Source organism: Kitasatospora sp. GP82 (assembly GCF_029892105.1).
In the GTDB taxonomy this organism is placed as follows: domain Bacteria; phylum Actinomycetota; class Actinomycetes; order Streptomycetales; family Streptomycetaceae; genus Kitasatospora.
Window position 1 is genome coordinate 282,883 of record NZ_JARZAJ010000002.1, and the last position, 57,371, is coordinate 340,253.

At 71.3% G+C, this 57,371-nt stretch carries 49 protein-coding genes and 2 tRNA genes (2 of these 51 only partly in view); 27 read left to right on the forward strand and 24 right to left on the reverse strand.

The genetic code is table 11. The features are described 5' to 3' along the window. Positions 1–854: the 5' portion of a (Fe-S)-binding protein gene (locus P3T39_RS02980; protein ID WP_280695675.1), read on the reverse strand. The gene continues 1,357 nt to the left of window position 1, outside the view; 854 of the gene's 2,211 nt are visible here — the first part of the coding sequence; the start codon lies at positions 852–854; the stop codon falls past the left edge of the window. A gap of 306 nt (positions 855–1,160) precedes the next feature. Between P3T39_RS02980 and dnaK the strand changes: the two genes are divergently transcribed. From dnaK to P3T39_RS03005, 5 genes are all read left to right on the forward strand, one after another. Continuing rightward, on the forward strand, positions 1,161–3,005 hold the full coding sequence (gene dnaK, locus P3T39_RS02985; RefSeq protein WP_280695676.1) for a molecular chaperone DnaK: 1,845 nt from the start codon (positions 1,161–1,163) through the stop codon (positions 3,003–3,005). Beyond that, on the forward strand, positions 3,002–3,610 hold the full coding sequence (gene grpE, locus P3T39_RS02990; protein WP_280695677.1) for a nucleotide exchange factor GrpE: 609 nt from the start codon (positions 3,002–3,004) through the stop codon (positions 3,608–3,610). Before dnaK ends, grpE begins: the two co-directional genes overlap by 4 nt. 114 nt (positions 3,611–3,724) lie before the next feature. Beyond that, a complete protein-coding gene (gene dnaJ, locus P3T39_RS02995; RefSeq protein WP_280695678.1) occupies positions 3,725–4,873 on the forward strand; it encodes a molecular chaperone DnaJ in 1,149 nt (382 codons plus the stop codon). Between the two features lie 4 nt (positions 4,874–4,877). Next, positions 4,878–5,444, forward strand: a complete 567-nt coding sequence (locus tag P3T39_RS03000) for a helix-turn-helix domain-containing protein (RefSeq protein WP_280695679.1) — start codon at positions 4,878–4,880, stop codon at positions 5,442–5,444. Positions 5,445–5,651: 207 nt separating this feature from the next. Next, the gene (locus P3T39_RS03005; RefSeq protein WP_280695680.1) at positions 5,652–6,662 is read left to right on the forward strand and encodes a helix-turn-helix domain-containing protein; all 1,011 of its coding nucleotides are present in this window, start codon (positions 5,652–5,654) and stop codon (positions 6,660–6,662) included. Between the two features lie 50 nt (positions 6,663–6,712). Here the strand turns inward: P3T39_RS03005 and P3T39_RS03010 are convergent, their stop codons facing one another. Further along, entirely contained in the window at positions 6,713–6,838 is a 126-nt protein-coding gene (locus P3T39_RS03010; protein ID WP_280695682.1) for a hypothetical protein, read from the reverse strand. A 420-nt stretch (positions 6,839–7,258) separates the two neighbouring features. Here P3T39_RS03010 and P3T39_RS03015 point away from each other — a divergent pair, with 420 nt between their 5' ends. Further along, positions 7,259–7,885 carry a hypothetical protein gene (locus P3T39_RS03015; RefSeq protein WP_280695683.1) on the forward strand — a complete coding sequence of 209 codons (627 nt, stop codon included), beginning with the start codon at positions 7,259–7,261 and terminating at the stop codon, positions 7,883–7,885. Positions 7,886–7,941: 56 nt separating this feature from the next. Here the strand turns inward: P3T39_RS03015 and P3T39_RS03020 are convergent, their stop codons facing one another. Together P3T39_RS03020 and P3T39_RS03025 are read right to left on the reverse strand one after the other, a co-directional pair. Beyond that, a complete protein-coding gene (locus tag P3T39_RS03020) occupies positions 7,942–8,922 on the reverse strand; it encodes a LuxR family transcriptional regulator (RefSeq protein WP_280695684.1) in 981 nt (326 codons plus the stop codon). Positions 8,923–9,520: 598 nt separating this feature from the next. Further along, positions 9,521–10,636 (reverse strand): TDT family transporter, encoded by a 1,116-nt coding sequence (locus tag P3T39_RS03025; RefSeq protein WP_280695685.1) that lies wholly within the window; start codon positions 10,634–10,636, stop codon positions 9,521–9,523. A 70-nt stretch (positions 10,637–10,706) separates the two neighbouring features. Between P3T39_RS03025 and P3T39_RS03030 the strand changes: the two genes are divergently transcribed. The 8 genes from P3T39_RS03030 (at position 10,707) to pyrE (ending at position 21,755) form a co-directional block, all read left to right on the forward strand. Further along, complete coding sequence (locus P3T39_RS03030; RefSeq protein WP_280695686.1) at positions 10,707–11,612, forward strand: LysR family transcriptional regulator; 906 nt, start codon at positions 10,707–10,709, stop codon at positions 11,610–11,612. Between the two features lie 202 nt (positions 11,613–11,814). Continuing rightward, a complete protein-coding gene (gene clpB / locus P3T39_RS03035) occupies positions 11,815–14,430 on the forward strand; it encodes an ATP-dependent chaperone ClpB (protein WP_280695687.1) in 2,616 nt (871 codons plus the stop codon). Between the two features lie 204 nt (positions 14,431–14,634). After that, a complete protein-coding gene (locus P3T39_RS03040; RefSeq protein ID WP_280695688.1) occupies positions 14,635–15,189 on the forward strand; it encodes a YbjN domain-containing protein in 555 nt (184 codons plus the stop codon). A 191-nt stretch (positions 15,190–15,380) separates the two neighbouring features. After that, positions 15,381–16,541, forward strand: a complete 1,161-nt coding sequence (locus P3T39_RS03045) for a pyridoxal phosphate-dependent aminotransferase (protein WP_280695689.1) — start codon at positions 15,381–15,383, stop codon at positions 16,539–16,541. Between the two features lie 624 nt (positions 16,542–17,165). Then, entirely contained in the window at positions 17,166–17,795 is a 630-nt protein-coding gene (locus tag P3T39_RS03050) for a DUF2617 family protein (RefSeq protein ID WP_280695690.1), read from the forward strand. Positions 17,796–17,884: 89 nt separating this feature from the next. Further along, positions 17,885–19,600 (forward strand): spermidine synthase, encoded by a 1,716-nt coding sequence (locus P3T39_RS03055; RefSeq protein ID WP_280695691.1) that lies wholly within the window; start codon positions 17,885–17,887, stop codon positions 19,598–19,600. 144 nt (positions 19,601–19,744) lie between these two features. Then, positions 19,745–21,034, forward strand: a complete 1,290-nt coding sequence (locus P3T39_RS03060; RefSeq protein ID WP_280695692.1) for a hypothetical protein — start codon at positions 19,745–19,747, stop codon at positions 21,032–21,034. A gap of 184 nt (positions 21,035–21,218) precedes the next feature. Next, on the forward strand, positions 21,219–21,755 hold the full coding sequence (pyrE, locus tag P3T39_RS03065) for an orotate phosphoribosyltransferase (RefSeq protein ID WP_280695693.1): 537 nt from the start codon (positions 21,219–21,221) through the stop codon (positions 21,753–21,755). Positions 21,756–21,912: 157 nt separating this feature from the next. Here the strand turns inward: pyrE and P3T39_RS03070 are convergent, their stop codons facing one another. Then, positions 21,913–22,623 carry a VTT domain-containing protein gene (locus P3T39_RS03070; RefSeq protein WP_280695694.1) on the reverse strand — a complete coding sequence of 237 codons (711 nt, stop codon included), beginning with the start codon at positions 22,621–22,623 and terminating at the stop codon, positions 21,913–21,915. Positions 22,624–22,946: 323 nt separating this feature from the next. Here P3T39_RS03070 and fbaA point away from each other — a divergent pair, with 323 nt between their 5' ends. Beyond that, entirely contained in the window at positions 22,947–23,969 is a 1,023-nt protein-coding gene (gene fbaA / locus P3T39_RS03075; RefSeq protein WP_280695695.1) for a class II fructose-bisphosphate aldolase, read from the forward strand. 162 nt (positions 23,970–24,131) lie between these two features. Here fbaA and P3T39_RS03080 read toward each other — a convergent pair whose 3' ends face one another. Beyond that, the gene (locus tag P3T39_RS03080) at positions 24,132–24,551 is read right to left on the reverse strand and encodes a DUF3151 domain-containing protein (protein ID WP_280695696.1); all 420 of its coding nucleotides are present in this window, start codon (positions 24,549–24,551) and stop codon (positions 24,132–24,134) included. Positions 24,552–24,744: 193 nt separating this feature from the next. Between P3T39_RS03080 and P3T39_RS03085 the strand changes: the two genes are divergently transcribed. Continuing rightward, a complete protein-coding gene (locus P3T39_RS03085; protein ID WP_280695697.1) occupies positions 24,745–25,641 on the forward strand; it encodes a DUF3152 domain-containing protein in 897 nt (298 codons plus the stop codon). Positions 25,642–25,760: 119 nt separating this feature from the next. Here the strand turns inward: P3T39_RS03085 and P3T39_RS03090 are convergent, their stop codons facing one another. From P3T39_RS03090 to purS, 5 genes are all read right to left on the reverse strand, one after another. Next, positions 25,761–27,527 (reverse strand): hypothetical protein, encoded by a 1,767-nt coding sequence (locus tag P3T39_RS03090; protein ID WP_280695699.1) that lies wholly within the window; start codon positions 27,525–27,527, stop codon positions 25,761–25,763. Positions 27,528–27,680: 153 nt separating this feature from the next. After that, positions 27,681–28,505: a maleylpyruvate isomerase family mycothiol-dependent enzyme gene (locus P3T39_RS03095; RefSeq protein ID WP_280695700.1), complete on the reverse strand. Its 825-nt coding sequence runs from the start codon at positions 28,503–28,505 to the stop codon at positions 27,681–27,683. 129 nt (positions 28,506–28,634) lie between these two features. After that, positions 28,635–30,905, reverse strand: a complete 2,271-nt coding sequence (gene purL, locus P3T39_RS03100) for a phosphoribosylformylglycinamidine synthase subunit PurL (RefSeq protein WP_280695701.1) — start codon at positions 30,903–30,905, stop codon at positions 28,635–28,637. After that, positions 30,905–31,582 (reverse strand): phosphoribosylformylglycinamidine synthase subunit PurQ, encoded by a 678-nt coding sequence (gene purQ / locus P3T39_RS03105; RefSeq protein WP_280695702.1) that lies wholly within the window; start codon positions 31,580–31,582, stop codon positions 30,905–30,907. Before purQ ends, purL begins: the two co-directional genes overlap by 1 nt. Next, on the reverse strand, positions 31,579–31,833 hold the full coding sequence (gene purS, locus P3T39_RS03110; protein WP_045305233.1) for a phosphoribosylformylglycinamidine synthase subunit PurS: 255 nt from the start codon (positions 31,831–31,833) through the stop codon (positions 31,579–31,581). The genes purQ and purS overlap by 4 nt, the downstream gene beginning before the upstream one ends. A 466-nt stretch (positions 31,834–32,299) precedes the next feature. On the opposite strand from purS, the gene P3T39_RS03115 reads away from it, so the two are divergent. From P3T39_RS03115 to P3T39_RS03145, 7 genes are all read left to right on the forward strand, one after another. Then, positions 32,300–32,617, forward strand: a complete 318-nt coding sequence (locus P3T39_RS03115) for an Lsr2 family protein (RefSeq protein WP_030304494.1) — start codon at positions 32,300–32,302, stop codon at positions 32,615–32,617. A 155-nt stretch (positions 32,618–32,772) separates the two neighbouring features. Further along, positions 32,773–32,845, forward strand: a tRNA-Gly gene (locus P3T39_RS03120). 35 nt (positions 32,846–32,880) lie between these two features. Next, positions 32,881–32,956 (forward strand) — tRNA-Gly (locus tag P3T39_RS03125). Positions 32,957–33,135: 179 nt separating this feature from the next. Continuing rightward, positions 33,136–34,128: an ABC transporter ATP-binding protein gene (locus tag P3T39_RS03130; protein ID WP_280695703.1), complete on the forward strand. Its 993-nt coding sequence runs from the start codon at positions 33,136–33,138 to the stop codon at positions 34,126–34,128. After that, positions 34,125–34,946, forward strand: a complete 822-nt coding sequence (locus tag P3T39_RS03135; protein ID WP_280695704.1) for an ABC transporter permease — start codon at positions 34,125–34,127, stop codon at positions 34,944–34,946. The genes P3T39_RS03130 and P3T39_RS03135 overlap by 4 nt, the downstream gene beginning before the upstream one ends. Positions 34,947–35,015: 69 nt before the next feature. Next, a complete protein-coding gene (locus tag P3T39_RS03140; RefSeq protein WP_280695705.1) occupies positions 35,016–36,365 on the forward strand; it encodes a sensor histidine kinase in 1,350 nt (449 codons plus the stop codon). Beyond that, positions 36,365–36,994: a response regulator transcription factor gene (locus P3T39_RS03145; RefSeq protein WP_280695706.1), complete on the forward strand. Its 630-nt coding sequence runs from the start codon at positions 36,365–36,367 to the stop codon at positions 36,992–36,994. The genes P3T39_RS03140 and P3T39_RS03145 overlap by 1 nt, the downstream gene beginning before the upstream one ends. A gap of 47 nt (positions 36,995–37,041) precedes the next feature. On the opposite strand, the gene P3T39_RS03150 is transcribed toward P3T39_RS03145, so the two are convergent. The 4 genes from P3T39_RS03150 to purD all read right to left on the reverse strand — a co-directional run bounded on the left by P3T39_RS03150 (position 37,042) and on the right by purD (position 43,177). Continuing rightward, positions 37,042–37,941, reverse strand: coding sequence for a phosphoribosylaminoimidazolesuccinocarboxamide synthase (locus tag P3T39_RS03150; RefSeq protein ID WP_280695707.1), 900 nt, complete (start codon positions 37,939–37,941; stop codon positions 37,042–37,044). 179 nt (positions 37,942–38,120) lie between these two features. Further along, positions 38,121–39,659 (reverse strand): N,N-dimethylformamidase beta subunit family domain-containing protein, encoded by a 1,539-nt coding sequence (locus P3T39_RS03155; RefSeq protein WP_280695708.1) that lies wholly within the window; start codon positions 39,657–39,659, stop codon positions 38,121–38,123. A 181-nt stretch (positions 39,660–39,840) separates the two neighbouring features. Beyond that, complete coding sequence (locus P3T39_RS03160) at positions 39,841–41,397, reverse strand: hypothetical protein (RefSeq protein WP_280695709.1); 1,557 nt, start codon at positions 41,395–41,397, stop codon at positions 39,841–39,843. 529 nt (positions 41,398–41,926) lie between these two features. Then, entirely contained in the window at positions 41,927–43,177 is a 1,251-nt protein-coding gene (gene purD, locus P3T39_RS03165; protein WP_280695710.1) for a phosphoribosylamine--glycine ligase, read from the reverse strand. A gap of 461 nt (positions 43,178–43,638) precedes the next feature. Here purD and P3T39_RS03170 point away from each other — a divergent pair, with 461 nt between their 5' ends. Then, positions 43,639–44,424, forward strand: coding sequence for an SLATT domain-containing protein (locus P3T39_RS03170; RefSeq protein WP_280695711.1), 786 nt, complete (start codon positions 43,639–43,641; stop codon positions 44,422–44,424). Between the two features lie 103 nt (positions 44,425–44,527). Here P3T39_RS03170 and P3T39_RS03175 read toward each other — a convergent pair whose 3' ends face one another. From P3T39_RS03175 to P3T39_RS03185, 3 genes are all read right to left on the reverse strand, one after another. Next, on the reverse strand, positions 44,528–45,175 hold the full coding sequence (locus P3T39_RS03175; RefSeq protein WP_280695712.1) for a hypothetical protein: 648 nt from the start codon (positions 45,173–45,175) through the stop codon (positions 44,528–44,530). A 44-nt stretch (positions 45,176–45,219) separates the two neighbouring features. After that, the gene (locus P3T39_RS03180; RefSeq protein WP_348534302.1) at positions 45,220–46,182 is read right to left on the reverse strand and encodes a GntR family transcriptional regulator; all 963 of its coding nucleotides are present in this window, start codon (positions 46,180–46,182) and stop codon (positions 45,220–45,222) included. A 138-nt stretch (positions 46,183–46,320) separates the two neighbouring features. Then, entirely contained in the window at positions 46,321–47,118 is a 798-nt protein-coding gene (locus tag P3T39_RS03185; protein WP_280695713.1) for a carbon-nitrogen family hydrolase, read from the reverse strand. Between the two features lie 169 nt (positions 47,119–47,287). Here P3T39_RS03185 and P3T39_RS03190 point away from each other — a divergent pair, with 169 nt between their 5' ends. Then, positions 47,288–48,109: a maleylpyruvate isomerase family mycothiol-dependent enzyme gene (locus tag P3T39_RS03190; RefSeq protein WP_280695714.1), complete on the forward strand. Its 822-nt coding sequence runs from the start codon at positions 47,288–47,290 to the stop codon at positions 48,107–48,109. A 26-nt stretch (positions 48,110–48,135) separates the two neighbouring features. Here the strand turns inward: P3T39_RS03190 and P3T39_RS03195 are convergent, their stop codons facing one another. The 3 genes from P3T39_RS03195 to P3T39_RS03205 form a co-directional block, all read right to left on the reverse strand. Beyond that, positions 48,136–49,413, reverse strand: a complete 1,278-nt coding sequence (locus P3T39_RS03195; protein WP_280695715.1) for an MFS transporter — start codon at positions 49,411–49,413, stop codon at positions 48,136–48,138. A 156-nt stretch (positions 49,414–49,569) separates the two neighbouring features. Continuing rightward, on the reverse strand, positions 49,570–50,805 hold the full coding sequence (locus P3T39_RS03200; protein WP_280695717.1) for a M64 family metallopeptidase: 1,236 nt from the start codon (positions 50,803–50,805) through the stop codon (positions 49,570–49,572). Positions 50,806–51,029: 224 nt separating this feature from the next. Continuing rightward, entirely contained in the window at positions 51,030–52,277 is a 1,248-nt protein-coding gene (locus P3T39_RS03205) for a benzoate/H(+) symporter BenE family transporter (RefSeq protein ID WP_280695718.1), read from the reverse strand. A gap of 190 nt (positions 52,278–52,467) precedes the next feature. Between P3T39_RS03205 and P3T39_RS03210 the strand changes: the two genes are divergently transcribed. Further along, on the forward strand, positions 52,468–53,256 hold the full coding sequence (locus P3T39_RS03210; RefSeq protein WP_280695719.1) for a hypothetical protein: 789 nt from the start codon (positions 52,468–52,470) through the stop codon (positions 53,254–53,256). Positions 53,257–53,417: 161 nt separating this feature from the next. Here P3T39_RS03210 and P3T39_RS03215 read toward each other — a convergent pair whose 3' ends face one another. The 3 genes from P3T39_RS03215 to pdhA are packed head-to-tail and all read right to left on the reverse strand — an operon-like array spanning position 53,418 to position 56,989. After that, on the reverse strand, positions 53,418–54,842 hold the full coding sequence (locus P3T39_RS03215) for a dihydrolipoamide acetyltransferase family protein (RefSeq protein WP_280695720.1): 1,425 nt from the start codon (positions 54,840–54,842) through the stop codon (positions 53,418–53,420). A 12-nt stretch (positions 54,843–54,854) separates the two neighbouring features. Continuing rightward, positions 54,855–55,832 (reverse strand): alpha-ketoacid dehydrogenase subunit beta, encoded by a 978-nt coding sequence (locus P3T39_RS03220; protein ID WP_280695743.1) that lies wholly within the window; start codon positions 55,830–55,832, stop codon positions 54,855–54,857. After that, entirely contained in the window at positions 55,829–56,989 is a 1,161-nt protein-coding gene (gene pdhA, locus P3T39_RS03225; RefSeq protein WP_280695721.1) for a pyruvate dehydrogenase (acetyl-transferring) E1 component subunit alpha, read from the reverse strand. Before pdhA ends, P3T39_RS03220 begins: the two co-directional genes overlap by 4 nt. A gap of 351 nt (positions 56,990–57,340) precedes the next feature. On the opposite strand from pdhA, the gene P3T39_RS03230 reads away from it, so the two are divergent. After that, positions 57,341–57,371, forward strand: partial view of a response regulator transcription factor gene (locus P3T39_RS03230; RefSeq protein WP_280695722.1) — the beginning only. It continues 629 nt past the right edge of the window; 31 of the gene's 660 nt are visible here — the first part of the coding sequence; its start codon is at positions 57,341–57,343; its stop codon lies beyond the right edge, outside the window.

Here is a 57,371-nt window from a genome sequence, read left to right on the forward strand (position 1 = left end):
TGGGAGGCGCCGAAGACGGCGTCCTCGGCCGGGTCCTCGAAGTCGATCGGCTGGCCGCCGCTGGTCATCGGCCGCAGGGCGCCGAGCGCGACGTCGCCGTCCTCCTCGCGCTTGAAGTAGATGTTGAAGAAGGCGAGGAAGCGGTGCCAGGCCACACCCATCGACGGGTTGATGCCGATGGTGGTCGCCCATGCGAAGGAGACAGTGATCTTCAGCATCGCGAAGAGGTAGATCAGGTTGACCAGGGTGCCGTGCGACAGGCCCTTGAAGGCCAGCACCAGCGGGTACGAGATCAGGTACTTCGGCTCGTACGAGCCGACGTGCGTCAGCGCGCCCTCAAGGCCGCGGAGCACCATGATGCAGATGCCGATGCCGAGGATCGTGTACTCGACGTAGAAGGCCTGCCAGGCGATCGAGCCGGAGAAGCGCGACTTCCGGCCGGACTTGGACGGCAGGCTGAGCAGCCGGATCACGATCAGGATCGCGATGCCCAGCGTGGTCATGGTGCCGACCAGCTCGGTGAAGAGCTCGTACGGCAGCCAGCCGCCGAGCACCGGGAGCACGAAGTCGGCGTTGAACAGTTGGAAGAAGGCGGTCAGCAGGGTGAGCAGCAGGGAGAAGAAGCCGATCGCGACGCACCAGTGCGCGACGCCGACGACGCCCCACTGATTCATCCGGGTGTGGCCGAAGAACTCGGTCGCCACGGTCTTCACCCGCTGCGCGGGCTCTCCGAACCTGGTGGAGTCCGGCGCCCCGGTCCTCACCACCTTGTAGATGTACATCGCCGCACGGGCGGCGAGCGCGGTGCCGATCACGAAGGTGACCAGCGAGATGACGATCGCTGCTAGCTGCATCGCTCTCCGTCTCCAGCGGCTGGTATCAAGGATGTCAAGGCTTCTGCCGAGTGTACTGGTCAGTAACTTAAAGGCTAGACCGGGGCGGACATTACCGGCCGTTAACACCTGTCCAGAAGATGCACAGGGTATGGCGGCAGTCACTAAGGACACACTCACCCCAACGGGCGAGCCCTGCGCGCAGGGGGGTCCACACATAAGCGCTAAGTAAAGTTGAGCGAGGCCGACTCATGGCTATTGACGGGCCGGTCGCCGTCGGGCATGCTTGAGCCGGTAAAGCTCAACTTATTCGCGGAGGTATCCACGATGGCACGTGCGGTCGGAATCGACCTCGGTACGACGAACTCGGTCGTCAGCGTTCTGGAGGGCGGCGAGCCCACCGTGATCACGAACGCCGAGGGCGCCCGGACCACGCCGTCCGTCGTCGCCTTCGCCAAGAACGGCGAGGTGCTCGTCGGCGAGGTCGCCAAGCGCCAGGCGGTCACCAACGTTGACCGCACCATCCGCTCGGTCAAGCGCCACATGGGCACCGGGTGGAAGATCAACCTTGACGGCAAGGACTTCAACCCCCAGCAGATCAGCGCCTTCATCCTGCAGAAGCTGAAGCGGGACGCCGAGGCGTACCTGGGCGAGACGGTCACCGACGCGGTCATCACCGTCCCGGCGTACTTCAACGACTCCGAGCGGCAGGCCACCAAGGAGGCCGGCGAGATCGCGGGCCTGAACGTCCTGCGCATCGTCAACGAGCCGACCGCCGCCGCCCTCGCCTACGGCCTGGACAAGGACGACCAGACCATCCTGGTCTTCGACCTCGGCGGTGGCACCTTCGACGTCTCCCTGCTGGAGATCGGCGACGGGGTCGTCGAGGTGAAGGCCACCAACGGTGACAACCACCTCGGTGGTGACGACTGGGACCAGCGCGTCGTCGACCACCTGGTCAAGGTCTTCCAGGCCGGCCACGGCGTCGACCTGTCCAAGGACAAGATGGCCCTGCAGCGTCTGCGCGAGGCTGCCGAGAAGGCCAAGATCGAGCTGTCCTCGTCCTCCGAGACCTCGATCAACCTGCCCTACATCACGGCCTCCGCCGAGGGCCCGCTGCACCTGGACGAGAAGCTCACCCGCGCCCAGTTCCAGCAGCTCACCGCCGACCTGCTGGAGCGCTGCAAGGTTCCGTTCCACAACGTCATCAAGGACGCCGGCATCGCGCTGTCCGAGATCGACCACGTGGTCCTGGTCGGTGGCTCCACCCGCATGCCGGCCGTCGCCGAGCTCGTCAAGGAGCTGACCGGCGGTCAGGACGCCAACAAGGGCGTGAACCCGGACGAGGTCGTCGCCATCGGCGCCGCCCTGCAGGCCGGTGTCCTGAAGGGCGAGGTCAAGGACGTCCTGCTGCTCGACGTCACCCCGCTGTCCCTCGGCATCGAGACCAAGGGCGGCATCATGACCAAGCTGATCGAGCGCAACACCACGATCCCGACCAAGCGCTCCGAGATCTTCACCACGGCCGAGGACAACCAGCCGTCCGTGCAGATCCAGGTCTACCAGGGCGAGCGCGAGATCGCGGCGTACAACAAGAAGCTCGGCATGTTCGAGCTGACCGGCCTGCCGCCGGCCCCCCGCGGCCTGCCGCAGATCGAGGTCACCTTCGACATCGACGCCAACGGCATCATGCACGTCGGCGCGAAGGACCTCGGCACCGGCAAGGAGCAGCGGATGACCGTCACCGGCGGCTCCTCGCTGCCGAAGGACGAGGTCGACCGCATGCGTCGCGAGGCCGAGCAGTACGCGGAGGAGGACACCAAGCGCCGCGAGGCCGTCGAGACCCGCAACCAGGGCGAGCAGCTGGTCTACTCCACCGAGAAGTTCATCGCCGACAACGCCGAGAAGCTCCCGGCCGACGTCAAGACCGAGGTCGAGACGGCGATCACCGAGCTCAAGGAGACGCTCAAGGGCGAGGACGTCGCGGCGATCCGCGAGGCCACCGAGAAGGTCTCCACCACCGCGCAGAAGCTGGGCGCCGCTCTGTACGCGCAGAACGACGCCGCCGGTGCGGCTCCGGCCGGTGACGCCGCCGCCGGTGCCCACAAGGACGACGACGTCGTCGACGCCGAGATCGTCGACGAGGACAAGCCCAAGGGCGGTGCGGCATGACGGAGAAGCCGCGGGGCGGCAAGCCCGGCGACGACTCCGCCGCCGAGGAGGCCGTGCTGAAGGCCGCCGAGGAGGCAGTCTCCGGCGCCTCCGCCGACGAACTCGCCGCTGCCAAGCGCGAGGCCACCGAGCGGACCGCCGACCTGCAGCGCCTCCAGGCCGAGTACCAGAACTACCGCAAGCGGGTCGAGCGCGACCGGCTGACGGTCCGTGAGATCGCGGTCTCCAGCATCCTGGAGACCCTGATCCCGGTGCTGGACGACATCGGCCGGGCCCGCGAGCACGGCGAGGTGACGGGCGGCTTCAAGTCCGTCGCCGAGTCGCTGGAGACGGTCGTCGCCAAGCTGGGCCTCCAGCAGTTCGGCAAGGAGGGCGAGCCCTTCGACCCGACCATGCACGAGGCGCTGATGCACAGCTACTCCTCGGACGTCACCGAGGACACCTGCGTGCAGATCCTCCAGCCCGGCTACCGGATCGGCGAGCGGATCATCCGCCCGGCGATGGTCGCCGTCGCGGAGCCCCAGCCGGGCAGCCAGAGCACCTCGGCCCCGGACGCCTCCGAGAAGTCGGAGTCCGACAAGGCTGACGGTGCGGCCGAAAGCTGACACCCTGTGCGCTGCGGAGTCGTACGTCGTCCTTCAGTACGACGGCCGGCTCCGCAGCGCCGTATCCGCAAGCTCTGACCGTTATATGTTCCGGCCTGGGAGGTGGCGGCAGCCATGAGCACCAAGGACTACGTGGAGAAGGACTACTACAAGGTCCTCGGTGTGCCCAAGGACGCCACCGCCGCCGAGATCAAGAAGACGTACCGCAAGCTGGCCCGCGAGTTCCACCCCGACGCCAACAAGGGTGACACCAAGGCCGAGGAGCGCTTCAAGGACATCTCCGAGGCGTACGACGTCCTCTCGGACGAGAAGCGCCGCAAGGAGTACGACGAGGCGAGGTCGCTGTTCGGCTCGGGCGGCCTCCGCGGTGGCGGGCCCGGCGGCGGCAACTACAGCTTCGACTTCGGCGACCTGTTCAGCGGCTCGCAGGGCGGCGCGGGCGGTGGCATCGGCGACGTCTTCGGCGGGCTGTTCAACCGCGGTGGCCGGCAGGCCCAGCCACGGCGCGGCGCCGATGTCGAGACCGAGGTCACGCTCAGCTTCGAGGAGGCGGTGGACGGCGCCACCGTCCCGCTGCGGATGACCAGCCAGGCGCCGTGTCGCGTCTGCTCGGGCACCGGCGCCAAGTCCGGTACCACGCCCAGGGTCTGCCCGACCTGCGTCGGCGCGGGCACCGTCAGCCGGGGCCAGGGTGCCTTCGCGCTCTCCGAGCCCTGCCGCGACTGCAAGGGCCGCGGCATGCTGGTCGACGACCCGTGCACCGTCTGCCACGGCAGCGGCCGGGCCAGCTCCGCCCGCACCATGCAGGTCCGCATTCCGGCCGGGGTGCAGGACAGTCAGCGCATCCGCCTCAAGGGCAAGGGCGCTCAGGGCGAACGCGGCGGCCAGCCGGGCGACCTCTATGTCACGGTCCACGTCGACTCGCACCCGGTCTTCGGCCGCAAGGGCGACAATCTCACCGTGACGGTCCCGGTGAGCTTTCCCGAAGCCGCGCTCGGCGGCACCATCGAGGTACCCACGCTCAACGGACCCGGGGTGAAGCTCAAGCTGCCGCCCGGCAGCTCCAACGGCCTCACCATGCGGGCCCGGGGCAAGGGCGCCACCCGCAAGGACGGCACCCGCGGCGACCTTCTGGTCACCGTGGAGGTCGTGGTCCCCAAGAACGTCGCCGGCGACGCACTGACCGCACTGGAGCAGTATCGCGAGGCCACCGCCTCGGACGACCCGCGTGCCGCCCTCTTCAAGGCGGCGGAGGGAGCGTGACCAGATGAACCAGGACCACATCGGCCCCGGCAGCCCGATCGGCCCCGGCGCTCCGGGCAACGGTGCCATCGGCCCCGGCCAGGGCCTCGGTGAAGGGCTCCCCGGCGGCGCGCGGCGTACCTCCCCGCCCCGCGCGAACCCGGCGGGCAGGACCAGCTACGTGCTGACCGAGGACACCCCCGTCTACGTCATCTCGGTGGCCGCCGAACTCTCCGGCCTGCACCCGCAGACCCTCCGTCAGTACGATCGCCTCGGTCTGGTCTGCCCCGACCGGACGGCCGGTCGCGGCCGCCGCTACTCCGCCCGCGACATCCAGCAGTTGAGGGAGGTTCAGCGCCTCTCCCAGGACGAGGGCATCAACCTGGCCGGCATCAAGCGCATCATCGAGCTGGAGAACCAGGTCACCGCCCTCCAGTCCCGGATCGCCGAACTGGCCGACTCCCTCGAAGGCGCCGCCGCCACCCTCCAGCAGCGCGAGGCCGCCGTCCACGCCTCCTACCGCCGCGACCTCGTTCCCTACCAGCAGGTCCAGCAGTCCAGCGCCCTGGTGGTGTGGCGCCCCAAGCGGTAGCACGAAGTGACTGCCACAGCCGCCGGTTCACCCTCCTGTTCGGGGGGTGTCGGCGGCTTCGCTGTGGTGAGAGAGTGCCGCTGGAATGCACAGCCGCGCCCGACCACGAATGGCCGGAGTCACGCTCGGCCACGCGCGCCTAAGATCCCGTCTGAGGTACGCCAGCCGAGCACGCGCACCACCTGAGCCAACTTCAAGGAGCCGCAGATGAGTGAGATGGCAGAGCCCGGCCTCACTTCGGGCGGGCTGGGTGTGCTGTCCGACGATGCTCGCGAGTTGTACCGGCGGGTACTGCGTGCCAATGGGCGGTTGGCCCCGTCCGAGGCGGGCTTGTCTCGCAGCCCTCACCTCGATGAATTGCTGGACATCGGCCTGCTGGTGCCCGACACCGACGAACCCGGCATGCTCGTGGCGGTAGATCCACGACAGCTGTCGGAGAATTTGGCCACTACATGGCAGCGTAAAGCACTCGATCTCCTCACCCGGGCCGTCGCGCTGCCGACGGATCTGAAGGATCTGACCGAGGCCTTCCACACTCCCGAGCAAAGCGGGGGAACGATCGAGTATGTCCGAGGAAAAGTCCTCATAAATCAGCGCCTGCAGCAGCTCACCAACGGCTGCACCCAGGAGTTCCTGGCCGCCCAGCCCGGCGGCCCCCGACCACCGGACGCCCTGGCCGGCAGCATAGCCCGGGATCTGGAGCTGCTACGCCGTGGCGCCGTTGCCCGGACGATCTACCACCCCAGCACCCGCTACCACCCGCCCACACGAGACTACGTCGCCACCATCGCACAGGCCGGCGGCCAGGTCAGGACCTTGGACGAGCCGTACACCCGCATCCTGGTCATCGACCGACATACGGCCATCATCCCGGTCGCAGACGACCTCAACGTGGCCGCGTTCATCCACGATCAGGCTGTCATCAGTTATCTCGTGACAGAGGTGTTCGAGCGCAACTGGAGCCGGGCGATCGAGTTCGACGGCACCAGTTCGGTGCCTCAGCAGGTGGTATCGCGTCTCCGAAAAACGATCATTGACCTGCTGCTCAAGGGCACCAGCCACCGGGTGATCGCCCGGAGCCTGGGCATCAGCGAGCGGACACTGGCCCGGCACATCGCGGACATGCGCGAGGACTACCAAGTGGATTCGCTGTTCCAGCTGGGTTATGTCCTCGCGCGGACCACGCCTGCCGGTCCCGACAGCACGCCCTTCGACTAGAAGTACCGCCGGCTCGGATCGGGAACGATCTACGGCAGATCGAAGCCCGATCAGGTCCAGTTGCTGTCGACAGCGGTCATGACGGTGGCCATCCGGGTGGCGCTGACCTGCGTAACGGCGGTCTTACCGCCCCGGACCAGGGTCTGGGACTTGGCATCGACAGCCTGACCGCTCATCGTCAAAAATGCGGCCGCGATTGCCACCGGAACCGCGGCAAGACGAGCGACACGGCACAGGCGAGACATACGACCACACCTTCCCAGAGCCCTAAAGCTTCGAACAGCTAATGATGATTCACACATTCGTGCACATGATGCCGCAGAATGCATCGAGATGTCACGAGCGCGGTTCCTCCCGGGGCGCGTCATCTCACTGCCATGCAGTCAGATGACACCGCAGATCTGTGGACGCAGCCTCACTGCCCGATGGACGATCAGTTCGCCCCCGATGGTCTCGACAAGGTCACATACTTGCCGATGTACCTTCAATTTGCCACAAATGAGTCAAACCGTCGGGCTCTACCGCTTGAGCAGCCACCGCCCACAGCGCCCACCGGCACTTTCCCCCTGCCCGGCAGGCCGTCCCCCGGAGTCGACATGAGTGAGCCCTACCTGCGCCAGCGCGCCGTCCAGACCCCCGAGGGTCGGCGCGCTCGGGTGTTTCTCGCCGCGCCGCTGATGCGGCTGACCGGGCCCGCCGACAGCGTGGTCACGCTGGCGAGCCGGACGCGGCTGACCACCCTCCGCTCGACGCTGCTGCGCAGCGGCGCGGCCGTCTACAGCGCTCACCACAGCGACGCCTGGACCGTGGCCGGCCGGGCCCCGGAGCCGCGCGTACCGTCCGACTTCCGCGCGCTGCAGACCGCCGACCTGGTCTTCGCGTACGTCGGCGCCCCGCTCTCGGCCGGTGTGAGCCTGGAGCTCGGCTGGGCCTCCGCGCTGCGCAAGCCCGTCGTCCTGCTGGTGGACGAGGCGATCACGCACAACCCGCTGATAGCCACCATCGAGCAGGTCGCCCCCGTCCTCCCGCTCGTCTTCGACGACACCTGGTCGCAGGAGGCCCTCCGCCACACGGTGGAGACCGCCCTGGACTGGGCGGGCATGGCGCTCTCGCTCCGCGAGGGTTTCTGGACCGCCCCCGGCGACACCTTCCCGTCCCCCCGCCAGGAGCCCCCGGTCTCCGGCCCGTTCGGCTACTGGTCCCCGGAGGTCGCCACCGGCTGACCGCGGCAGCGGGTCACTCACCTGACGCCGCCTCGCACTCGCGCAAACCGCCGGCTTCACTCGGTACGGTCCCCGCCCCGCATCAGCCAGCCCAGCTGGAACAGCGTCTGCGCCCCGTACCAGGTGCGAAGACGTGCGATGTGGCCGGCCACCGTGCGTTCGCTCAGGCCGAGGCGGGTGGCGACCGCGCGTTGGGTGAGGCCGGTGGCGAGCAGACGGCCCACCCGGTCGGCGGCGGTGCGGGCCGCGTGCTGGGTCGCGGGGACGTCCCACTGCACGGCGTCGGCGCGGGCCCAGTCCCGTTCGTAGACGCTCACCAGGAAGGCGACGGCGGCCGGATCGGTGATGAACGCCGCCTTGCTGTGGTCACCGGCCGCCGGGACCACCGCGACGGATCGGTCGAAGATCAGCATCCGCTGGAAGGACTCGTCCAGGGTCCTCAGCCGGGCCCCGCGCTCGGAGACCACCGCCGCGTACTCGACCGCTGCCGGTTCCAGGAGGGCGATGGGCTGGTAGAGGGTTCGCATGGCGCAGCCACGGGCGAGCACGGGGAGTTCCTGTTTGAGCGCGAGCTCCAGGACATCGGCGGCGCGCGGGCCCGGCTGGGCCGTCAGCATCTCGCCCCTGCAGTCGGAGGCCAGCTGGGTGATCCGGTGCCGGATGTGCTCGTAGCCCTCGACGTGGACCGCCTCCCCGAGCTGGTCGGCCCGGCTGGGCACCGCGTCGTAGGCCCTGGTCAGTCCGTCCATGTCCGAGGGCAGCCGCTCGGCGCGGAGCAGCAGCCGGGTGGCCTCGGAGCGCAGTTCCGAGCTGACCCTGCCGACCATGGCACGCGGGCTGATGGCGGTGTAGACGCCGTCCATGAGGTTCGGCAGTACCAGACCGGTCCGCACCAGCTGGTCGATCAGCGTCTGTTCGGCGGCGTCCACGGACGAGATGGGGATTCGGCCGCCCTCCGCCAGGATCGCGAGATACAGCTGCCGCGCGTTTTCACCGGGCATGTCCGGCTCCGGGCCGACCAGTTGATCCGCAGCCACTTCGAGCACTCCCTGCCGAGTTCCTCTCACCGTCGGGCCATGATCTCAGCAGGCTCGGCCGGCGGAGGTGGAGGAGCCCTTCGTCGCGGCAGGCCCTCGGAGCCCGGGGCCGGTTGAGCTCCGCAGCCTCCGGGGCCTGCCGCAGTACGCCACTGCCACAGCGCTTTCGGCGAGGCGGAGCAGCAACGCCTCGCCGAATCCGGTCACCGGGGGCCATCACCACACATGGCGTCCCGGCCGGCGCTCTTCCCCCCGATGCGCCGGCCCAGTCGTGCCTGGCGCACCCATGTTGAAGAGCAAGTCGCCGTCCTCGGGCTGCGGTTGCCCGGGCGACTTGGCGTGACTCCACCCTCACAGTGGGACGTCCGAGGAACAAGTGGCCCTCGCATGCAGGTTCCAGCAATTGCAGAAACCTGTATGCCGCCCGACTTCCCCGCTCGGGATATTTCTCCGTTTTCCGGCTTCTCACCGGCTTCTCGCCGTTCAGGAGAGCAACCCGGGCGGACGGTCGTTCGGGCCGGAGAGCCGGTCGGGGCTGTACCGCAGCGCGGCTCCCCGGACCCCCGGCCCCGGGCAGTTCCCGGTCCGCGCCGGCGGATCAGCGCAGCAGCTGCCCCTTCAGGAGGCCCCTGACCGTACGGGTGCCGGCCACCGCCCAGGCCGCGAGCAGCAGGAGGTACAGGCCGACGGCGAGGGCGGTGAAACCGTCGAAGCCGGTGTGGCGGGCGAGTCCGGAGCTGCCGGTGACAAGGGTGCCGACCGGGAAGGTGAAGGCCCACCAGGTCATGGCGAACGGCATTTCGGCGCGCCAGGCACGGAGGTTGGCGGCGGTGGCGATGCCGAGCCAGAGCATCGCGAACCCCATCACGGCCACGCCGTACAGGATGGCGAAGGCGGTCGCGGCGCCGACCAGCGGCGGGGCGGCGGTCTTCGCCGCGTCGGCGAGCTGGTTGACGGCGGTGGTGGACTGGCCGAGCGGTCCGAGCACCAGGAAGAGCGAGGGTGTCAGCACCAGCGTGGGCAGTTTGCTGTGCACCAGCCCGGCGAGGACCACCGGCAGCAGGGCGAGGATGCCCAGCAGGCTGGCTCCGAACAGCGCGTAGCAGCCGTACAGCATGGCCGTGGGCCACGGGCCTGGCAGATGCGGGACGAGCGCCGGGCCGAGTGCGGCCGCGACCATCGGGGCCACCCCGGGCAGCAGCCAGGTGGGGTTGGCCTTCAGCGCGGAGAGCTCATGCCTGGTGATCATCAGGTACGGGATCCCGGCGGCCACCACCACCGCGTACACCGTGCCGACCGTCCAGAGCACCAGATCCACCGCGACGGCGGGCCCGGTGCCGATCAGCCGGGAGCCGAGGACGAGGGTGCCGAAGCCGACGGCGAGCAGGGCCATCGGCGGGCAGCCGTAGAAGACGGCGGTGGCCGGGTTGTCCAGGAGCTGGCTGCGGGCGGCCTCGCGGTGCCGGGCGAAGTGCACCGCCCGGCCCGCGACCAGCAGCACCAGCGCGGCCAGCGACAGTGCCCAGACCAGTTCGCCGAAGCCGAGCAGCCCGGGCAGCCGGACCGGCAGGGCGGCCGCCCCGTTGGCGACGATCGCGGTGCCCATGACGGCGGCGTACCAGTTCGGGCCGAGCTGGGCCAGATCGAGCCGGTACGGCGCGCTGCGGGAGGAACCGAGAGAACCGGAGGTGCGGGGCGTGCTGAGGACGGACATGCCCCCACCGTGCCTGGCCGCCCCGGACGGCGGTAGCGCGGTGCGATCTATGAGGGCATAGCCTGGCTCTATGGCCCTCTCTCCCCGTGTCCCCGAACTCGGCGCGCTGGAACTGCTGGTCGCGGTGGCCCGGCTGGGCAGCGTGGGCCGGGCGGCGGCGGAGCTGGGGGTGAGCCAGCCGGCCGCCAGTGCCCGGATCAAGGGGATGGAGCGGCAGATCGGGGTCGCTCTGCTGGAGCGCTCGCCGCGCGGTTCGCGACCCACCGAGGTCGGGCGGCTGGTGGTGGAGTGGGCCCGCGGCGTGGTGGAGGCGGCCCAGGCGCTGGACGCGGGCATCGACGCAGTGCGTGAGCGCCGGGACGCGCGGCTGCGGGTGGTGGCCAGCCTGACCGTGGCCGAGTACCTGATGCCGGGCTGGCTGCTCGCCCTGCACGAGGCCAGCCCTGGTACGGCGGTCACGCTGCGGACGGCAAACTCGGCCGATGTCGCCGCGCAGGTACTGGCCGGGAACGCGGATCTCGGCTTCGTGGAGGGCCTGCGGACGCCCGCCGGACTCTCCGGCGCGGTGGTGGCGGCCGACCGGCTGGTACTCGTGGTCGCCCCCGGCCACCCGTGGGCCCGGCGCTCGTCGATCACCGGGGCCGAGCTCGCCGCGACCCCGCTGGTGCTGCGCGAACCCGGCTCCGGCACCCGCGAGGTGCTCGACCAGGCGCTGGCGCGCTACGGGGGCACGGCTCAGCCCCTGCTCGAACTGGCCTCCTCGACCGCGCTGAAGGCAGCCGCGATGACCGGCGCCGGGCCCGTCTGCCTGAGCGAGCTGGCCGTGGTCGAGGAACTGGCGACCCGCAGGCTGGTGTCCGTCCCGCTGGACGGGGTGGACCTGCACCGACCGCTGCGCGCCGTCTGGCCCTCGGGCCAGCGCCCCACCGGACCGGCCCGCACCCTACTCGGCCTGACCCGCATACCCGCCCGATGAGCGTTCAGCTGTGCAGAGCTTCTGGGGCGCGGGCAGCAGAAGCTCTGCGCAGCTGACCGCGCCCCCGAAAACCCTGCGCAGCTGCCCGAGCGTCTGAAGGCTCGCCCCGGGGGCCTGGGAAAAGGTGAGCGAGGTAGACTCAACTTAGTGCATGCTGAGTACAGCAGAGCTGATTCACGCCCATGAGAGGAGCACGCCAGCAGTGGATGCCAGCAAGTTCACCAGCAAGACGCAGGACGCCCTGTCCGCCGCGATCCGCCAGGCCAGCGCCGCAGGTAACCCGGACGTCAAGCCGGTGCACATCCTGCTGGCCCTGCTGGAGCAGTCCGAGGGCATCGCCCGCCCGCTGCTCGAAGCCGTCGGAGCGAACGTCTCCGCCGTCACCGCGGCCGCCCGCCAGCAGCTGGCCGCGCTGCCCAGCGCCCAGGGCTCGACCGTCTCCGCGCCGCAGCTCGCCCGCGACACCATGGCGGTGCTCGCCGAGGCCGGCAAGCGCGCCGACGATCTGGACGACCAGTACCTCTCCACCGAGCACCTGCTCGTCGGCCTCGCCGCCGAGGGCGGCGCGATCGCCGACCTGCTCAAGCAGTACGGCGCCGCGCCCAAGGCCCTGCTCGCCGCCTTCAAGGACGTCCGGGGCAGTGCCAGGGTCACCTCCCCCGACCCGGAGGGCACGTACAAGGCGCTGGAGAAGTACGGCACCGACCTCACCCAGGCCGCCCGCGACGGCAAGCTGGACCCGGTGATCGGCCGGGACCAGGAGATCCGCCGGGTGGTCCAGGTGCTCTCGCGCCGCACCAAGAACAACCCGGTGCTGATCGGCGACCCCGGCGTCGGCAAGACCGCCGTGGTCGAGGGACTGGCGCAGCGGATCGTCGCGGGTGATGTGCCGGAGTCGCTGCGCGGCAAGCGGCTGGTCGCGCTCGACCTCAGCGCGATGGTCGCGGGTGCCAAGTACCGGGGCGAGTTCGAGGAGCGGCTGAAGGCCGTCCTCAACGACATCAAGGCCAGCGACGGCCAGGTCGTCACCTTCATCGACGAGCTGCACACCATGGTCGGCGCCGGTGCGGGCGGCGACTCCGCGATGGACGCGGGCAACATGCTCAAGCCGATGCTGGCCCGTGGCGAGCTGCGCATGGTCGGCGCCACCACGCTGGACGAGTACCGCGAGCGGATCGAGAAGGACCCGGCGCTCGAGCGCCGCTTCCAGCAGGTGCTGGTCGGCGAGCCGAGCGTCGAGGACACCATCGCGATCCTGCGCGGCCTCAAGGGCCGGTACGAGGCGCACCACAAGGTGCAGATCTCGGACGCCGCCCTGGTCGCCGCGGCCACTCTCTCCAACCGGTACATCACCGCCCGGTTCCTGCCCGACAAGGCCATCGACCTGGTGGACGAGGCCGCCTCCAGGCTCCGGATGGAGATCGACTCCTCGCCGGTCGAGATCGACCAGCTCCAGCGCTCGGTCGACCGCCTGCGGATGGAGGAGCTGGCCCTGGAGAAGGAGTCCGACCCGGCCTCGGTGGACCGGCTCGCCCGGCTGCGCCGCGATCTGGCCGACAAGCAGGAGCAGTTGAGCGTCCTGACCGCCCGGTGGGAGCAGGAGAAGAAGAGCCTCAACCGGGTCGGCGAACTCAAGGAGCGGCTGGACGAACTGCACGGCTCCCTCGAACGCACCCAGCGCGACGGGGACTTCGAGCGCGCCTCCAAGCTGATGTATGCCGAGATCCCGGCCGCCGAGCGGGAGTTGGCCGAGGCTCAGGCCAGGGCCGAGGACGAGGACACCCCCTCGGCCATGGTCAAGGAGGAGGTCGGCCCCGACGACGTCGCCGATGTGGTCGCCTCCTGGACGGGCATCCCGGCCGGTCGCCTGCTGGAGGGCGAGAGCGCAAAACTCCTGCGGATGGAGGAGGAGTTGGGCCGCCGCCTGATCGGCCAGATCGAGGCCGTACGGGCCGTCTCGGACGCCGTGCGCCGCGCCCGCTCGGGCATCGCCGACCCGGACCGCCCGACCGGCTCCTTCCTCTTCCTCGGCCCGACCGGTGTCGGCAAGACCGAACTCGCCAAGGCGCTGGCCGACTTCCTCTTCGACGACGAGCGGGCGATGGTCCGCATCGACATGAGCGAGTACGGCGAGAAGCACTCCGTCTCCCGTCTGGTCGGCGCCCCGCCCGGGTACGTCGGCTACGAGGAGGGCGGCCAGCTCACCGAGGCCGTCCGGCGCCGCCCGTACAGCGTCGTCCTGCTGGACGAGGTGGAGAAGGCCCACCCGGAGGTCTTCGACGTCCTGCTCCAGGTGCTGGACGACGGCCGCCTCACCGACGGCCAGGGCCGCACGGTGGACTTCCGCAACGCCATCCTGATCCTCACCTCCAACCTTGGCAGTCAGTTCCTGGTCGACCCGACCACCCCGGAGGAGCGGAAGAAGCAGCTGGTGCTCGACACCGTCCGAGGCGCCTTCAAGCCGGAGTTCCTCAACCGGCTGGACGACATCGTGGTCTTCGACGCCCTCGGCACCGCCGAGCTGAGCCGGATCGTGGACCTCCAGGTCGCCAGGCTCGGCGAGCGCCTGCGCGAGCGCCGGCTCACCCTGGACGTCACCGACGCGGCCCGTGACTGGCTCGCGCTCACCGGTTACGACCCGGCGTACGGGGCCAGGCCGCTGCGGCGGCTGGTCCAGTCCGCGATCGGGGACCAGCTGGCGCGGGCGATCCTCTCCGGCGAGGTCCACGACGGGGACACGGTGGTGGTCGAGCGCGACGAGGCGGGTGACCGCCTCACCGTGCGGGCCCAGCACCCGGTCCCCTCTCTGCGGAAGTGACCCGCGAGGGCCCGGGATTCCCCACCCCCGGGCCCTGGGCCCCGTCCGCTGCCGACCCGTCCGCGGCAGCCGCCCAAAGGTCTTGTGGCCGGACGCGCGGGCAGCCCTGTGTCGTGGGCGCGGAATGAGGCAGGATGGGGGCATGGAAGGGCGGCCCCTCAGTCCCAGCCACCCTTGTGAACTGAGAATACGAAGGACCTCCCCATGAGCATCGACCCGTCGTCCATCCCCTCCTTCGGCGCGCCGCAGCCCCCCCAGGGTGGCCAGCCCGGTGGTGGCCCGGCCGGCCCGCCGCCCGTGGTGGTCCCGGACCAGGCCCTGGTGACGCAGCTGCTCGACCAGATGCAGCTCAAGCACCTGGTGGACGATGAGGGCGACCTCACCGCACCCTGGGACGGCTTCCGCGTCTACTACATGTTCCGCGGCGAGCAGAAGGAGCTCTTCGCGGTCCGCGCCTTCTACGACCGCGCCTACCCGCTTGAGGACAAGGTCGAGATCCTCGACCTGATCGACGAGTGGAACCGCGAGACCCTCTGGCCCAAGGTCTACACCCACACCCACGAGGACGGCGTCGTCCGCCTGATCGGCGAGGCCCAGATGATCGTCGGCACCGGCGTCAACCTGGACTACTTCGTCACCACCACCGCCAACTGGACCCAGGCCGCCGTCGGCTTCGAGCAGTGGATCGTCGAGCGCCTCGGCCTCCAGAAGGAAATCGAGGGCGAGCCCGGCCAGGGCGACGCCTCCGACGAGGGCTGACCCCCTCCCCCGCACTCACCGGGCCCGTCACCCCCACCACGGGGGCGGTGGGCCCGTTCGCTTCCGCCGACCCGGCGTCAGGCATCGGCACGGCAAGGGGTGCTCACCCACCGTCGACTCGCGGCACGGGCTTGTCAGAGACCGTCCGTGGCCGGAGGATGGGCGCCGACGACAAGCCGTGAGGAGCCGGGATGAGTGCGAGGCCGCTGCTGAACCGCAGGCTGGCGGGGCTGGGTACGACGATCTTCGCCGAGATGTCGGCACTCGCCACCGCCACCGGCTCGATCAACCTCGGACAGGGCTTCCCGGACACCGACGGGCCGCGCGAGATCGCCGAAGCGGCCGCTCGGGCCGTTCTGACCGGCAAAGGCAACCAGTACCCGCCAGGACCCGGCATCCCCGAGCTGCGCCAGGCCGTCACCGAGCACCAGCAGCGCTTCCACCAGCTCACGTACGACCCCGACACCGAGGTCCTGGTCACCGCCGGCGCCACCGAGGCGATCGCCGCCGCCCTGCTCGCGCTGCTGGAGCCCGGCGACGAGGTGATCGCCTTCGAACCCTTCTACGACTCCTACGCCGCCAACATCGCCATGGCCGGCGCCGTACGCGTCCCGCTCACCCTCCGCGCCCCCTCCTTCCGCCCGGACCTGGACGAGCTGCGCGCCCTGATCACCCCGCGCACCCGGCTGCTGCTGCTCAACACCCCGCACAACCCCACCGGTACCGTCCTCACCCCGGACGAGCTCACCGCCATCGCCGAACTCGCCTGCGAGCACGACCTGCTGGTGATCACCGACGAGGTGTACGAGCACCTGGTCTTCGGCTCCGCGCACCACCCGATCGCCGCCCTGCCCGGCATGCGGGAGCGCACGGTCTCGATCTCCTCCGCCGGCAAGACCTTCTCCTTCACCGGCTGGAAGGTCGGCTGGGTGACCGCGAGCCCTGCCCTGGTCTCGGCGGTCCGCACGGCCAAGCAGTACCTCACCTACGTCAGCGCCGGCCCCTTCCAGTACGCCGTCGCCGAGGCGCTCCGCCTGCCCGACAGCTACTTCGACACCCTCCGCGTCGACCTGCTCCGCAAACGCGACCTGCTGGTTGACGGTCTCTCATCCGCCGGCTTCCGGGTCTTCAACCCCGAGGGCACGTACTTCATCACCACCGACATCACCCCGCTCGGCGAGAAGGACGGCCTGGAGTTCTGCCGCTCCCTGCCCGAACGCTGCGGCGTGGTCGCCATCCCCAACGTCGTCTTCTACGACAACACCGAGGCGGGCCGCAGCCTCGTGCGCTTCACGTTCTGCAAGCGCGTCAGCGTGATCGAGGAGGCGGTGGCGCGGCTTCGGCGGCTCTGACCGGCCGCGACCGGACACCGCCTGCACCGCTCAGCCGCCATGCCGTCATCTCGGCTGCCACAGCGCTCAGTTGTGCGACACCCGCGCCCTTGACCGCGAAGGCCGTGCCGACCGTGCCCGGCCGTGCCGCCCGTTGTCTGCGGACCCGGCGTCGGCACGACGTTGCGGCCGATCAGTACGTTCATGCGCCCACCGCGCCATGCGCCCTCGTCGGGGTCGGGCCGCTCACCCGGATGGCCGCATCCGCCCTCGGCATCGCCCCGGCAGGGCCGAGGGCACACCATGGACGCGCCTCCGTGCGGTCGGGGCACCCCCGGCGTACACGGCGCACGCCAGGCTTGCGCGGCGCACGCTCCGTTTGAACGGGCGTACATCGGACAGACTCCTTCAGCGGCCCGATCACACCCTGGACGCGGCTGCGTCCGGAACGGTGAACGCCTGGAAAAGATGGGTAAATCCCTGACGGACCCGGAGAATTCGTGCTTCTCTGCTGCTGAATCTCCAGCCGGAATCCTTCCTTCCACGGTCGGCCGCGCCAGGGACCGCCCAGCCTCGAACAGCTCGCCCATCGGCGGAGTCTGATGCTGAACGGCCGGCCTACGGAGCTGAAAAGCGGAGCCCAGCATGCTCACCACATTGCAGACCTCCTACACGGACACCCGCGCCGGTGACCTGGCTTGGTGCCTGGGCGGCGACCCGCTGCCCGCGCTCGCGGTGCGCGAGCTGAAACTGGACGACCCCGCCTGCCGGGACGGCCAGGACGGACCGGGCGGCGGGGCGGGTCAGGACGCCCCGGACAACTGGGCGGGCGGGACGCTGCAGCTCCGTCTGCTCGGCGCCTCGCACCAGGTGATCCTGGCGGCCGGCCTGGGCGAGTGCCTGGAGACCGTCGCCTGCATGCCGGGGCGGCAGACCCCGCTGCCCGCCCGGGTGGCCAAGCAGGTCGCGGGCTGGGAGTACGAGTTCGCCGCCCGGATCGAGGAGCTGCCGCCGCACGTCTTCGCTGCGCGGGCCCAGGAGCTGCTGGCGCTGGTCGAGGGACATCCCCGCGCCCTGGCCGGCATCTTCCCCGGCGACCCGAGCGCCTTCACCGCACTGGTGGCCCAGGGCGACCTGCACCGCGTCCTGTGGCGCACCTGGCACGCGTACCCGCAGGAAGGCCGGCTGGTGTGCACCCGCTCCTGTCTTGTGGTGCGCAGCGGTGCTACGGAAGCGGACGGGCCGGCCTTTCACCCGGTCGGGCCAAGCAGGTAATCCGTGCTGATGAGTCGTCAACTCGACGAATGGCACTGTCCATCGAATGGGTGCAGCATCCGATGCCGAACGTCGCCTAGCGTTTGTTCATGATCAACCAACCGGCGGGAACACCCGTACAGCCGGGCCTGGAATCCGAGGACCCCGCCCTGATCGGCCGGATCGGGGCGAGGGCGATCAGGGCCCGGGACGCCATACCGAGTGGACGTCCGTGCCGGCCGGCCCGACCGCTGGTGCTGCTCGCCGCGTTCGTCTGCGCGGCCTGCGGCCTGGTCTACGAGCTCGAACTGGTCGCGCTCGGAGGCTACTTGCTCGGCGACTCGATGACCCAGACGTCCGTGGTGCTCTCCGTCATGGTCTTCGCGATGGGCGTCGGCTCACTGCTCGCCAAGCGGCTGGCCCGACGTCCGGCCACCGCCTTCGCGGCGATCGAGTGCGCGCTGGCGCTGGTCGGCGGCCTCTCGGTGCTGGTGCTGTACTCCTGCTGGGCCTGGCTCGACCGGTACGGCGCCACCATGGTCGGCATGGTCGGGATGACCTTTGTGATCGGTGTACTGATCGGGGCCGAGATCCCGCTGCTGATGACCCTGATCCAGCGGATCCGCCGCGAGGACGCCGGACGCGCCGCCGCCGACCTCTTCGCGGCCGACTATGTCGGCGCCCTGATCGGCGGCCTGGCCTTCCCGTTCCTGCTGCTGCCCACCTTCGGCCAGGCCACCGGCGCGCTGCTGACCGGCGCGGTGAACGCCGTCGCCGGGGCGGCCGTGGTGCTCTGGCTGTTCCGCGAGGAACCACCGCCGCGGGCCCGGCTGCTGCTCTGGACCGGCTGCGGCCTGGTACTGGCCGCTCTGGCGACCGCCGCGGCGTTCACCGGTGCGATCGAACGGGCCGCGCGGCACGCCCTGTACGGCGACCAGGTCCGTTTCGCGGCCCAGAGCCGGTACCAGGAGATCGTGCTGAGCGGGCCTGCCGCGCCCGCCTCCCGGACCACCACGGCCGACGGACGCGCCCCCGGGCAGCACACCGCAGAAGCCGCCTCGGATGCTCCCGCCGACGCCGCACCGCTGAAGCTCTTCCTGGACGGCCGGCTGGCGGTCTGCGGCCCGGACGAGTACCGGGACCACGAGGCGCTGGTGCACCCCGCGCTGGCCGCCGGTCCCAGCGACCGCGTCCTGCTGCTCGGCGGGGACGGGCTGGCGCTGCGCGAGGTGCTGCGGCACTCACTGGTCCGGTCCGTGGTGGTGGTCGAGCAGGACCCGGCGCTGCCCGCCCTGGTCAGGAGGGACCCGGCGCTCGCCGAACTCAGCGAGCACTCCTTCGAGGACCCGCGCGTCCGACTGATCACCGCCGACCCGCTCCAGTGGCTCCGCGCCGACCGGGACGGCCCGGACACGTCCTTCGACGTGGTGATCTCGGACGAGCGCGGCCCGGAGGGGCGACGCGGCCAGAAGTACGGCTCGCTGGAGTTCTACGGGCTCGCCGCACACCACCTGGCCCCCCAGGGACGGCTGGCGATCCGGACCGGGCCGGTCGGCCCCGCGCTCTGGTCGGCCGAGGCCGGTCTGCGGGAGACCGGGCTGCGCACCGTCCTGTACGAGGGCGCGGCGGGCGCCGACCACTGCGCCGCAGGACCGCAGACCGCATCGGTCTTCCTCCTGGCCGGACGGGAACAGCCCCTCCTGGGCCTCGGCCAGGACGCCCCGCCACCGCGTTCGCTGACCGCCGCCGGACTGCGCGGCTCCGCCTGGCTGCTGGCCCAGCAGCGTCCGGCCGAGGCCCCGGCCCCGCACACCCTGCTCGGGTGATCCGACGCGCCGCCCGACGCGCCGCACCCACCGCACCCACGCGAACGCACACCGTGAGCCGGTCGGGCTACCGGGACGGCACCGGCGAGAAGAACCTGCCCGCAAGCTCTCGCCCTGGCCGAGCGGGTCGGTAGGCTCGCGGGCATGGAGCATGAGGTTGTCGTCCCGCTGCCGGCCACCGTCGTCCAGCAGGCGCTGCAGGACCCGGAACTGCTGGTCCGCTGCGTCCCCGGGCTGAGCACCGACGCCGAGGAGGACGCCGAGACCGGCGCCGCCACGAGCACCGCCGAGAAGCCCGGCAAGGGCGGCGGCAAGGCCGGTGGAAAGAACGCCGGCGGGAAGAACGGAGCCAAGAGCAGCGGCAAGGCTGCCGGGAAGTACGCCTTCGGCGACGAGATCGGCGGGCGGCTGCGGCTGCGGATCGGCGGCTCCACCATCACCTACCGAGGCGTGATCTCGCTGATCGAGGGCCGGGAGGGCGTACTCACCGCCTTCGCCGAGGGCCAGGAGTCCCGGGGCAGCGGCGAGGCGTCCGCGACCGTCCGGATCGCCGCGATGCCCACCGTTTCGGCGACGGAGGGCGGCGACGAGACCGAGAGCACCACCATCCGGTTCACCGGCGACCTGAGCGCGAGCGGCCGACTGACCGAGCTGGACTCCACCACCCTGACCACCGCCGGCCGCCGCCTGCTGGACCGCTTCGCCGCCGCGCTGGCCGCCGAGGCCGGCGGCGAGGAGCCGCCCGGTGCGACCGTCGTCTACCTGGAGGCCCACGCCCCCGGCTTCGGCAGCGACCTGGACGAGGACCTCTCCGACCTGATCGCCTTCTCGGACGAAGACGTCTTCGCGGCCCCGAAGGCGGCCTCGTCCGAGACGCCCGCGGCCGAGACCGACCGGGCCGACGGGACCGCGGAGACGGAGGAAGCCGAGGACGAAGAAGCCGACGACGTCGTGGCGGCCGAGTCCGCCCAGCCCGAGTCCGCCCAGCCCGAGTCCGCCCAGTCCGAGGGGTCCGAGTCCGCGGAGGAGCGGGAGAGGGAGGCGGAGGCCGCCGCAGCCGCTGCCGCTGCCGCCGCAGAGATCCCCGACTCCCCTGCGGACCTCGGCTACGAGTTCGAGCAGGAGTACGAGCAGGGCTTCGGCTACGACCAGGACCGTCCGGCCGAGGAGCAGCTCAGCGGCCCGGTGCGGCGCAGCATCGTCGGCCGCTCGGCCGAGGAGGTCGACCACGCCCCGCCGCGCGGCCGGTACGCGCCCGCGCCGCCCGCCCGCAGTGCCCGGGCCCGGGCCGCCACCCGCTGGGCCGGCGCCGACGCGGCCCCGGTCGGGGTGGGCCCGGCCGGCGACCGCAGCGCGATGCCCTGGGTGATCGGCGGCGGGGTCGCACTGCTCGGCGGCGCGGTCGTCCTGGTCCGCGCCCTGCGCCGTCGCTGACACCCGGAGCACGGCCGACGCAGCGCCCGCGTCGGCCGTGCTGGGCACGGAGGTCTGCTCCGGACGTCCCGCCGGGCCGCGACGCCGCCCGCCGCGCCGCCCGCTGATGTTCGGCGCCCGGCAGCAGCAGCCTCAGGTGTCACAGCCGGTGGGAGCTCCGAAGCAGGCCCTAGACTGACTGCTCATGAGCAACGACCGCGACGCCCTGCTGGCGCAGATCAAGGACAAGGCCGTCGTGCACGGCAAGGTCACCCTCTCCTCCGGGCTGGAGGCCGACTACTACGTGGACCTGCGCCGCATCACGCTGGACGCCGAGGCGGCGCCGCTGGTGGGCAAGGTCATGCTGGACGCCACCGCCGACCTGGACTACGACGCCGTGGGCGGTCTGACCCTGGGCGCCGACCCGGTGGCCGCCGCGATGCTGCACGCCGCCGCCGCGCGCGGCCGCAAGCTGGACGCCTTCGTGGTCCGCAAGGCGGGCAAGGCGCACGGCCTGCAGCGCCGGATCGAGGGCCCGGACGTCAAGGGCCGCCGGGTGCTGGCGGTCGAGGACACCTCCACCACCGGTGGTTCGGTGCTCACCGCCGTCGAGGCGCTGCGTGAGGCCGGTGCCGAGGTGGTCGGCGTCGCGGTGATCGTGGAGCGCGGCGCGGCCCCGGCGATCGAGAAGACGGGCCTGCCCTACTACACCGCCTACACCCTGGACGACCTGGGCCTCTGAGCCCGCGCCGCCGTCCGGCGACCGGCATGACGGCCGGTGTTTCACGTGAAACAACGCGAGACACCGGCCGTCGGCCGTTCCGGGAACGCCGACGGGCCCGGACACCGTCTCGGTGTCCGGGCCCGTCGGCGGAGCGAGCGGGGTCCCAGGGCTCGGCTCAGAGCTTGCGGTGACGGCCGCTGCTCACCGGCTCGCCGGCCTCGGCGACCGGGCCGGCCTTCTTCTTCCTGCGCTCGCGCAGCACCTCGACGATGATCGGCGAGATCGAGATCAGGATGATCAGGGCCATCGCGGGGATCAGGTACTTGTCGATCACCGGCGCCATCGCATCGCCGAAGAAGTAGCCGATCATCAGCATGGACTCGGTCCACAGCACACCGCCGAGCACGTTCCACGCGAAGAAGGTCCTGGCCGGCATCTCCAACGTGCCCGCGACCGGATTGAGGAAGGTCCGGACGATGGGGATGAAGCGCGCCATCACCACGGCCTTCGCCGGGCCGAACTTGTCGAAGTACTCCTCGGCCTTGAGCACGTACTCACGGCGGAAGATCTTCGACTCCGGCTTGTCGAACAGCCGTGGGCCGACCTTGGCGCCGATCAGATGGCCGAGCTGCGCACCGGCAACGGCACAGATCGGCGCGCCGACGAACAGGACGGCGGCCGGAAGCCTGGCCCCCTCGCCGAGCACCGAGGAGGCGGCACCGGAGGCCGCGACCCCGGCCAGGATCAGCAGGGAGTCACCGGGGAAGAAGAACCCGACCAGCAGGCCGGTCTCCGCGAAGATGATCGCAAGAAGCCCGATGGCGCCCAGCGACGAGATCAGCGACTTTGCGTCGAGCACGTTGACGGCTAGCTGGTTGTAGTCCACGCGCGCAGGATAGCGCCCAAGTCCTGCGCGCGGCTGAACGTCCCCGGCTGCGGCCGTGACCTCGGGCCTCACTCCCGGCGTCTTCCGTCCCAAGTGGCGGCCCGCTGGGTGGACCCGGGGGCCGAGTCTGGGAAGATGGCACAGGTGTCCGCCTCGCGGTCATGGAACCCCCTCATCCTCGTACCGCGGTTGGCACCGTCGAACCTGGTACCAGAGCCGCACCGCAGCGTTGCGTCGGCCAGCCGGTGCCGCACCTCGACCCAGGCGTACCGTGCCTCGGACAGAGTCGTCCGAGCGCCCCACACCGACAGGAGCGGATTCGCATGCCCATCGCAACTCCCGAGGTCTACAACGAGATGCTCGACCGGGCCAAGGCGGGCAAGTTCGCCTACCCGGCCATCAACGTCACCTCGTCGCAGACGCTGCACGCCGCGCTGCGTGGCTTCGCCGAGGCCGAGAGCGACGGCATCATCCAGATCTCCACCGGTGGTGCGGAGTTCCTCGGTGGCCAGCACAACAAGGACATGGTGACCGGCGCCGTCGCGCTCGCCGAGTTCGCGCACATCGTGGCCGCCAAGTACGACGTCACCGTCGCGCTGCACACCGACCACTGCCCGAAGGACAAGCTGGACGGCTATGTCCGCCCGCTGCTGGCGATCTCCGCCGAGCGCGTGGCCAAGGGCCAGAACCCGCTCTTCCAGTCCCACATGTGGGACGGCTCCGCCGAGACCCTGAACGACAACCTCGCCATCGCCCAGGAGCTGCTGGCCCAGGCCGCCGCCGCCAAGATCATCCTTGAGGTCGAGATCACCCCGACCGGTGGCGAGGAGGACGGCGTCTCGCACGAGATCAACGACGAGCTGTACACCACCGTCAACGACGTCGTCCGCACCGCCGAGGCCCTGGGACTGGGCGAGAAGGGCCGCTACCTGCTGGCCGCCTCCTTCGGCAACGTGCACGGCGTCTACAAGCCGGGCAACGTCGTGCTGAAGCCGGAGCTGCTGCGCGAGCTGCAGGACGCGATCGGCAAGCAGTACGGCAAGAACGACCCGTTCGACTTCGTCTTCCACGGCGGCTCCGGCTCCAGCGCCGAGGAGATCGCCACCGCGCTGGAGAACGGCGTCGTGAAGATGAACCTCGACACCGACACCCAGTACGCCTTCACCCGCCCCGTCGCGGACCACATGTTCCGCAACTACGACGGTGTGCTGAAGGTCGACGGCGAGGTCGGCAAGAAGAACACCTACGACCCGCGCACCTGGGGCAAGCTGGCCGAGGCCGGCATGGCCTCCCGCGTGGTCGAGGCCGCCCAGCAGCTGCGCTCGGCCGGCAACCGCATCAAGTAGTCCCGACACCCGAAGGGGCGCCCTCCACCGCTGTGCGGAGGGCGCCCCTTCGGCATGTCCGGGTCCGCCTCTGATCTTGGCCGGTGCTCCGCCGCTCACGGCGGAGGTGGAGGCCGCCCTCGACCCAGGAGGGAATCTCCCGGCTTCAGCCGGGAGAGAGCTTCACTGCTTGAGCTCCACGTAGGCCTCTTCGCTGCTGTCGCGCAGGAACTGCCAGCAGCGCTCGGCCTCCTCGGTCTCCTTGATCGCGTCCGCCGCGCGGGCCAGCCCCGCGAGGCAGCGCAGGAAGCCCCGGTTGCCGCGGTGCCCCCACGGCACCGGGCCGTGGCCCTTCCAGCCGCTGCGGCGCAGCGCGTCGAGGCCCCGGTGGTAACCGGTGCGCGCGTAGGCGTACGACTCCACCACGCGACCGGCGTCGAAGGCGTCGTCGGCGAGCATCGCCCAGGCCAGCGAGAAGGTCGGGAACGCAGCCGCGACCTGGGTCGGGGACGCCGACTCCTCCCCCAGCATCCGGTACGGCTGCTCGTCCTCGGGCAGCAGGGTCGGTTCCGGTCCGCCAAGCAGGTTCTTGTAGTTGGTCATGGACTGAAGTCTGCCATCCGGCCCGGGCATACGGACCGAGAGCGTTCGAACACCTTGCGTGGTACAGACCAGGGCTTGCGCGCGCTGCACATACGGAGTATGTGGACAGCCCGGGTTTCCGCGTGCGAGGGTGACCGAAGCCGTCAATGAGCTGACACGGCATCACCCTGTTGGGCTATCAGAGAGCGTACGAGTGCGAGCAACTCCGAAGAGCCGGGCCGCGACCCCGAACCGTCGGCAGGCCAGACGCCGCCGACAGGCCAAGCGTCGACGACTGGCCATCGAGCTCACGCTGCTGGGCGGCGCCCTCGCGGCGGCCGGCCTCCTGGTGATACCCGACGGCAGTAGCGGTGCCTCCACCCCCGGGCCCACCACCCAGGCGCGGGCGGTCCCGTCACTGGGCGAGTCCCCGACGCCGGACAGCTCCGACACCGCGGGCGCCCGCGTGGAGACACCGAACACACCGAACACACCGAACGCCCAGGATTCGCCCTCCGCCTCGGCAAGCAGCTCGGCAGACCCGGGACCGGTCAAGGGCAAGGGCTCCTTCACCACGGCCACCGCCGACGGAGACGCCGTCGGGCACGGCAACATCCGCCGCTACAAGGTCGAGGTCGAGGACGGCATCGGCGTCGACGCCCAGGCCGCCGCCAAGCAGATCCACAACATCCTCTCCGACAAGCGGAGTTGGACCACCAACGGCAAGGACGGCTTCCAGCTGGTCGCCGACGGCAGGTACGACTTCACCATCAAGATCGCCTCCCCGGACACCGTGGACGCGATCTGCGCGACCGGCGGCCTCAACACCGGCGGCGAGGTGAACTGCGACGTCGGCCCCCAGGTGGTGGTCAACCTCAAGCGCTGGAACACCGGTTCGCCGATGTTCACCGGCTCGATCGACGACTACCGGGCCCTGATCATCAATCACGAGGTCGGCCACCGGATCGGCCACGGCCACGAGGGCTGCCCCGGCAAGGGCAAGCTCGCACCCGCGATGATGCAGCAGATCTACGGCCTCAACGGCTGCCTGCCCAACGCCTGGCCCTACACCGCCGACGGCACCTACATCAGCGGGCCGCGCGTGCCGTAGGGGCCGCCCGGCCGATTATTGGCATGCGGTCAGCCATGCATTGCCCAGAGGCGCGAGGCTCGGCGCAGTGCATGGCCGAGGCCAGCGAAACAGTCGTCAGGTACAGGGACCGGGCCGGCTCAGTACTCGACCGCGGCGATGCCGTCCGAGGTGCCGAGCACCACGCGGCCCTCGGTCAGGGCGAGTGCCCAGACCTGCGAGCCGAGCCGCAGTTCGAGCACCGGCTCGCTCCGGCCCACCAGGGCGACCCGGACCAGGCCGTCACCCCATGCGGCGGCGACCGCCAACCCGGCCGGGCTCCCGGCTGCCGCCACCGCGCCGACCGGCCCGGGACGGGGCTCCAGCGGCCCGGCCACCGGTACCGTTCCAGGACTCCAGAGCCGGACGGTCCCGTCGAAACCACCGCTGACCAGAACGGGACGGCCGTCGGCCACCGCACCCGCCAGCGCCGTCACCGGGCCGGTGTGCAGACGTTCGCCGATGACCGCGCCGTCCTGGTACCAGAACACCGACCCGGCCTCGTCGGCCACCGCCGGCGCCGCACCCGGCAGTCCCGCCACGGCGGCCAGCACACTCGGCGCGCTCTCGGCTTTACCGCGCAGCGCCTCCACCGCCGCCGTCTGCTGCTCCACCGACTCGGTGACGGTGCCCGGGGACGGGAGCACCTCAAGGCCGCCCCAGGCGTCCAGCAGCAGCACCGAGCCGCCCGGGGTCACCGAGAGCGCCCGCAGCGGCTTGGAGCCCGGCACGTCCACCCTGGCCAGCGGTACGCCGGTGCTCGCGTCCACCGTCCTGATGGTGCCGCCCGGGTCGGCGAGCAGCAGCTGCCCCGCGTACGCACCCGCGCCGAGCGCCAGCGAGGCGACCGGCCCCGGCCAGCCGACCGAGGAGTTGGGCCAGAGCGCCCAGGCCCCGCGCCAGGGCGCGGGCACGGTGGCGAGCCGCTCGGCCGCCGCCTCGTCCAGACCGATCAGCCTGGTGCGCAGCACGGCGGCCCGTACGCCGGGGTCGGGCTCGGCGATCAGCGCTGGTCCGGCGACGTTCCAGGCGGCCGGGAGGGGACCGCCGGTGCCGTCCAGGGCGGTCGTCACCGCGAGCGGGCCCGCGTGGACGAGCAGCGTCGGGTCGGCCAGCAGCTGGCCGGTGCTGCCCTCGCGGATGGTCGCCGTCCACAGCTCGGAGAGCAGCTGCTCGCCGGCGGCCGCCGGATCGGGGGCACCGTCCGCCGAGCGCGGTACCCGGGCGGCCAGCTGGGCCACGCTCTCGGGCGCCTCGGTCCGGGTACGGCCGAGCGCCGCACCCGGGCTCGGGTAGGCGGCGGGATCGGCGGCCCGGCCCTCGCACCAGCTCGCGAAGCGGGCCTGGTCGGTCCACTGCGGCAGATCGAGGTCGAGGACGGCGGGCTGCTCGACCGCCGCGAGGCCGAGCGCCTCCGGGCTGCCGTCCGCGGCCTCCACGATCAGCCGGACCTGGGGCAGGCGCAGCAGCGGATCGAGGAGCTCGGCGACCAGCCGGGCGGGGTCGGCCGCCCGGTTGAGACCGGGAACGCAGACGACCGTACGGCCGTCGGTCTCGGCCAGCGCGGTGAGCAGGTCACCGGGGGTACGGGCGACCACGCCGAGCCGGTGGCCCAGCAGCCAGACAGCACCTCGGACACCGATCCCCTCGGCGGGGACCACGGCGTGCAGTCGGCGCCACCCGGGGGCCGGTTCGCCGGTGCACGCCCGGACGAGCCACTCCAGCAGGTGGGTCTTGCCCGAGCCCGGCGAACCGGCGATCCGGCACAGCCGGGGCGAGCGGTCGTCGTCCAGCCAGCCCAGCAACGCGGCCCCGGCCGGGCGCCGTCCGGCCCGCAGCGGCGGTATCGCGTGGCCCTGCTCGGTCATGCCCAGTCCCCTCGTCCGTTCTTCTACGGCCGGGTTGTGAGCTTACTTGTCCGCTGCCCGAGCGGGCTGTGCCGTCGTCAGACCGGCCTTCGGCCGACCGGCGGACGCCGCCGTGCGGCCGCGGCCCGATCGCGGTCGGGCCCGGGACGGCCGTCAGCCCATGACGGGCAGGTACTCGGCGAGGTCGCTGCGCTCTCCACTCGCCGAGACGGCGGCGGACTCGACGGCGGTGGCCCAGTCGGTACGGCCGGTGGCGAGGCGGATCCAGCTGAGCGGGTCGGTCTCGACCACGTTGGGCGGGGTGCCGCGGGTGTGCCTGGGGCCCGGCACGGCCTGCACCACGGCGTACGGCGGAACCCTCAACTCGACCGATCCACCGGGTACTTGCTCGGCGAAGGCGTCCGCCAGCAGCCGGGAGACGGCGGCCAGGGCCTGCTTGGCGTGCGGGAATTCGGCGAGGCCGAGTGCGTCCGCGAGGTCGTCCGCGTGCACCACGGTCTCGACCAGACGCGTCACCAGGAAATCGGACAGCAGCATCGGCCCGAAGCGACCCACGAACCGCCGCCCTGGTTCGGCGGCTTCGGGGCTTTCCAGGGCGCTCAGCAACGAGTCGGCGGCCTGGTCGAACTCCCGGGCGACCTCCTCGGGCGAGCCCCCGAAGGCCCCCTCCGCATGCTCCTTCGCCGCCGCCCCGACCACCGCCGCAGCGGTCCGCGTCAGGCCGGCCCACTCGATCAGTCCGAGCGGACCGCCCTGCGGCACCGGGTCCTTGAGACGCTTGGGCAGCAAGTCCACGCAGTACCCGAGGTGCGCGACCAGCTGACGCACATTCCACTCCCCCAGCCTGGTCGGCCGGTCGAGAATCTCCTCGGCCACCGGGTCGGCGCAGAGCGCGTGAACGGCGGCGCGCAGCGCCTCGGTCTGACCGGCAAGGGCGGTGCGCACCTTGACGGGGTCGTACACACGGGACTTGGCCATACCCCGCAGGCTAACGCCAACACCCACGCCTCAGGAGCAAGGGCGAGCAGACAAAGGCGCGCGGGGCTCTGCTTGATCAAGCAGAGCCCCGCGCCCCCGAAGCTCAACGCTTGCACCTGGACCAGACAGTCAGGCCAGCAGGGCCTCGATGACGCCGGTGTGGGCGTCCTTCAGCTCGGCCAGCGAGACGCTGAACTGACCCTGGACGTCCAGGCTTTCGCCGTCCACGACGCCGATCCGGGCGACCGGCAGGCCGCGCGCACCGCACATGTCGTTGAACCGGACCTCCTCGCTGCGCGGCACCGCGACCACCGCGCGGCCCGCCGACTCGGAGAACAGGAACACGAACGGGTCCAGGCCCTCGGGGACGACGACGCGCGCGCCGACGCCGCCCTTGAGGCAGCTCTCCACCAGCGCCATGCCCAGGCCGCCGTCCGAGAGGTCGTGCGCGGCGTCGATCATGCCGTCGCGCGAGGCGGCGATCAGGATCTCGCCGAGCAGCCGCTCGCGCTCCAGGTCCACCTTGGGCGGCAGGCCGCCGAGGTGGTCGTGGACGACCTGCGACCAGGCGGAGCCGCCCAGTTCGTCGGTGGTGTCGCCGAGCAGGTAGATCAGCTGCCCCGGCTCGGCGAAGCCGATCGGAGTGCGGCGGGTGACATCGTCGATCACGCCGAGCACCGCGACCACGGGGGTCGGGTGGATGGCGGTCTCACCGGTCTGGTTGTAGAGCGAGACGTTGCCACCGGTGACCGGGGTGCCGAGCACCAGGCAGGCGTCGGCCAGACCGCGGGTCGCCTCGGCGAACTGCCACATCACGTCCGGGTCCTCGGGGGAGCCGAAGTTGAGGCAGTCGGAGACGGCGAGCGGCTTGGCGCCACCGGCCGCGACATTGCGGTACGCCTCGGCGAGGGCCAGCTGGGCTCCGGTGTACGGGTCCAGCTTGGTGTAGCGGCCGTTGCCGTCGGTGGCGACCGAGACGCCGAGGTTGGTCTCCTCGTCGATCCGGATCATGCCGGAGTCCTCGGGCGAGGAGAGCACCGTGTTGCCGAGCACATAGCGGTCGTACTGGTCGGTGATCCACGCCTTGGAGGCCTGGTTCGGCGAGCCGACGACCTTGAGCAGGTCGGCCTTGAGCGCGTCGCCGTCCGCCGGCCGGGCGAGGCGGGAGGCGCTCGGTGCGTCGGCCTGCAGGGCGTCCTGCCAGCTCGGGCGGGCGTACGGGCGCTGGTAGGTCGGGCCCTCGTGGGCGACGGTGCGCGGCGGTACGTCGACCACCAGCTCGCCGTGCCAGAAGATCTCCAGGCGCTCGCCGTCGGTCACCTCACCGATCACGGTGGCGATGACGTCCCACTTCTCGCAGATCTCCAGGAAGCGATCGACCTTGCCGGGCTCGACGATCGCACACATGCGCTCCTGCGACTCGCTCATGAGGATCTCCTCCGGCGAGAGCGTGTTGTCGCGCAGCGGCACGGTGTCCAGCTCGATCCGCATGCCACCCGAACCCGCCGAAGCCAGCTCGCTGGTGGCGCAGGACAGTCCGGCGCCACCGAGGTCCTGGATGCCCTTCACCAGCTTCTCGGCGAAGATCTCCAGGGTGCACTCGATGAGCAGCTTCTCCTGGAACGGGTCGCCGACCTGGACGGCGGGGCGCTTGGCCGGGCCGGTCGCGTCGAAGGTCTCCGAGGCCAGCACCGAGACACCGCCGATGCCGTCACCACCGGTGCGGGCACCGTAGAGGATGACCTTGTTGCCGGCGCCGGACGCCTGCGCGAGGTGAATGTCCTCGTGCTTCATCACGCCCACGCACAGTGCGTTGACCAGCGGGTTGCCCTGGTAGCAGGGGTCGAAGACGACCTCGCCGCCGATGTTGGGCAGGCCCAGGCAGTTGCCGTAGCCGCCGATGCCCGCGACGATCCCGGGCAGCACGCGCCGGGTGTCGGGGTGGTCGGCCGCGCCGAAGCGCAGCGGGTCCATCACGGCGACCGGGCGGGCGCCCATCGCCAGGATGTCGCGGACGATGCCGCCGATACCGGTGGCCGCGCCCTGGTAGGGCTCGATGTACGAGGGGTGGTTGTGCGACTCGACCTTGAAGGTCACCGCATAGCCCTGGCCGACGTCCACCACACCGGCGTTCTCGCCGATGCCGACCAGCATGGCGTCAGCCCCTGCCGTCCCGGCGGACGGCTTCTTCTCGCCGAACTGCTTCAGGTGCACCTTGGAGCTCTTGTACGAGCAGTGCTCCGACCACATGACCGAGTACATCGCCAGCTCGGCGCCGGTGGGGCGGCGGCCGAGGATCTCGCGGATCCGGGTGTACTCGTCTTCCTTCAGACCGAGCTCGGCCCAGGGCTGGGCGGAGTCCGGGGTCTGCTCGGCGTTCTTGACGGTGTCGAGAGTCATCAGGCGTTCACCAGCTGCTTCAGGACGGAAGTGAAGAAGCCCAGGCCCTCGGTGGTCGGACCGGTGAGCGGCTCCACCGCGTGCTCGGGGTGCGGCATCAGGCCGACGACATTGCCGGCGGCGTTGGTGATCCCGGCGATGTCGCGGTACGAACCGTTCGGGTTCAGATCGACGTACCGGGCCACGACTCGGCCCTCGGCCTCCAGTTCGTCCAGGACGTGCTGGTCGGCGACGAAGCGGCCCTCGCCGTTCTTCAGCGGGACGACGATTTCCTGACCGGCCGAGTAATCGCGGGTCCAGGCGGTCTCGGCGTTCTCGATGCGCAGCTTCTGGTCGCGGCAGATGAAGTGCAGCGAGTCGTTGCGGGTGAGCGCACCGGGCAGCAGGTGGGATTCGCAGAGCACCTGGAAGCCGTTGCAGATACCGAGGACGGGCATTCCCAGCTTGGCCTGCTCGATGATGGTCTCCATCACCGGGGAGAAGCGGGAGATGGCGCCGCAGCGCAGATAGTCGCCGTAACTGAATCCGCCCGGCAGAACGACGGCGTCGATCTGGTGGAGATCCTTGTCACGGTGCCAGAGGGCGACCGGCTCGGCGCCGGCCAGTCGGACCGCGCGCTGGGCGTCGCGGTCGTCGAGGGAGCCGGGGAAAGTGACTACGCCTACGCGAGTGGTCACTTGCCGTCCTCCTCGATGCGGACGGTGAAGTCCTCGATCACGGTGTTGGCGAGGAAGGTCTCGGCGGCTTCGCGGATGCGGGCGAGCGCGGCGTCGTCCACCGGCCCTTCCAGCTCCAGTTCGAATCGCTTGCCCTGGCGAACATCGGCGATCCCGTCGAATCCGAGGCGAGGCAGTGCACGCTGCACCGCCTGTCCCTGCGGGTCGAGGATCTCCGGCTTGAGCATGACGTCGACTACGACGCGTGCCACTTGCACTCCCGGTGGTGTGGTGCGTGAAGGCGGGGGGACCTTCAGACTACCGGGGGTTTCGGGCGAGTTTGCGAGCCGGGCGAGGCAACGCGCGTAGACCTTTGCCCCTTACGCGCCAAGGGTTCCAGGGCCCTCGACCACCTCTGTGACCGGCCGCTTTCGGCGGCTTAAATCCCCTCCGCTGAGCCGCAGCTAGAACGTCCGAATACCGGCACTCCGGACAGATCGACCATCGGTATCAGTGCTATCAGCCACACGTGAAGATGGATGAAAATTCGGAAAAAGAATGCATGGGGGCCTTCGATTTCCGCCCGCTTTGGGTGCAGAATAGGGCGACCGGCGACGGAGAGTCGGGCGTATCGGCATGGGCCGATGCCGTCCGCCTGCTCATTCCCAGCCGGTGCACAGGGTCGACGAGGCGCAGCCACGCGTCCGACGGCCGAATTGCCCGAGAGGATTGACACCCATGGCTCAGCGTGTAGTTGTCACGCTCTCCGACGACCTGGACGGCGGCGCTGCCGCGGAAACCGTCCACTTCGGCGTAGACGGGAAGTCGTACGAGATCGACCTGTCCGTGGACAACGCGGAGAAGCTGCGGGAGGCCCTCGCCCCGTTCGTCGCGGCCGGGCGCCGCCAGAGCCGTACCGGAAAGTCGTTCCGCCGCACCGCACTCACCCCCGACCCGGCCGCCGTCCGCGCCTGGGCGCAGTCGCGCGGCATGGAGCTGCCCGCCCGCGGCCGCATCCCCAAGCACGTCTACGAGGCTTTCGCCGAGGCCAACTGACCTGGCACAGCGGGCTCGTCGTCCCCACCCCGACCGCACCGGCGGGGAGGGTGGGGCGACCACCCCGATCCATGGGGTAGAGTATTTCTCGTCGCCGCAACCGGGAGATCGGGGAGGCGGCCGATGCAAGTGGGCGGAAACGCCTGGCGCATCGTGCGGACGTGGCTCAGTTGGTAGAGCATCACCTTGCCAAGGTGAGGGTCGCGAGTTCGAATCTCGTCGTCCGCTCGCAGTAAGTGCAGTACGGCATAACTAAAGATCATGCGGACGTGGCTCAGTTGGTAGAGCATCACCTTGCCAAGGTGAGGGTCGCGAGTTCGAATCTCGTCGTCCGCTCCAGTCACGAAGGCCCCCCTCCCACGAGGGGGGCCTTTGTCGTTTCCGCCACGTCTTCAGTACCTCGTTCCTCCACCGTTCCTCCATCCATGACATTTGTCATCGCCGACCCATGGATCCGCACCGGGCTTCGATGACGGCACGCACTGCTCATGCCACCGGGCCGACGGGAGGCTTGAGGCATGAAGAACAGCAGCTCCGGTGAGCAGCCCGCCATCGAGGTCCACGGCCTGCAACGCCGCTACGGCCCGGCCGGATCCGCCGGCTTCGATGCCGTCCGCGGCCTGGACCTCACCATCCGCCGGGGGGAGCTGTTCGCACTGCTCGGCACCAACGGGGCGGGCAAGACCTCCACCATGGAGCTGATCGAAGGTCTGGCCGCCCCGACGGCGGGGACGGTCCGGGTGCTCGGCCACGACCCCCACCGGGAGCGGGCCGTGGTCCGGCCGCGGATCGGGATCATGCTTCAGGAGGGCGGCTTCCCCTCCGACCTCACCGTGGCCGAGACCGGCCGCACCTGGGCCGGACTCACCAGCGGCGCCCGCCCGGTGGACGAGGCACTCGACCTGGTCGGCCTGCTGGACCGGCGGGGCGTACGGGTCAAGCAGCTCTCCGGCGGCGAGCGACGCCGACTGGACCTGGCGATGGCCCTGCTCGGCCGCCCCGAGGTGCTCTTCCTGGACGAGCCGTCCACCGGCCTCGACCCCCAGGCCCGCGCGGCCGTCTGGCGGCTGGTCCGCGAACTGCGCACCCAGGGCACCACCGTGCTGCTGACCACGCACTACCTGGAGGAGGCCGAGGAGCTCGCCGACCGGCTGGCGATCATGCACCAGGGCCGGGTGGTCACCTCGGGCACCGTCGCCGAGGTGATCGCCGGTCGCCCGTCCAGGATCAGCTTCGAGCTGCCCGAGCGCTACGGCCGGTACGAGGACCTCGCGCTACCGCGGCTGGACGGCGAGATCAGAGCGGACGGCCGCCGGATCACCCTGCACACCGCTCGGCTCCAGGCCGCCCTCACCGAACTGCTCGGCTGGGCCGCCCACCACGAGATCGCGCTCGGCGGGCTGGACGCCCGCAGCGCCTCGCTCGAAGAGGCCTTCCTCGCCATCGCCGCCGAAGCCGGCGACACCACCACCCCCGCCGCAGCCCCCGCCCTGATCGGATCCGCCCGATGACCACCGCGACCGCCACCGCCGCACCGTCCTCCTCCCTCGGCCGTATGCTCGCCCTCGGCCGTGCCGAGACCACCCTGCTGCTGCGCAACCGCACCGCGCTGTTCACCGCCCTGGTCCTGCCGCTGATGCTGGTCGGCGGGGTGCACACCATGCTCAAGAAGCAGGCCGAGCACTTCCCCGCGCTCGACCTGAACGCCGGCCTGGTCACCGCGGTGACCGGGCTCATCCTGATGTTCGTCGTCTACTACAACCTGACCGCCGCGTACGTCGGGCGGCGCGGTGAACTCGTCCTCAAGCGGCTGCGCACCGGCGAGGCGAGCGATCTGGAGATCCTCGGCGGGACGGCCGTTCCCTCGGTGGTCCTCGCCCTGGTGCAGTGCGCCGTCCTGGGCGTGGCGGCTGCCGAACTGCTGCACCTCCCGGTGCCGGTCAACCCGGTGCTGATGGTGGCCGGGCTCGGACTCGCCGTCGTCCTGCTGATCGCCCTCGCCGCAGTCTCCAGCGCCTTCACCAAGAGCGTCGAGAGCGCGGGCATCACCACCCTGCCGGTCATGCTGGTCGCCCAGTTCGCCTCCGGACTGCTGGTGCCCCTGGAGGTGATGCCGGATCAGCTCGCCACCTTCTGCCGCGCCCTGCCCACCACCCCGGCCTTCCAGCTGCTGCGCCTCGGCTGGTTCGGTACCGACGGCTCCGCCACCGCCACCGACTTCGCCGGTACCTGGGTCCAGGCCGCCCCGCACCTGGCGCTCGCCGCCCTCTGGACCACCGTCGCCGTCTGGGCCGCCCGCCGCTGGTTCCGCTGGGAACCCCGCCGCTGACGCTCCCGCTCCGGCATCGACCCGATGTCCGGTCCGACCACCCCGGACTGATAGGAAGACAGCTCGACCATGACGTCACGGGGATGGGACAACGACGAGGTGGATCTGACCAGACCGGTACGCCGCTGGCGAGCCAGCGGGAAGCCGCAGCGTACCGAGGCATACGTGCGCTGGTCGGTCTATCTGACCGAGCTGATGCAACCCTTGGTGGCCCTGGGCTCCCTGACCGAAACCAGGGGTGCCGTCCACTCCGCCTGGCTGACGCCGGGCCTGCTGGCGACCTCCGTCCTTGCCGCCGTGCTGTCCACCGGCTGCTTCCGGGCCACCTTGGACTACTACCTCGGCCGCCGCGAGCGGCCGATCGCCTGGATGGTCGTCACCGGCCTGGTGATCGTCGTCAGCGTGCCGCTCCTGCTGGTGCTCGGGCCGACTTCCCTGAACGGCGTGCTGCCCACCACCTCGACCGAGGTCGCCTACCTGACCGCCTTCAGCTTCGCCGGCTTGGCCCTGGCCCTGACGGTCCGGGCCAGCGTGCTCGCCGGCGCCGCGCTGGTGCTGCTCGTGCTCCCGTCCGGACTCGCCGCCGGGATGTCCGTCAGCACCACGGTCGGACTGATGCTCGGCCTGGCCATCTGGCTTCCGGCACTGGGAGCGGCCTGGCGCTGCTCGGCCTGGATCGTCTCGGTGGTCTGGGAGCTGGACGCCGCCCGCGAGGCCCAGGCCCAGCTGGCGGTCGCCGAGGAGCGGCTGCGCTTCTCCCGCGACCTGCACGATGTGATGGGCCGCAACCTGACCACCATCGCGCTCAAGAGCGAGCTCGCCGTCCAACTGGCCCGCCGGGGCCGCCCGGAGGCCGCCGACCAGATGGTCGAGGTGCAGCGGATCGCCCAGGAGTCCCAGCGCGAGGTCCGTGATGTCGTACGCGGTTACCGCGCCGCCGACCTCCAGGCCGAACTGACGGGCGCGCGTTCGGTGTTGCGCGCTGCCCAGGTCGAGTGCACCACCGAGATCGGCCTGGGTGTCGCCGCGCTGCCCTCGGCCGTCCAGTCGGTGCTCGGCTGGGTGATCCGCGAGGCGACCACCAATGTGCTGCGGCACAGCGACGCCACACACTGCTCGATCCGGCTGCAACTGACCGCCGACCGGGCCGTCCTGGAGATCGACAACGACGGCGTGCCCGACACCCCCAAGCCAAGTGCGGGCAGTGGCACCGGCCTGGCCGGGCTCCGCGAACGGCTCGTCGTCCTCGGCGGCGAACTCACCTGCCGCAAGGAAGGCCCCGGCAGCCACCGGCTGACCGCGAGCCTTCCCCTGACCGCCACCGCCACGTTCGACACGACCTCGCCCGCTGCCGGTCCGTCCGGTGCCGGTCCGTCCGCAACCGCCCTGCCCGCAAGCGCCATGGAGACGTCCACCTGATGACCGAGCCCACCGCCGGAGCGCCCGTACGCGTCCTGCTCGCCGACGACGAGCACCTGATCCGCGGTGCCCTGGCCGCCCTGCTGGCCCTGGAGGACGACATCACCGTGGTCGCCGAGGCCGCCTCGGGCCCCGAGGCACTGGCGATGGCCAAGGCCCACCGGCCCGACGTCGCCGTCCTGGACCTCCAGATGCCCGGACTGGACGGCATCGAGGTCGCCCACGAGCTGCGGCGGGTGCTGCCGGACTGCCGGACGATGATCGTCACCGGCCACGGCCGCCCCGGCTACCTCAAGCGCGCCCTGGAGGTCGGGGTGCGCGGCTTCCTGCCGAAGACCGTCTCGGCCGTGGACCTGGCCGGGATCATCCGCACCGTCCGGGCCGGCGGCCGGTTCGTGGACCCCGAACTGGCCGCCGACGCGATCAGCGCCGGGGACAGCCCGCTCACCCCCCGGGAGACCGACGTCCTGGAACTGGCCGCCGACGGAACCTCGATCACCGAGATCGCCGCACGGGCCGCACTCTCCCCCGGCACCGTCCGCAACTACCTCTCCTCGGCCGCCACCAAACTGGGCGCCGAGAACCGCCACGCGGCGGTCCGGGTGGCCCGCGAGCACGGCTGGATCTGACCAGCCCTCAGACAGGCGGGCCACCCCCGGGAACGCAATCGGGCAGCTCAGGCCCAGCTGTGGCCGGTCAGGCGCTCGTACGCCTCGATGTACTTGGCCCGGCTGCGCTCGATGGTCTCGGCGGGCAGCGGCGGCGGCGGCAGTTCGCCCTTGGGGTCCCAGCCCGACTCGGGCGAGGACAGCCAGTCGCGGATGAACTGCTTGTCGAAGGACCGCTGGGAGTGGCCCGGCTGCCACTCGTCGGCGGGCCAGAAACGGGAGGAGTCGGGGGTGAGCACCTCGTCACCGATCACCAGTTCGTCCTCCAGCAGGCCGAATTCGAACTTGGTGTCCGCCAGGACGAGCCCGCGCTCGCGGGCGATGTCCCGGGCCCGGGAGTAGACGGCGAGCGTGGTCTGCCGCAGCCTGACGGCCAGCTCCGCACCGATCCGGTGGACGACCTCCTCGTAGGGGACGTTCTCGTCGTGCTCGCCGACCTCGGCCTTGAGGGCGGGCGTGAAGATCGGGGCGGGCAGCTCCGAGCCGTTCTCCAGCCCCTCGGGGAGCGCGATGCCGCAGACCGTACGCTCCGCCCGGTACTCCACCAGGCCCGAGCCCGCCAGGTAACCGCGGGCCACACACTCGACCGGGATCATGTCCAGGCGGCGGCAGACCATCGTGCGGCCCTTCCAGTCGGCGGGCGCACCGGCCGGGACCTCCGCCGAGATGACGTGGTTGGGCACGATGTCGGCGATCCGCTCGAACCACCACAGCGAGAGCTGGGTGAGGATCCGGCCCTTGTCCGGGATCTCGCTGGGCAGCACCCAGTCGAAGGCGGAGGTCCGGTCACTGGCGACCATCACCAGATCGCCGTTCTCGGCGCGGTAGAGGTCGCGCACCTTGCCGGTGTGCAGGTGGACCAGGCCGGGTACCTGGACCGGCTCGGGCTTGATGACAAATCCGCTCAAGGTCGTCTCAGTCCTCAGGGTGGTTCTCGCGGCTGCGCGTCGAGAAGTGGAGGTCAGTGGCCCGAGTCTTTCACGAGGGCCTCTCCGTGCCCGTTCCACGCGCGTAGCGTCCTGCGGACAGCACCCCGGAGGACAAGGGTGCGAGGGGTTGCTTCTTGGGGCGCGGGGCTCGCGCGGGGTCACCCCTCCTTGCAGAGGTGGTCGAGCAGGTTGGCGGTGGCCCGCTGGATGCGGTCGTCGGTGTGGCCGGGACGGTCGAGCGCGGGCGACCAGGCGAAGGTTCCCGCGGCGAAGACGTGCGCGCCGCTGGGTGCCCGGTAGAGCGAGGTCTCCTGGTGCCGGAGCCTGCCGAGGACGTCGCGGTACGGGGAGTGGGCGAGCAGTCGGCGCTCGGCGTGCTCGGGCAGCGCGACCTTGGGGAAGTAGCAGTCCGCCTCCCCGGCGACCAGGCCGGGCAGTTCCTCACCGTCCCGCAGCCCGGTGCCCTCCCAGAGCCAGTGCGAGGTGTTCCTGGCCACCAGCGGGACGGGCGTGGGCACCCGCCCCGAGTACTGGATGCCGAGCAGGTGCTGTTCCGGCTCGCCCGCGTCCCGCCACAGGCCGCTCTGGCTGCCGGGTACTCCAAAGGCCTGATGCCCGGCCGGAACGCGCTGGCGCTTGCGGCAGTTGAGCAGCCGGTTGGGCTCACCGGACGGACCGGCCGTCAATTCGACCCGCCAGTACATGGTGTTCGCGGACAGGAAGACCAGCGAGGTGCCACCGTCCCTGGCCCGCTCCACCGTCCGCCGCATCGGCTCCGACCAGTACTCGTCGTGCCCTGGGAAGATCAGCGCCTTGTGCCGCGCCGGATCCACAAGACCGGCGTGCAGGTCCAGGGCGGTGGCGTAGGCCAGGTCGTAGCCGTAGCGCTCGGCCCAGCGGATGAAGTCGTAGGCGTGGCCGACGTGCAGCGGCAGACCCGCACCCGCGTGCGGCCGGTCGAAGGAGACCGTGACGGCGGCCTCCTCCTCGCCCAGCAGCCGTCCCTCGCCGTCCCACGCGTGGTAGAGGCTGGCACCGTTGTGCCCGTCCTCGGGGAAGAGGTTGTACGCCTGCCAGGTCACATCGGGAACCACCAGCAGCAGCTCGGAGGGGTGGCTGGGCTCCTGGACGTCCCTGACGGTGAACGGGATGTGGCTGCGGTGCAGGCTGTCGGCCGTGGTGAGCACCGCAACGTACGCACCGGCTCTCCAGTGCTGCGGGATGTGCAGCCGCCAGGACTGCCACCAGTGGTGGCAGGAGACGGTACGGCCGACCACCAGCGGCGCGGCCTGGGCCACCCCGGCGATCAGCGGACTCAGCGTCATGTGGCGGGCCCCGTCGCCCCCGTAGTGCCCGATCCGGTAGACGTCCACGCTGAACTCGCGCGGCGGGTTCACGGTGACCCGGAAGTCCACCGAGCCGCCGGGACGGATCACTCCCGCCGAGGCGAAACCTTTGATCTGCTGGTCGACGTCGTCCGAGTTGGCCGGGGTGCCGACCGGCGGCTTGGGACGAGCCGTGGCGAACGGCCGCTGGCCGGGGGCGTCCACGCTGACGTACCAGGGGACGGCGCCCTCGATCCCGGCCACGTACTGGTCCGGGCTGCGCAGCCAGGGCAGCGGGCCTTGTCCGAAGGGGTCGGAGACGCCGTGTGCCAGCGTGCCCGACTCCCAGCGGCGGTTGAGTTCCGTCTCCACGCGCCCCTCCCACAGTTACCGGGCCCGGCCCGGCGCTCCCCCGCCCGGTGGCATGTGCCACATGTATGTGCGTGCTGTGGTCTAGCACACCACACAGTGCTGGCGCTGCGTCACCCCACGGTAGCAACAAGTGTTGTTGAAACCCGGCGCTGCGACCCGGCTGGCCGCACGTCTCCCGGTTTCAGAGCCGGACGGGGCGCTCAAGGCGGATGCACGCGCCCTCCAGCCAGGCGCGCAACGGGGCGTCCTTGCCCCGCTCCACCGCCTGCGCCACCGCACCCGCCGGATCGGCCCCTCGCCTGCCGTCCACCAGCAGGACGGGGCCGTCCAGCCAGTCCAGCCCCGCGACACCGGCGCCGGTGTCCACGGCCGCGCAGCAGACCAGCGCGGTGACGTGCTCGACCAGCAGATCCCGTCCGCTGCGCACGGGTTGCAAGGGGGGCGCGGCGGTGCGGCCGCTGCGCTCCAGCTGGGTGGCGAGGGCGGCGGACAGCGGCTCGCCGCCGCCGTCCGCGAGCCGGGCCAGCAGCCGGGTCAGCGTCGGCCCGACCGTACGGCTGTGCGCGACCGCGTTGCCGCGCCCGTCGCCGCCGCGCTCGGTGCCGCCGCGCTCGGTGCCGTCCAGCGCCGCCTGCAGGGCGGACGCCTGACTTCGCCAGCCGCGGTCCACCACCTGCGCCGGGTAGTCCGCCCAGTCGAGGTCCTGCCAGCCGGTGGCGGGAGCACCGAAGAAGAGCTCGGCGGCGAGCAGCGAGACGGCGGCGTCGACCCGGCCCGGCTCCTCCAGCAGATCGCAGGCGGGCCGGTCGCCCAGCCGGCTCTCGTACCCGTCGGCGAGCCGGTCGCGGCGGGAGAGCTCGGTGAGGGCGGCGACCACGCCCGCGTTCAGATGGGTGGGCAGCCGGCCGAGCCGCCAGGCGGGCAGCGCGACCCGGCTGAGCAGCCGGTCCCAGCCCGCGTAGGCCAGGCCGACCTGCTCCTGGGCGGCGATCCGCAGGCCGTAGTCGACCGACTTGGCGTGCTCGGACGCCCAGGCCGCGACCGAACGCTCCAGCTCCGCCGAGTGGTCCCGGCAGGTGCCGAGCAGGCGGCGGGTGATCCGGTCCACCAGGGCCGCCGGGCCTCGGCGCGGGGCACCGAGCGAGGCGTCCAGGCTGCGGACGAAGCGGCGGGCGGCGGCGATCTCCGGGTCGGCCGCGGCCGCCGTGCCCGCCACCACGGGCGCGAGCAGGGCCCGCAGCTCCCCGGCCCGCATCCACCACAGGAACGGCGAGCCGATCACCAGCACCGGCGCGGACGGCTCGGCCGGACGGAGCGAGAGCAGCCGCAGGCGCGGATGGGCGTCCTCCAGCCAGCTGTCGCAGTCAGGGGTGAGCGCGATGGCGGACGGGGCCGGCACCTCGAGCCGGTCGGCCAGCTCGCGGATCAGCCGGTACAGCTCCGGGGCGTCCGCCTCGGCCACCGGCACGGCCGGGGTCTGCGGCGGGACGGCCCCGGCATGGGCACGGGTGACCAGGAAGGCGATCACCAGCACCACCACCGCGACCAGGCCGACCACCCAGCGGGCGGTGTCCCATGCCACCGCGTCGGCGGAGCCGGACGCGCCGAGGCGCCCGGTCAGCCGTCCCGCCAGCAGCACCACGGCGAGGGCGGCAGGCAGCGCGGCGACGGCCACGCCGAACCCACGCACCCGCAGCAGAGCCTGGGCATGTGCGCGGGCTGCGTCCACAGCGGCCATTCGACGCGGCACCCCCTTCGGAGCCCGAGGTCGGTGATCGCGAGCCCTCACCGAAGAGGTCCACAACGGTCCGGACGCCCGAGCCGACTCGAAATGATCAGTTCCGACCGGGACGCAGCCTTGGCCGACCCCGGTTGTGCATCCTGCATGGCACTTCCGACAGTTTTGACGCCAGCGTGCGGGCGAGTGTTCCGGACCGGCCCGCTTTCCACCCGTCCTAGTGACGGTGCACGCTTTCAGCATCCCCCTGACCGAGCCGGGCCACCCGGCGTCGGGCACGACGGCCCGACCGGGCCGACGCGATCCGGCACGATCCAGCGCACCCTAAGGCCGGTGCAGCGGCCGCGTCAGCCGGATGGCGAGTCCGTCACCCGAAGGGTTGGAATCCCGCCTCCGTCCGGTGTGGCGGCCGCCCTCCCGCCGCATCTCCCGCAACGGCAGAGGGCGCTGCGCCATGGGTGCACCTCCCGGCCGGAGCCGGGGACGATGACCGGGCGCAGCGCCCTCGGGGCGTGCCGTCGCCGTCGGGCTACTGCCCGGCGGCCTTCAGTGCGATGTCACTGCGGTGGTGCGCGCCCTTGAGGGCGATCCGCTCGACACCCCGGTAGGCCCGGGTGCGGGCCTCGGTGAGGTCCGCACCGGTCGCGGTGACCGACAGGACCCGGCCACCTGCGCTGAGCACCTGGCCGTCCTCGCCCGACCGGGTCCCCGCGTGAAGCACGTACACCGTGCCGTCGGCGGACTCCGCCTCGGCCAGCCCCTCGATCACATCGCCGGTGCGCGGCGCGGCCGGGTAGCCCTCCGAGGCGATCACCACGGTGACGGCGGCACCCTCGTGCCAGCGCAGCGGCTCGAGCTCGTCCAGCGTGCCCTCGGCGGCGGCCAGCAGCACGCCCGCCAGCGGGGTCTGCAGCCGGGCGAGGACGACCTGGGTCTCCGGGTCCCCGAAGCGCGCGTTGAACTCGATCACCCGGGTACCGCGCGAGGTGAGCGCAAGGCCCGCGTACAGCAGGCCGGAGAACGGGGTGCCCCGGCGGCGCAGCTCGTCCACGGTGGGCTGCAGCACGGTCCGCAGCACCTCCTCCACCAGCCCCTCGGGGGCCCATGGCAGCGGGGAGTAGGCGCCCATACCGCCGGTGTTGGGGCCCTCGTCGCCGTCCAGGGCGCGCTTGAAGTCCTGGGCGGGCACCAGCGGCAGGACGGTGGTGCCGTCGGTGATCGCGAAGAGCGAGACCTCGGGGCCGTCCAGGTACTCCTCGATGACCACGCGCTCGCAGGAGGCGGCGTGGGCCAGCGCGGCCCCGCGGTCCGGGGTGACCACGACGCCCTTGCCCGCGGCCAGGCCGTCGTCCTTGACCACGTACGGGGCGCCGAAGGCGTCCAGGGCCTCGGCCGCCTCGGCCTCGGTGGTGCACACGTAGGAGCGGGCGGTGGGGACGCCGGCGGCCGCCATCACGTCCTTGGCGAACGCCTTGGAGCCCTCCAGCCGGGCCGCCTCGGCGGAGGGGCCGAAGACCGGGAAGCCGGCCGCCCGCAGCGGCTCGGCGACCCCGGCCACCAGCGGGGCCTCCGGGCCGATCACGACCAGGTCGGCGGCCAGCCGTCCGGCCAGCGCGGTGACCGCCGCGCCGTCCAGCTGGTCGACCGGGTGGACCGTCGCCACCTGCGCGATCCCGGCGTTGCCCGGGGCGCAGTGCAGCTCGGTGACGGCGGGATCTTGGGACAGAGAGCGGCACAGGGCGTGTTCGCGGGCGCCGCCGCCGATGACGAGGACCTTCACGCCGCAAAGGGTAGTCGGTGGCTCATTCGAATAAGTCCTCGGTACCGTCGGAAGCTCCAATGAGACTGGCCGTCGGGACGTATTTCTTGGATGAACCTCCAACTATGGGGAGGAGTCGGACCGCCCTCGACCGGCGAGTCAGAAGGAAGGACCACCGATCGCTCGCTCGGAAGGGTGAAATCTCGCCGCCCACCGAAACCCTCTCACCTCGGCATACCGAGGTGAAATCCGATAACGATCACCTCCGAAGCGGCCCCACGGTCAGCCATTTGGCGGTAAGAAGTTGTCTCGGAGAACCACCGGCACAGGCCGGTGCACGGCACCATGGGCGGCCCACACCCGCACCAGGCGCCGAACCCGTCCGACGAAGTGTCACAGGATCCAGTGTCAGCCCAACGCTCCGTCAGGCCCGGTACCCCGCCAGGGCCTCAGCAGTCCGCCCGCCACAGGGAGCCCCACAGGTGAGCCAGCCGGAAATGCAGCCCGAGGAGAGCCCCTGGGGCAAGGAAGTCGGCGAGGAGGACCAACCCGCCACGCCCTCCCCGGACCCGGCGCCCAGCCGCCGCCGTACCGATCTGAGCGCCCGCCAGTTCCCGCTCGGGGACTGGGGCGAGCCCGCCGAACGGCTGGAGGAGCTCTACCGCTGGTCCGAGGAGCGGGCGGTCGAGGCGATCGAGTGGTACCAGCGGGACCGGATCTGGAAGCGCCGCTGGGCACGGCTGCTGCGGTTCGGCGCGGCCGGCTTCGCCGTGGCCGGAGTGACGGCCCCGCTGGTCGCGCTCACCGGTCTGGCCGGGCAGGCGGCGAACTGGGGGTACGTCGGCCTGGTGCTCTCCGCCGCCGGCCTGGGCGCGGACCGGACCTTCGGGCTCACCTCCGGCTGGATGCGCGACGTCAGCACCGCGCAGGCCCTGCAACGGCGGCTCGAAGCCTTCCAGTTCGACTGGGCCTCGGAGTGCGTACGCGAGGTGCTCGGCCCCACCGAGGGCACGGCGGGCGAGGCCGCCGAGCGCTGCCTCGGGGTGCTGCGGCGGTTCTGCGAGGACATCTCGGACATGGTCCGCAGCGAGACCTCCGACTGGATGCTGGAGTTCCGGGCCAGTATGACCCAGCTGCCCACCCAGGCGGCCGGCCCCTGGGGCGGCCGCAGCGAGGGCGGCGCCGACGCCCAGGTCCGCGTCCTGCCACCCCCCGGCACCCGCCCCACCATGCCCCGCCAACGCCCCCCGGAGGGCCCCCTCCGCTGACCCCTGCGGTGGGTGCAGGCTTTCAGGGGCGCGGATCCGCGCCTGAGAACCTGCACCGAGGACCCGCCCCTGAAAGCCTGCGCCCGTGGGGCGCGGGCTGTGGTCAGGCGAAGACGATCATCGAGCCCTGGGTGACGCTGCGGGTGGCCGCCGCGTAGAGGCCTGCCCAGGCGTGCCGTTCGCGCGCGTAGGGGTGGAGGTCGTCCAGCGGTGGGCCGAACGGCTGCTCGAGACCGGTCGGGGCGAGCGGGCGGGTCGGCGCCGGCGGGTTGTACACGTCGATGCCCAACACCGGCGCGACGGCCTGGAGTTCGCGCATCAGCCCCTGCGACGAGCCGAGCGGCCCACCGGACTCCAGCAGGTTCTCCGCCACCACCGGGAGCAGGAAGTCGATCGGAACGTACGCGCCCGCGTGGTCGAAGTGCCAGACCAGGTGCGACTGTTCGGCCGTGCTCTCGAACATCTCCAGCAGCTGCTCGTAGTCACCGCCGAGCGCATCCACCGGCGTGACCTCGAAGCCGGTGAGACCCAACAGGTAGGCACGGCGCAGAAAGTGGAGCGAGTCGTAGTCGAACGCGGCCACCGGTTCGACCTCGCCGGTTATCCCCGGCGCGTACTGGTACACCGGCACCTCGGGCAGGCCCTGGGAGGCGAGGGCGCCGTTGTAGCGCAGCAGGTCTTCCCGGAAGGGGTTTTCGGGGCTGTGGGTCAGCTTGTCCACGAGCGGGACCAGCCAGAGGTCGCAGGCCATGGGCCGGCTCATCCTCTCCGGAGGGCGGGCAACGACGGCCCACCCTACCGGCCCGGTGCGGGCTCCTCGCTCCCCGGCCGGAACGGACGCAGCGGCCGCCCGAACCGCCCCTGCGACACGAAGCGCGGCAGCGGCACCAGGCCGAGGCCGACCTCCGCCACCTCGCGTACGGCGGCAGCGGGCCGGGGCTGCTCCACCACGGGCGCCACCTCGGGCTCGGTGACGTGGACCCCGGGATCCGACGGCGTCTCGGCGGCCACGGACGAGCGGAGCAGCGACAGGACGGTGACCGACTCCAGCGACTGTCCGGCGAGAGAGGCCAGCAGTTCGATGGTGAAGAGGTTGTACTCGTTGATCAGGCGCTGCGCTCCGGCCAGGTCGCGGGCCTCGATCCGGTCCACCAGGTCGGTGTGCCCGGCCCAGCAGACACCGCTGAGGTTGTCCGCCCCGCGCAGGTAGGGCGCAGCGAACATCCAGGACTGCACTCGAAGCCAGTCCAGGTAGTCGCCGATCCGGCCGTTGTCCATCAGCAGCCCGACCTCCTGCCAGAACCGGCGGTCGCAGCCGACCAGGACATCCAGCTGGCCGGCTCTGGAGGCGCGGGCGGCGGCCTCGGCGCGACGGCGCAGCGAGGGGAGCCGGCCCCAGTCGTACCCGTGTGCCCCGGGGCCGCCCCGGCCGGCGGCGAGCTGGCGCATCGCGCTGTCGGTGAGCAGTGTCCTGGCCTCGAAGATCTCCAGGAAGTCGCGCCAGGTGAACTCGGGCACGGTGAAGCCGCGGTGGTGCTCGGTGCGGAGCAGCCCCTGGGCCGCCAGGTCGACCAGTGCCTCACGGGCCGGGGTCGCCGAGACCCCGTACTGCTCGGCGATCTCCTTGACCGTGAAGTTCCGGCCCGCCGCGAGGCGGCCGGCCATCATCTCCTCGCGCAGCGCCCCGGCGATCTGTTCGCGCAGGCTGTTGCGCTGGATCGCCGGATGGTTGCCCCCGATGCCGAAGGAGCTGGACATTCCGGTCACGACCCCCTCTTCCGGGCTCGGCAAAACGCGATGGTGGCTCATCTTCTCAAAAAAGCCCACCATGTGCGCAAGAGCCTTAACTCCGGCCATATCAGGACAAGGTGGCTGGTTTCCGCTCATGCGGTCCGGTCAGCGCTGGACCGGGGCCGGGATGCCGAGCAGTCGGTCGCGGTGCACCGGGAACTCGGTTCGGGCCCTGGCGGCCTCCCCCGGGTCGAACTCCACGGTGAGCACCTCCTCGCCCGCGCCCGCCTCGGCCAGCACCTTGCCCCAGGGATCGACCACGATGCTGTGTCCGGCCTGTTCGACCCCGCCGTGCGTACCGGCCGTGTTGCAGGCCAGCACATACGCCTGCTCCTCGACCGCGCGGGCACGGGCCAGCAGCGTCCAGTGCTCGCGGCGGCGCTCCGGCCAGGCGGCCGGAAGGACCAGCAGCTCGGCGCCCGCGTCCAGCAGCGCCCGGAAGAGCTCGGGGAAGCGCAGGTCGTAGCAGGTGGCCAGGCCCAGGGTGCCGAAGTCGGTGGTGGCGGTGACGATCTCCTGGCCCGCGCCCATCGCGACCGCCTCACCGCTGTCGAAGCCGAAGCGGTGGATCTTGCGGTAGGTGTGCATCAGCTCGCCGTCGGGGGCGAAGAAGAGCGAGGTGTTGTAGATCGGGCCGTCCGGATCGCGTTCCACGATCGAACCGGCGTGCAGCCACACCCCGGCCGCGCGCGCCGCCGACGACATCACCTCGGCGGTCGGCCCGTCCAGCGGTTCGGCCCCGCCCGACCAGGCGTCGTACGCAAAGCCCCCGAGCGGCCACAGCTCGGGGAGCACGACCAGGTCGGCCCCCTCCTGCGCCCGTACCAGCGCCGCGGCCCTGGCCCGCCGCTCGGCGGGCGGCTCGGCGTCGGAGACCGCGAGTTGGATCAAAGAAGCGCGCACACTACCACCGTCCATGGCACCCGTCCTACGATCGTCACCCGAAAGCGCTGCCCAGCTGTCATCCGGCAGCGTAACGTGCGGGTAGCGCGTCCGCCCGGAAGCCTGGACACCTCGTCCACCCGGACCTGGACGCCGCAGTAAGGACGCTGACGGAGGGCCGGAGATTCCCGTGACGGACAACCAGACCGTGCAGGCCTGTATTGATGCCTGGACGCAGTCCATCGAGTCCATATCCGAACTGCTGGCCCCGCTGCCGACGGACTCCTGGAACCGGGCGACCGAGTGCCCGGGCTGGTCCGTACGGGACATCGTCTCGCACCTCATCGCGGTCGAGTCCGAACTGCTGGGCGATCCCCGGCCGATCCACTCGCTGCCGCGCGACCTGCGGCACATCACCACCGAGTTCGCCCGCTATGTAGAACTGCCGGTCGACAAGCGCCGCTGCCACACGCCGATCGAGATGACCAGCGAGCTGGAGTACACCGTCATCCGCCGCTCGCGCGCGTTGCGCAACTCCCGGCAGCAGCCGGACGACCCGGTCCGCTGGCCGGCCGGCCCGCTCGCCCACGACGTGCCGTACTGGTCGCTGCTGCGCACCCGGGCCTTCGACGTCTGGGTCCACGAGCAGGACCTGCGTCGCGCCCTCGACGTCCCCGGCAATCTGGACTCCCCCGCCGCGTACGTGACTCGCGACGTCCTGCTGGAGGGCCTTCCGAAGGCCGTCGCCAAGCAGGCCGGTGCTCCCGCCGGAACGGTCGTCACCTTCGACGTGACCGGGCCCGTCGAGTTCCTGCGCAGCGTCCGGGTGGACGCGGGCGGGCGCGGCACGGTGGACGCCACCGTCAGCCTCGCGCCGGACGTGCAGCTCACGATGGACTGGGAGACCTACGTCCGGCTCGCCTGCGGGCGCGGCCGCCCGGGCCCGGTCAAGGCCGAGGGCGACCAGGAGCTCGCGGCCCGGGTACTGGCCAACTTCGCCGTGACTCCATGACCTTCGGCGGGCAGGCCGGCGAGGCTCTAGGGCCTCGCCACCTTGCCCTTCAGCCGCAGGATCATCGCGGTCCCCACGGCCAGCGGGACGTACTGCCAGCAGAACGCCCACCGGTACGTCCCGGCGGTGTGTCCGGCCGGTCCTGACAGGGAGTCGAGGAGGATGCCGACGCCCAGCAGGGTGATCATCGTGCCGATGAAGCCGCCCATGTTGGCGATGCCCGAGGCGGTGCCGAGCCGCTCGGGCGGGTTGTGGGCGCGGGCGTAGTCGAGGCCGACCAGGGAGGCGGGGCCGTTGCTGCCCATGACGAGGAGCAGCACCACCAGCAGCCAGAGCGGCGGCCGCGCACCCGGCCAGGCCAGCACCACGGCCCAGCAGGCCGCCGTGCTGCCGATGACCGTGAGGGTGACGGGGATCCGCACCCTCGGGTAGCGCGAGACGAGCCGTCCGAAGACCAGGCCGAAAGTCATGTTGCTGAGGACCAGCAGGGTCAGCAGGGTCCCTGCCTCGCCCCGGCTCATGCCCTGGCCCTCGACCAGGTACGGCATTCCCCACAGCAGGCCGAAGGCCGCGCCCGGGAAGGCGGTGGTGAAGTGCACCCACATGCCGAGCCGGGTGCCGGGTTCGCGCCAGGCGTGCCGGATCTGGTCGCGTACGGGCAGTCGCCGCCCGGCGTCCGGTACGACGGCGACACCCGCCGGGGCCTCCTTGAGCAGCAGGGCGACCAGGGCGAAGGAGCCGACGCCGAGCAGGGCGATCAGGGCGAAGGTGGAGGTCCAGCCCTCGCTGTGCAGGGCCTGGGCGAGGACGACGGTGCTCACCAGGTTGCCGCCGGTGCCGACCAGACCGGTGAGCTGGGCGACCAGCGGGTTCTTCGCCGCCGGGAACCAGCGGGCGGCGACCCGCAGCACGCTGATGAAGGTCATCGCGTCACCGCAGCCGAGCACCGCCCGGGAGGCCAGCGCGGGCCCGAAGGAGGAGCTGAAGGCGAAGCCGAGCTGGCCGGTGCTCAGCAGCAGGATGCCGAGCAGCAGTACCCGGCGCGGCCCGAACCGGTCCACCAGCAGTCCCACCGGGACCTGCATGGCCGCGTAGACCAGCACCTGGAGGATGGCGAAGGTGGAGAGCGCGGAGGCACCGATCCCGAACCGGGAGGCGGCGTCCAGCCCTGCGACACCGAGGCTGGTGCGGTGGATCACCGCGAGAACGTAGACGCTGACGCCGATCGACCAGGCGGTCCAGGCGGCCCGGCCACCGGGCGGCACCGTGTCGGCCGGCGCCGATCCACCGAAGGCCCGTTGCACAAGGGGCGGAAGCGGGAGCCGAGGACCAGGAACGGGAAGGGTTCGGGAAGGGCTTTCGGGGTCCACGGTCACAGCGACCAGAGTAATCATCCCATCAAATGACCAATCTGGCAGGGCACCGCGCGCCCCCAAGGTGCCCCGCAGGCGCCCCGTGCGCTATCCCTTGAGCGTCCAGGTCACCGTGCGGGTCATGTGCTGATTGCGGAAGGCCTCGTCGCGCACCCAGTCCGTGGTGTCCCGGACCGTCGCGGTGACCGTGAGGTCCTGGCCCGGCCTGCTCGGCAGGGTCGAGGTGTCCAGGGAGTTGCGGTCTGGCCCCTGCGGCACGGTCAGGACGCCGTTCACCCGCCACTCCACCTGGAGCTGCCGCGGGCCCGCCAGCGGCAGTGGACGGACGCTCAGCCGGGGCCGCCCTGCCACCGTGCCGGCGGCGGGCTCCGGCGGGTCCATCGGAGTGATCCGGCGGTAGATCTGCTCGAGGATCGCCTCCCGCGAGGGGAGGTTGTAGGTCCCGCCGAGGGTGCGCATGACCGAGTCGACGGTCGGGCGGTAGGTGCCGTTGGCACTGCGGTACGCCCCGATGGTGCCGCCGCCGTCCGGGTCCTGGGCGCCGAGCCAGCGCCACCACTTCACCTTGCTGCGGGCCATCTGGTCGGCGTTCACGGTGGCGAGGTTCGGGTAGTCCGCGTCGTCCGGGGCACTGTCGTACTCGTCGCCCAGGTCACCGACGGTGTGGCCTATCTCGTGCTGGATGATCCGCCCGGCATCCGGGCTGCCGCCCGCGAGGGTGGTCACTCCGGTGCCGCCCGCGCCGCCGTACTCGCTGGAGTTGGCCAGGGCTATCAGGTACTGCGGTCCTTCGCCGTTGCCCGCGTACCGGGCGGTGGCGGGCTCGTCGGCGCAGAGCAGCCGGGCGGTGCCCTCGCACCAGAAGTGCATACCGAGCGGGGTGCCGGGCTTGCGGGTGCGGGTCTCGGTCTCGGCTATCCCGGCGACCGGGGAGACCACCTCGACCCGCTTTATGTTGAAGAACCCCTGGTAGCTGCGGAACGGTTCTATGTCCATCAGCGCTCGCCAGGCCTGATCGGCCTGCTCCCGGAACAGATCCTGCTGGTCGGCGGTGTAGCCGTCGCCGAGCAGCACCAGGGTGATCCGGTTGGCGGGATCGCCGGTACGGAGTATGTCCACCGTCGTCGCGGGTTCGGGCGTGCGCTGGTCCGCCCCGGCCGTGCTGTGCGGCGGGACGGCGCGGTCCGGCGACGGCGCGGGAGCGCCGATCGCACCGAACGGCGCTGGGGAGGCCGCTTCGAGGGCGGTCGGCAGGATGGCGACCGAGACGAGGGTGAGCGCCGCTGCGCTCCGGACGAGACGGCCAGACTTACCGTTGCGCATACGGTGCGTCCTCCGGGCTCCGGTCACCCGGCAGGCGCACGGGTGGGGGGTTGCGGAGACGTACCCGACACGCGGGCGACCTTGACCCGACCGGGGCCGACTTCGCCGGACCGGATCATCACGGCGGGGCATCCGGCGCAATCCGCAGGCGCGCTGCGGCCGATGGCCGTAACCGCTCCACGAGCCCCTTGCCCCAGAGGGGTTGCCCGTTTGCCCCGGAGGGGTCAGCGGTGGCGGAGGGCCAGGTGTGTGCCGATGCCCAGCAGCAGGCCCCAGAAGGCCGAGCCGATGCCGAACAGGGTCATCCCCGAGGCAGTGGCGAGGAAGGTCACCACGGCACCGTCGCGGCCGCCTTCGTCGGCGAGTGCTCCGGCGAGGCTGGACTGGAAGGGGGCCAGCAGGGCGACTCCCGCGATCACGGCGATCAGCGCCGTCGGCAGCCCGGTGAACAGGCTGACCAGCACTCCGCCGAAGCTGCCGACCAGCAGATAGAGCACACCCGCGGACATTCCCGCGATGTAGCGGCGGCGCGGATCGGGGTGGCTCTCGGGGCTGGTGCAGATCGCGGCGGTGATGGCGGCCATATTGACCCCGGGCGAGCCGAACGGCGCCAGGAGCACCGAGAGTCCTCCGGTCGTGCCGATCAGCAGCCGGTCGTCCGGTCGGTAGCCGGAGGCGCGCATGATGGCGAGCCCGGGTGCGTTCTGCGAGGCGAGTGCGACGATGGTGAGCGGAAGTGCCAGCCCGACCGTCGCGGGCCAGCCGAAGGCCGGTGCCGTCAGTACCGGACGTGTCGGCCCGCCCCCGCCCAGGTGCAGCGGCAGCCCGACGGTGGCCGCCGCCAGCAGTCCGCCCGCCAGCAGCGCCACCGGCACCGCGTACCGGGGTGTCCAGCGCTTGGCCGCCAGGAAGGCCGCGAAGCTGCCGAGCACCAGCACGGGCGCACGGTGCAGCGAACCGAAGACACCGGCGCCGAAGGAGAACAGGATCCCGGCGAGCATCGCGTTGACGATCCCGGGCGGTACGGCCCGGATCAGCCGCCCGAACAGCCCGGTCACCCCGAGCAGCGCGACCGCCACCGAGCTCACCAGGAACGCCCCCACCGCCTCGCGGTAGGGGTACGCGCCCAGGCTGCCCATCAGCAGGGCCGCCCCCGGCGTGGACCACGCGGTGACCACCGGGGTCCTGGTCCACCAGCTCAGCAGCAGGCAGCTGAGCCCGCTGCCGATGGACACCGCCCAGATCCAGGAGGCCGTGTGCGCCTGGTCGAGATGCCCTGCGGCGGCGGCTGCCAGCACGACCACCAGTGGGCCGGAGAAGGAGACCGCGATACAGACCAGTCCGGCCAGCAGGGCCGGTACGGAGACATCCCGGCGGAGCGAGCGCCGCCCGTCCGGCACTGCCGGCGGGTCGGGCTCCAACTCGGTCTGCTGCCAGGTCTCCTGCCGCATTTCAGCGCGATGCTCCGCCATCCGGGCAGTATTCTGGAAGACCCTTCGCGACACCCGGAGAAATCTTCACAGCAACTGCAACTTTCCGTCGGCAGTCACGTCTGTGTACACGAAGGCACGGAAAGCAGGACCGGCGAGGCGCCGGAGGGTGCAACTACCGGCCGACTTCATCCAACACGCCGTCAGCATCAGGCCCCTGGGGGAACCCATCATGCGAGTATCCGCTATGTCCGGTTTCGCGAAGAACATCCTCTCCCCGGCCTCCACCCGCAAGGCCCTCGCCGTCGGCGCCGCCACCCTGCTCATCAGTGGTGGCGCGCCCCTCTTCGCGGGTGCCTCCGCCGCCTGGGCCTGCGGTGACGAGGAGGGAGTCCGCACCGACCGGGTCGCCACCACCAACTCCGCCGCCACTGCTGCTCGGTCGCCCGCAGCGACCCACCACGGCGAGCCGGTGTCGGCGTTCATCCCCGTGGTTCCGACCGCCATCGCCGCCGGTGGTGCCCCGGTCGAGATCGGCGTCGAGATGGCCAACTTCACCGGCGCCGACTACGCCAGGATCGCGCCGGGCTTCGCGCTCTACAACCCGCACGCCGGAGCCAACCTCCGGATCGAGGACCTGAAGGTGGAGGTCGTCAAGGGCGGCCAGTGGAGGAGCCTGCCGCTGCGCCACAGCTGCGACCCGGTACTCGTCGCCGACACGTCCCTCCTCGCCGACCCGTTGACGGACCAGCACGCCCACCGCTACCTGTTCCGTGTCTCGCTCTCGGCCGATGCGCCCGGGCCGCAGCAGGAGATCCAGGTCTTCAGCGGTTCCGGCTTCGACGGCAAGGCCAACACGACCACCCTGAAGGTGCTCCGCACCACCCGCGCCGGCACCTCCTCAGCGGCGCCCGTCGCCGCCGTGGCCATGACGAGCTCGTCGCCCGCCGTCGGCGCGACCGCGTTCGTCCTGCTGGGCGGCGGAGCCACGGGAGTGCTGCGGCGCCGGTCGCGCCCCTGAGCGCACTCCCGGGCGTGCGGCGCCGGGGGCGCGGGCCCCTGTTCGACCGGTCGCGTGCCTGACCAGCCCCCTACGGAGGTGCAGGTCTCGCACACGCGGTTGGCCGAGCAGAGCCCGCGCCCCCGGTGCACCGCATGACTGCCGCCCTCGAAGGGCAGCGCCTAGCCCCAGGTGAGCAGGCGCTTCGGGTGCTCCAGGACGGCGGCGACATCCGCCAGGACCTTGGAACCCAGCTCTCCGTCGACCAGGCGGTGGTCGAAGGAGAGGGCCAGCGTGGTGACCTGACGGGGCACCACCTTGCCCTTGTGGACCCACGGGAGTTCCCGCACCGCGCCGAAGGCCAGGATGGCGGCCTCGCCGGGGTTGAGGATCGGGGTACCGGTGTCGACGCCGAAGACGCCGACGTTGGTGATGGTGATGGTGCCGCCCTGCATGTCGGCGGGCGAGGTCTTGCCCTGACGCGCGGTGTCGATCAACTCACCCAGCGAAACCGCCAGTTGCGGCATGGTCTGGGAACCGGCGTCCTTGATGTTGGGCACGATGAGCCCGCGCGGGGTGGCCGCCGCGATACCGAGGTTGACCTGGCCCTTGACCACGATCTCCTGGGCCGCCTCGTCCCAGGCCGCGTTGACCTCCGGGTGGCGGCGGACCGCCGTCAGCAGTGCCTTGGCGACCAGCAGCAGCGGGCTGACCCGGACACCGGCACCCAGGTCGCCGCTCTCCTTGAGCCTGCGGACCAGCTTCATCGTGCGGGTCACATCGACCTGGACGAACTCGGTGACGTGCGGCGCGGTGAAGGCCGAGGCCACCATCGCCTGCGCGGTGGCCTTCCGGACGCCCTTGATCGGCACCCGGACATCGCCGCGACCGGCCGGCACGGCCTGGGCCAGTGCCTCGGCGGCCCAGGCAGCTTCGGCCGGAGCCGGGGCGAGCACCTCGGCGGGCGCGGGGGCGAGGGCCGCCGCTGCCGCCGCGTGCACGTCCTCACGGGTGACCACACCGCCCGGGCCGGTCGGAACGACCGCCCGCAGGTCGATCCCGAGGTCCTTGGCGAGCTTGCGCACCGGCGGCTTGGCCAGCGGCCGCTCGGCCGTCGCCGGGACATCCGCGGCAACAGCCACCGGAGCCGGGGCGGGCTGCGGCGGCGCGTAGTACGAAGGCGCGGGCACCTCGACCGAGTTGGCCGGGGCGACGACGGTGGTCCGGCGGGCGCGGCGCTGAGTGCCGCCCGTTCGCGGACCGTAGCCGACCAGCACCTCGCGGCGCTCCGGCACGGCCTCCTCGGCAGCGGGGGCGGCGGCCACCGGCGCCTCGGCGGGAGCCGCACCCTCACCGACCGCGACGGAGATGATCGCCGTACCGACGTCCACCGTCGTCCCGGCCGGGAAGAAGATCTGCTCGACCCGTCCGTTGAACGGGATCGGCAGCTCGACCGCCGCCTTCGCGGTCTCCACCTCACAGACGATCTGGCCGTCCGTCACCTCGTCGCCGGCCTTGACGTACCAGGTCAGGATCTCGGCCTCGGTGAGGCCCTCGCCGACGTCCGGCATCTTGAACTCGCGGAGCGAGCGCACCTCGGTGGTCATATCGCTCCCTTCTCAGAACGCCAGCGCGCGGTCGACGGCGTCGAGTACGCGATCAAGGTCGGGCAGGAAGGCCTCCTCGACCCGGGACGGCGGGTACGGCGCGTGGTAGCCGCCGACGCGCAGGACCGGGGCCTCCAGGTGGTAGAAGCACCGCTCGGTGAGCCGGGCGGCGAGCTCCGCGCCCATGCCCATGAAGACGGGCGCCTCGTGCACCACGATGCCGCGCCCGGTGCGCTTGACGGACTGCTCCAGGGCGTCGAAGTCCACCGGGGAGAGCGAGCGCAGGTCGACGACCTCCAGGCTGCGGCCGTCCTCCTCGGCGGCCGCGGCGGCCTCCAGGCAGACCTTCACCATCGGGCCGTACGCGATCAGGGTGGCGTCCGCGCCCTGGCGCACCACGCGGGCCTCGTGCAGCGACAGGCCGGCCGAGTCGCCGACCTCGCCCTTGTCCCAGTAACGGCGCTTGGGCTCAAGGAAGATCACCGGGTCGTCGGACTCGATGGCCTGGCGGAGCATCCAGTACGCGTCGTGGGCATTGGAGGGGCTGACCACCCGGAGCCCGGCGGTGTGCGCGAAGTACGCCTCGTGGGACTCGCTGTGGTGCTCGACCGCGCCGATGCCGCCCGCGTACGGGATCCGGACGGTGACCGGCATCTTCACATGCCCGAGCGCGCGGGAGTGCATCTTCGCCAGCTGGGAGACGATCTGGTCGAAGGCCGGGTACACGAAACCGTCGAACTGGATCTCCACGACCGGCCGGTAGCCTCTGAGGGCCAGGCCGATCGCGGTGCCCATGATGCCGGACTCGGCGAGCGGGGTGTCGATGACCCGGTCGTCGCCGAAGTCCTTCTGTAGCCCGTCGGTGATCCGGAAGACCCCGCCCAGCTTTCCGATGTCCTCGCCCATCAGCAGGGTCTTCGGATCGTTCTCCAGCGACTTGCGCAGGGCCTCGTTGAGCGCCTTGGCAATGCTCAGCTGACCTGCCATCAGTTGTTCTCCCCGCCCTCGAAGGACGCCGCGTACGCCTCGTACTCAGCTCGCTCTTCCTCGACCAGTGCATGCGGCTCGGCGTACACATGGTCGAAGATCAGGGTCGGGTCCGGGTCGGGCATACTGCGCACGCCCTCACGCACCCGCAGCCCCAACTCCTCGCTCTCGGCCTCGATTCCGGCGAAGAACGCCTCGTCGGCCAGGCCCTCCCGATCCAGGTAGGCCTTGAGCCGGGTGATCGGGTCCTTGGCCTTCCAGGCCTCGGTCTCCTCGGTGGGCCGGTAGCGGGTGGGGTCGTCTGAGGTGGTGTGCGCGCCCATCCGGTAGGTGAACGCCTCGATCAGCACCGGACCGTTGCCGCTGCGGGCGTGGTCCAGCGCCCAGCGGGTCACCGCGAGGCAGGCGAGCACGTCGTTGCCGTCCACCCGGACACCCGGGAAACCGAAGCCCAGGGCGCGGCGGTAGAGCGGGATGCGGGTCTGCACGGTGGTGGGCTCGGAGATCGCCCACTGGTTGTTCTGGCAGAAGAAGACGACCGGCGAGTTGTAGACCGAGGCGAAGGTGAAGGCCTCGCTGACGTCACCCTGGCTGGAGGCGCCGTCGCCGAAGTACGCGATCACCGCGTCGTCGGTGCCGTCCTTGGTGATGCCCATCGCGTATCCGGTGGCGTGCAGGGTCTGCGCGCCGATCACGATGGTGTACAGGTGGAAGTTCTTCTCGTTCGGGTCCCAACCGCCGTGGTTCACACCGCGGAACATGCCGAGCAGGTTCAGCGGGTCCACGTCGCGGCACCAGGCGACACCGTGCTCCCGGTAGGTCGGGAAGGCGTAGTCGCCGGGGCGCATCGCACGGCCCGAGCCGACCTGGGCGGCCTCCTGGCCGAGCAGCGAGGCCCACAGGCCGAGCTCGCCCTGGCGTTGCAGGGAGGTGGCCTCGGCGTCGAAGCGCCGGACCAGGACCAGGTCACGGTAGAGGGCGCGGAGCTCCTCCGGGGTGATCACCAGCGGGAATTCCGGGTTCTCGACCCGCTCCCCTTCGGGCGTGAGTAGCTGTACGAGCTCCGGCTGGGCGTCCTTACCCTTGTTGCGGAGGTTGTCAGGGACGCCGGGGGCGGCCTTCTTGCGCGCCCTCGCCGTGCTTTTGACGGTCACGTTCACTCCTCGGTCTGTCCGGCCGCCCGGGGTCGCCGGTGACCGGTCCGGTCACCGCCTCGCAGGTACGCGTGGGTGTGCGCACCGACTGCAAGGCAGGTGGTGTTCCCTTTCCGACGGCGTCCCTCACGAGAACGTTACCCAGCGGCGCCCCTTGGCGCGCTTGCGCTAGGACGTCCTACTTGTTCACGCCGGAGAGTGCAGGTGTGGTGCAGCTCTCTGGGCGGTGGCCGTCAGGACACCTGCGCACGCTATCCGGGCGAAGCTCTCCGCGTAAGGGGGTAACCGGCATGGATTCTGTGTTCGGGGCAGCTCGGGCAATAGGTCTTCTGTGCGTGGATATGGGAGCATTTGAGCGTGACTGGAAACGGACAAATCAGGGTTTTCC

Bases quoted from the DNA above. Each gene is read 5' to 3' on its own strand.
- P3T39_RS03045 (WP_280695689.1), top strand. From the start codon at position 15,381: ATGAGTGCGAGGCCGCTGCTGAACCGCAGGCTGGCGGGGCTGGGTACG.
- fbaA (WP_280695695.1), top strand. From the start codon at position 22,947: ATGCCCATCGCAACTCCCGAGGTCTACAACGAGATGCTCGACCGGGCC.
- P3T39_RS03130 (WP_280695703.1), top strand. From the start codon at position 33,136: ATGAAGAACAGCAGCTCCGGTGAGCAGCCCGCCATCGAGGTCCACGGC.
- P3T39_RS03015 (WP_280695683.1), top strand. From the start codon at position 7,259: ATGAGTGAGCCCTACCTGCGCCAGCGCGCCGTCCAGACCCCCGAGGGT.
- P3T39_RS03180 (WP_348534302.1), bottom strand. From the start codon at position 46,182: ATGTCCAGCTCCTTCGGCATCGGGGGCAACCATCCGGCGATCCAGCGC.
- P3T39_RS03005 (WP_280695680.1), top strand. From the start codon at position 5,652: ATGAGTGAGATGGCAGAGCCCGGCCTCACTTCGGGCGGGCTGGGTGTG.
- dnaJ (WP_280695678.1), top strand. From the start codon at position 3,725: ATGAGCACCAAGGACTACGTGGAGAAGGACTACTACAAGGTCCTCGGT.
- P3T39_RS03210 (WP_280695719.1), top strand. From the start codon at position 52,468: ATGCGAGTATCCGCTATGTCCGGTTTCGCGAAGAACATCCTCTCCCCG.
- P3T39_RS03095 (WP_280695700.1), bottom strand. From the start codon at position 28,505: ATGGCCAAGTCCCGTGTGTACGACCCCGTCAAGGTGCGCACCGCCCTT.
- P3T39_RS03135 (WP_280695704.1), top strand. From the start codon at position 34,125: ATGACCACCGCGACCGCCACCGCCGCACCGTCCTCCTCCCTCGGCCGT.
- P3T39_RS03025 (WP_280695685.1), bottom strand. From the start codon at position 10,636: ATGTCCGTCCTCAGCACGCCCCGCACCTCCGGTTCTCTCGGTTCCTCC.
- P3T39_RS03055 (WP_280695691.1), top strand. From the start codon at position 17,885: ATGATCAACCAACCGGCGGGAACACCCGTACAGCCGGGCCTGGAATCC.
- P3T39_RS03205 (WP_280695718.1), bottom strand. From the start codon at position 52,277: ATGGCGGAGCATCGCGCTGAAATGCGGCAGGAGACCTGGCAGCAGACC.
- grpE (WP_280695677.1), top strand. From the start codon at position 3,002: ATGACGGAGAAGCCGCGGGGCGGCAAGCCCGGCGACGACTCCGCCGCC.
- P3T39_RS03050 (WP_280695690.1), top strand. From the start codon at position 17,166: ATGCTCACCACATTGCAGACCTCCTACACGGACACCCGCGCCGGTGAC.
- dnaK (WP_280695676.1), top strand. From the start codon at position 1,161: ATGGCACGTGCGGTCGGAATCGACCTCGGTACGACGAACTCGGTCGTC.
- P3T39_RS03040 (WP_280695688.1), top strand. From the start codon at position 14,635: ATGAGCATCGACCCGTCGTCCATCCCCTCCTTCGGCGCGCCGCAGCCC.
- P3T39_RS03145 (WP_280695706.1), top strand. From the start codon at position 36,365: ATGACCGAGCCCACCGCCGGAGCGCCCGTACGCGTCCTGCTCGCCGAC.
- pyrE (WP_280695693.1), top strand. From the start codon at position 21,219: ATGAGCAACGACCGCGACGCCCTGCTGGCGCAGATCAAGGACAAGGCC.
- P3T39_RS03000 (WP_280695679.1), top strand. From the start codon at position 4,878: ATGAACCAGGACCACATCGGCCCCGGCAGCCCGATCGGCCCCGGCGCT.
- P3T39_RS03010 (WP_280695682.1), bottom strand. From the start codon at position 6,838: ATGAGCGGTCAGGCTGTCGATGCCAAGTCCCAGACCCTGGTCCGGGGC.
- purL (WP_280695701.1), bottom strand. From the start codon at position 30,905: ATGACTCTCGACACCGTCAAGAACGCCGAGCAGACCCCGGACTCCGCC.
- P3T39_RS03140 (WP_280695705.1), top strand. From the start codon at position 35,016: ATGACGTCACGGGGATGGGACAACGACGAGGTGGATCTGACCAGACCG.
- P3T39_RS03060 (WP_280695692.1), top strand. From the start codon at position 19,745: ATGGAGCATGAGGTTGTCGTCCCGCTGCCGGCCACCGTCGTCCAGCAG.
- P3T39_RS03200 (WP_280695717.1), bottom strand. From the start codon at position 50,805: ATGCGCAACGGTAAGTCTGGCCGTCTCGTCCGGAGCGCAGCGGCGCTC.
- P3T39_RS03030 (WP_280695686.1), top strand. From the start codon at position 10,707: ATGGCCCTCTCTCCCCGTGTCCCCGAACTCGGCGCGCTGGAACTGCTG.
- P3T39_RS03160 (WP_280695709.1), bottom strand. From the start codon at position 41,397: ATGGCCGCTGTGGACGCAGCCCGCGCACATGCCCAGGCTCTGCTGCGG.
- P3T39_RS03080 (WP_280695696.1), bottom strand. From the start codon at position 24,551: ATGACCAACTACAAGAACCTGCTTGGCGGACCGGAACCGACCCTGCTG.
- P3T39_RS03215 (WP_280695720.1), bottom strand. From the start codon at position 54,842: ATGACCACCGAGGTGCGCTCGCTCCGCGAGTTCAAGATGCCGGACGTC.
- P3T39_RS03175 (WP_280695712.1), bottom strand. From the start codon at position 45,175: ATGGCCTGCGACCTCTGGCTGGTCCCGCTCGTGGACAAGCTGACCCAC.
- P3T39_RS03090 (WP_280695699.1), bottom strand. From the start codon at position 27,527: ATGACCGAGCAGGGCCACGCGATACCGCCGCTGCGGGCCGGACGGCGC.
- P3T39_RS03115 (WP_030304494.1), top strand. From the start codon at position 32,300: ATGGCTCAGCGTGTAGTTGTCACGCTCTCCGACGACCTGGACGGCGGC.